This is a genomic window from Streptomyces luteireticuli (genome assembly GCF_041519305.1).
GTDB classification, from domain to species: Bacteria; Actinomycetota; Actinomycetes; order Streptomycetales; family Streptomycetaceae; genus Streptomyces; species Streptomyces luteireticuli.
On record NZ_CP167927.1, the window covers coordinates 1,890,990 to 1,948,660 of the forward strand.

Consider the following 57,671-nt stretch of genomic DNA (forward strand, 5'->3'; position numbering starts at 1 on the left):
CATCGGCGACGGGGTCAACGACACCGCCGCCCTGGCCGGCGCCGACCTCGGCATTGCCATGGGCAGCGGCACCGACGCGGCCATCGGCGCGGCCGATGTGACGCTGGTGCGCGAGGACATGGGCGCCCTGGCCGACGCGGTGCGCCTGGCCCGGCGCACCTCGGTGACCGTACGCGCCAACCTGGCCTGGGCCTTCGGCTACAACATGGTCACCGTGCCGCTGGCCGCCGTCGGGCTGCTCAGTCCGATGGTCGCGGCGGCCGCGATGTCCGCCAGCTCCGTCCTCGTCGTGGGCAACAGCCTGCGCCTGCGCGGCTGGCAGCCGGCGCCGGCCCCGCGGCGCCGTCCCTCGGCGGCACCCGGGCAGCGGTCCGCCCGCCCCGGATCCGCCCCCCGCAGCAGCGCCGCTTCCGGCAGCACCGTTTCCGACAGCGCCACTTCACGAAAGGCCGCGCGATGAAGGACTCGACGAAGGACTCCCTGCTCCGCTCCGCCAAGGCGGCACTCGTCCCCGCCGTCGCCTGCGCCGTGACCCTCGGCGGGCTCGGCGCCTGGACCGCCTCGGGCGCCGCGGGGCGCCCGGCGGAGGTGTCGGTGTCGGACGCGCGCGTCCTCGTCCCGTTCGACACCGACGACACGGCCGCGTTCCTGCGGATCCGCAACGACGGCGACGGCGACGACGTCCTGCTGTCCGTCGAGGCCCCGACGGCGGGCCGCGCCATGCTGAGCCGGACGGTGACCAAGCAGGGCGCGGGCAAGATGTCGATGATCTCGTCGGTGGAGGTGCCCGCCAACAGCACGGTGGAGATGTCGCCGCACGACACCGACATCATGATCTCCGCCCCGCCGCGCATGCGGGCCGGCGAACGCCTTCCGCTCGTCCTGAAGTTCCGTGAGAGCGGCACCGTCAGGACGGAGGCCGTGGCGGTCCCGGCGGGCAGCGCGGCGCTGCCCCCCAAGTGATGCGGACCCGTGGATGAACATGTGCAAGGGGCCGCGGGGGAACATCCCCCGCGGCCCCTTCGCCGTCGACCCGGTCATCGGCCCGGGCTCAGCCGGCGAGCGCCGGCACCCGTGCCGCGGCCTCCCGCTCGGCCGTCTCCAGCTGGCCGATCAGCGATTCGCGGGCGCGCGCCACGCGCGAGCGCACCGTGCCGACCGGGCAGCCCGCCACCAGCGCGGCCTCCGCATAGGGCAGGCCCAGCATCTGGGTGAGCACGAACGCCTCGCGGCGCTCGCAGGGCAGCCGGTCCAGCAGCTGCGACAGGGCCACGCCCTCGTCGAAGCCGGGGAGCTCGGCGCGCTGGGTGCGCTCGGCGGCCGACTGCCAGTCGTCGGTGTCCGACAGCCGCGGCCGGGCCGCGAGGAACCGCAGCCGGTCGACGACCGTGCGGCGGGCGATGGACAGCAGCCAGGTGCGGGCCGATGAGCGTCCCTCGAAGCGCGGCAGGGAGCGCAGGGCGCGCAGATACGTCTCCTGGAGAAGGTCGTCGGCGCCCTGCGGGTCGCCGCTCAGCCGGGCCACATACCGCCGGACGTCGCTCTGGGTGGCGCGGATGAAGCGCTCGACGGCGTCGGCGTCCCCGGTGCGCGCGGCCAGCGCCCAGGCGGTCACGGTCTCGTCGTCACGCACGGCGGCCTCCCGCGCGGGGGCCGGTGCACCCGGGCGCACCGGCCCCGGGGACGATGGCGGGGTGCATTGCAGAGACGTACGTAGCGCCGTATCCGCCCGCATCGACGGCGAGGAACCGCCGCCGGGCGTCCGTGCCGTGGCGGTGGAGACGCATCTGCGGGGCTGTCCCGAGTGCGGCCGGTGGGGCGAGCGGGCCCGTCGGCTGAGGGCGCTGGCCGCGGTGCTCGACCTCGGCTGACCGGATCGGCGACCGGGTCGCCGACGGGGGGACGTGCCGTCGCGGCACGCGAGAAGTGCGGGCAGGGGTCATTGCCCGGGGTCCTTCCTGGAGTCCGGGCGCGCGGCCGCGCAGGGTGGCGGGCGCCCGGTGACGTCGTGAGCCTGTCCGTCCGCCGTCGGCGCCGGGCACGCCGGACCGTCGGTCCAGCAGGCGGGACCGGGTACGGGCGGGCTCAGCAGCAGACGGCGCCCATGGCCGGGGGACCCCTGGTGACCAGGACATGCGCGTACAGCAGCTGCCGCAGCCGGTGCGCGGCGCGGGCCAGGCCGGCGCGGACGCGCGGCGGCCCGGGGGCGGGCAGCGGCCCGTCGAGCAGGACGAGCAGCGGGGCGACGAGCCGGGCGCACGCGGCCCGGCCGACGCGGAAGACGGCCTGTTCGCCGCCCGAGAGCCAGATGCCCAGGACGAGCGCGGCGAGGAGGTGCGCGGACCACATGCCGACGGCGCCGTGGCTGCCGTGCATGCCGAGCATGTCCATCGGCATCCCGCCCGACGCGGACATGTCCATGTGACCGGAGTGGCCGGACGTGCCCGCGCCGGCCATGGAGTCCGTCATGGAGTCCGTCACAGGCGACGGCCCGCACAGCCAGGGAGAGCGGGCGGCCGGGCCGGGCCCCGCAGCGGCGGAGGCTCCGGCCGCTCCGGCCGCCCCGGACGCTCCGGCGAGGGACACGTTCTGCGCCAGGGTGAAGAAGAAGTGCAGACCCGTCTGCGCGCCCACGGTGGCCAGCGTCACCAGCAGCGGGCCGCGTTCGCGGCCCGCGAGGAACCACGCGCAGCCGCCCGTGCCGGACAGCGCGGCGGCCACCGCCCACCAGGGGACGTCCGTCCCGGACATGAGCGCGTGGCCCAGGGCGGCGAGCAGCACGCAGACGGCCGCGAACACGGCGGCTCGCATCGTCCGCGGTACCTGCCCCGCCTGCTGTCCTGCACTCATGACGTGCACATCGTTGCACCCGCTCCGCGGGAAGCAACGGCGGGGTGCGGGTCGTCGCCCGGACGGCCCCGTCCGTACCACCTGCGCGCGGGGCGCGGCTCCGCTTCACGCCGTCCGCCCGGCGGCGTGAAGCGGCGGGCCGCCGGCTCGGGGGGAAGACCGGGAGGCCCGGTCCCGTCGCGCCAATGGGACTCGCGGTGCTCAGTCTTCCGGGGCGGCGGGACCGCCGGAAGCGTGTGCGGGGCGCGGGCGCGGGTGCGCGGACCACACCCCGTGTGAAGCCGTGGGTTCCGCTTCCGGCGCCGGAGATTTGATCGATCATCGATCATTACTCACCAGTAACCGTTGACCCGACCTCCCCACGCCTCCTAGCGTCGTAAGGACGGAAGTTTTGTTCCGCGAGGCGGAACCTCAGGACGGCCCGGCCACCCGCACCGGGCGAGGCGAAAGGGGATAACGGTGTCCCAACTCGACCAGCTGCCCGACCAGGACCCGGCGGAGACCGCCGAGTGGCTGGAGTCCCTGGACTCCGCCGCCCGGACCGGCGGTCCGCACCGCACCGCCCATCTGCTGCGGCGGATGGCCGAACGCGCCGGGCACCTCGGGGCGGACCTCCCGCCGCTCCTGGAGACCCCCTACGTCAACACCGTCCCGACCGCCGAGGAGCCCGCCTACCCGGGCGACGAGGAGCTGGACCGCCGCATCACCGCCTGGAACCGCTGGAACGCCGCCGCCATGGTCACCCGCGGCAACCAGCGCGGCGGCCTCGGCGGCCACATCGCCACCTTCGCCTCGGCCGCCTGGCTCTACGAGACGGGCTTCCAGCACTTCTTCCGCGGCAAGGAGGCCGACGGGAGCGGCGACCAGCTCTACCTCCAGGGCCACGCCTCCCCCGGCATCTACGCCCGCGCCTTCCTGGAGGGCCGGATCGACGAGGCGCGGCTGGACCGCTTCCGGCAGGAGGCCGGCGGCGACGGCCTGCCCTCGTACCCCCACCCGCGCCGGCTGCCCTGGCTCTGGGAGTTCCCCACCGTCTCCATGGGCCTGGGCCCGCTCTCCGCGATCTACCAGGCGCGCTTCAACCGCTACTTGGAGCACCGCGGCATCAAGGACACCTCGCGCTCGCGGGTGTGGGCCTTCCTCGGCGACGGCGAGATGGACGAGCCGGAGTCGACCGCCGCCCTCGCGCTCGCCGCCCGCGAGCGGCTGGACAACCTCACCTTCGTCATCAACTGCAACCTCCAGCGCCTCGACGGCCCCGTACGCCCCAACTTCAAGATCGTGCAGGAGCTGGAGGCCCAGTTCCGCGCCGCCGGCTGGAACGTCGTGAAGTCCTTGTGGGGTTCGGCCTGGGACGCCGTCCTCGCCCGCGACACCGACGGCGCGCTGGTGCGCCGGCTGCGCGCGGTGCCCGACGCCCAGTTCCAGACGTACGCCACGCGCGACGCCGCGTACGTCCGCGACCACTTCTTCGGCACCGACCCCGCCCTGCGCGCCCTCGGCGCCCAACTGCCCGACGCCGATCTGCTGGAGCTCTTCCGCACCTCGCGCGCCGGACACGAGCCCCGCAAGGTGTACGCCGCCTACCGGGCCGCCGTCGAGCACGAGGGCGCGCCGACCGTCGTCCTCGTGCAGACCGTCAAGGGCCACACCCTCGGCCCCGGCTTCGAGTCCCGCAACGCCAACCACCAGATGAAGAAGCTGACGGGCAAGGAGTTCCGCGCCCTGCGGGACCTGCTCGAACTCCCCATCCCCGACCGCGCGCTGGACGACGGCCCCGTCCCGTACGCCCACCCCGGCGAGGACTCCCCCGAGGTCCGCTACCTGCGCGAGCGCCGCGCGGCGCTCGGCGGCCCGGCCCCCGCCCGCAAGGTGACGCCCAAGCCGCTGCCGGAGCCCTCCGCCAAGCCCTTCGAGGCCCTCCAAAAGGGCTCGGGCACCCAGGAGATCGCCACCACCATGGCCTTCGTCCGGCTGGTGAAGGACCTGCTGCGGGAGAAGGAGACCGGCCGCCGCTGGGTCCCCGTCGTCCCCGACGAGGCCCGCACCTTCGGCATGGAGTCCCTCTTCCCCACCGCCGGCCTCTACTCCCCCGCCGGGCAGACCTACGACCCGGTCGACCGCGACCAGCTCCTCTACTACAAGGAGGCGAAGAACGGCCAGATCCTCAACGAGGGCATCACGGAAGCGGGTTCACTGGCCTCCTTCACGGCGGCGGCGACCTCCTACGCCACGCACGGCGAACCGATGATCCCCTTCTACATCTTCTACTCGATGTTCGGCTGGCAGCGCACGGCCGACCAGTTCTGGGCGCTCGCCGACCAGTTGGGACGCGGCTTTGTCATCGGCGCGACCGCCGGCCGCACGACCATGACCGGCGAGGGCCTCCAGCACGCCGACGGCCACTCGCACCTGATCGCCTCCACCAACCCGGCGGCGATCAGTTACGACCCGGCGTTCGCGTACGAGATCGCGGTGATCGTCCGCGAGGGCCTGCGCCGCATGTACGGCCCGGAGGCCGAGGACGTCTTCTACTACCTCACCGTCTACAACGAGCCCAAGGTCCAGCCGGCCATGCCGCCCGGCGTGGAGGAGGGCATCCTCAAGGGCCTCTACCGCTACCGCGAGGCTGCCACCGGATCGCCGTCCGACGCCCCCCGCCTGCAACTCCTCTCCTCCGGCACGGCCGTTCACTGGGCCCTGGACGCCCAGCGGCTGCTGGCCGAGGACTGGGGCGTGGCCGCCGACGTCTGGTCCGCGCCGTCCTGGACCGAGCTCCGCCGCGACGCGCTGGCCTGCGACGCGGCCCGGCTGCGCGGCGAGGACCGCGTCCCGTATGTGACGCGCGCCCTGCACGGCGCACCCGGTCCGGTCCTGGCGGTCAGCGACTGGATGCGCGCGGTGCCGGACCAGATCGCCCCCTGGGTCGAGCAGGACTGGACGTCGCTGGGCACGGACGGCTTCGGCCTCTCCGACTCCCGCGAGGCGGTCCGCCGCCACTTCGGCGTCGACCCGCAGTCGGTGACGGTGGCCGCGCTGGCGGCGCTGGCCCGCCGCGGGGAGGTCAAACCGGAGACGGTCCGCGAGGCGACGGCCCGTTACGCCCTGGACTTCTGAGGCGCCTTCCCGGTCCTGCGCCGCGGAATCCACGCCGCGCTGTCCTTGTCCCCCACGTACCGGCCGAGGGCGCCCTTGATCACCGAGAGGGCGGCGGGCAGCGCGGCGATGGCGGCGGCCTTGAGGGCGGAGACGCTCGTCAGGTCGAAGCCGTCGGCCAGCAACAGACCGATGAAGGTGGTCAGATAGGCGGCGACGGTCCGCTCGGCGATGTCGACGAGCACCTTCTTGTTCATGGGGGTCCCCCGCTTCCATAGGTTCGGCGTGTACTGATGTGTACACCACACCCGTAGGGCCTACGGCAAGCGGTCCCTGGGTAGCGTCCAGCCGTTCGCCGCCCGCGACGGAGCGGGCGGCCGTGCACAAGGAGGCACCCCCATGACCCGCTATGCGTCCCCGGGTTCGCCCGACGCCGTCGTCTCGTACCGCCCGCGCTACGACCACTGGATCGGCGGCGCGTACGTACCCCCGGCGCTGGGCCGCTACTTCGACAACCCGACCCCGGTGAACGGCGAGCCCTTCACCGAGATCGCCCGCGGCACGGCCGAGGACGTCGAACGCGCCCTGGACGCCGCCCACGCCGCGGCCCCCGCCTGGGCCCGCACCTCCCCCACGGACCGGTCCGCCGTCCTCCTCCGCATAGCCGACCGCATGGAGGAACACCTCGAAGCCCTCGCCGTCGCCGAGTCCTGGGAGAACGGCAAGCCGGTCCGCGAGACCCTCGCCGCCGACATCCCCCTGGCGATCGACCACTTCCGCTACTTCGCGGGCGCGTTACGCGCCCAGGAGGGCAGCCTCTCCGAGATCGACGAGGACACCGTCGCCTACCACTTCCACGAACCGCTCGGCGTCGTCGCCCAGATCATCCCCTGGAACTTCCCCCTCCTCATGGCCGCCTGGAAGCTGGCCCCGGCGCTGGCGGCGGGCAACGCGGTCGTCCTCAAACCGGCCGAGCAGACCCCGGCCTCCATCCACATCTGGCTCGACCTGGTCGCCGACCTCATCCCCCCGGGCGTGGTCAACATCGTCAACGGCTTCGGCGTGGAAGCCGGCAAACCTCTCGCCTCCTCCCCCCGCGTCGCGAAGATCGCCTTCACCGGCGAGACGACGACCGGCCGCCTCATCATGCAGTACGCCTCCGAAAACCTGCGCCCCGTCACCCTCGAACTCGGCGGCAAGAGCCCCAACATCTTCTTCGACGACGTCTCCGCGGCCGACGACGACTTCCTCGACAAGGCCCTCGAAGGCTTCACCATGTTCGCCCTCAACCAGGGCGAGGTCTGCACCTGTCCGTCCCGCGCCCTGATCCAGCGCGGCCACTACGCCGACTTCCTCGCCGCGGCCGTCGCCCGCACCGAGGCGATCCTCCCCGGCCACCCCCTCGACACCGACACGATGATCGGCGCCCAGGCCTCCAACGACCAACTGGAGAAAATCCTCTCCTACCTCGACATCGGCCGCGCGGAAGGCGCCCGCGTCCTCACCGGCGGCCACCGCGCCGACCCCGGCGGCGAACTCAAGGGCGGCTACTACGTCGAGCCCACCATCTTCGAGGGCACCAACCGCATGCGCATCTTCCAGGAGGAAATCTTCGGCCCGGTGGCCGCCGTCACCTCCTTCACCGACTTCGACGACGCCATCACCCTCGCCAACGACACCCTCTACGGCCTCGGCGCCGGCGTCTGGACCCGCAACGGCACCACGGCCTACCGCGCCGGCCGCGCCATCCAGGCCGGCCGCGTCTGGACCAACTGCTACCACCAATACCCGGCCCACGCCGCCTTCGGCGGCTATAAGCAGTCGGGCATCGGGAGGGAGGGGCACAAGATGATGCTGGGCCACTACCAGCAGACGAAGAATCTGCTGGTGAGCTACTCGGCGAAGAAGCTGGGCTTTTTCTAGGGGGGTTGGGAGGGCCGGTGACCTGCGCGGGTGCGGGGCGTCGGCCCTCCGGTCGGTCCTCGGGTGCCGTGATCGCCCAACCCGGCGATATGCACGGGTTGTTGCAACCCGTCTCACCCGAGAACCAGTCCTGACCGGCATTTCCGGGCCATACGCGGACCAAGCCCGGCTACTTGTAGCCACCGAAGTCCCACTTCCACCTTGCGAGTCAGCAGCAATGCCCGCCCCGCCCTGAATGGAGATTCGATCTCAGCCCCGCAGGATGACGGGAAGGGCTGTCAACCGACTGCCCTGCAGTCCACCCAGGGTGCGCTGGCGGAGTTCGGCGAAGGGCACGGCAAGGCGGGCATCGGGATAGTCGGTGCGCAGCACCGTGGCCACTGCCCGCAGTTCGAGCTGCGCGAGCTGGGCTCCGATGCAGTAATGCGGGCCTGCACCAAAGGTCAGGTCCGGTCCGGGCGAGCGGTCGGGGTTGGTATTGATCCCCTGGATGTCGACGAGCACGGGAGCCCGCTCAGGCAACCGCATCCCGGCGAGTTCGAGCTCAGCGGTGGTGAACCGCCAGAGGGTAAGGGGAGCGGGTGGGTGCTGCCGGAGCGTTTCACGGACCAGTTCTTCGGTGTCCTCCGTGCCGGCGCCACGCTGGGGGCGTTCCGCGAGGGTGTACGCGATCAGGGCGCCGAGGGAGGCGTCGGTGGTGAGCTGTCCCGCGAAGATCAACGCGAAAAGGTGGTACCGAAGCTGCTCCCGGGTCGTGTGCGCCGGGACACGTTTCCGAAGCTCGACGGCGAGGCCCCGGCCGGTGTCGTCGAGTCCGGCTCCGGCAAGCTCCGCGAGGTCAGCGATCGCCTGGGCCTGCCCTGGCCCGCCGTCGAGCATCCGTCGACAGGCGTCGGCAGCCTGGTCGACGAGGTCGAGAGGTATGCCGAGCAGGTCGAGCAGGACAGTGAGCGGGTAGCGGGTGGTGAACCCGGCCATCAAGTCGATCGCCCCATGCTCGATGGCGAGTTCGGCCAACAACGTCCGGGCGATGGCATGGACGCGGTCGGACTGCTCGCCGATCCGCTTGGCGCTCAGCAGTGGGGCATGGGCACGTCGCAGCTCGGCATGGTCGGGGCCGTCGAGGGTGGTGAGTGATGGCTGTTCGGCGGCGGTCTGCTCGAGTCCGGCGGTGTGCGGGTTCCAGCCGGGGGGTGCGAATGCGGGATCCTTGGCGATGCGAGGGTCGGCGAGCACCTGGCGCGCCAGCACCTCATCGGTCACCACCCAAGCCCGGCCCCCTGCCGGGGCGTCCACTTGGACGACGGGGCCGCCGGCGCGCAGGGCGGCGTGGACCGGGTCGGATTCGGCAACACCACGGACGGCTGCGGCGAAGAGGTTGACGTCATCCAGATAAGGAGCGGGTTGCATCAGAACTCCACATGCCGAGGAGACAAGGCAGAGCGGCGCAGGGGGACTTCCGGCCCCACGGGCACACCACCTTCACCATGAAGTATCTTTATGATGAAGCTACTTCATGGGTAAGCTAGATTGGAGGGTCCAAGTTGTCAACCTGCCCGCCAGCGGGGGCACTTGTCGGCGACCAGGAGCAGAGGGAGGGCCCAGTGGAGAAGACGGCAGCCGGTGACGTCGCAACTCAGCGCGAGCGGCTGACAGAACAACTCATGGCTTACGGCGCGAGCTTCACCGAGCTGGGCCGCCGATTTGCCACCCGGCTCGGTGTACATTCCACGGACGCGTTCGCCTTGCTGGAGATTTCCTCCGCCGAAGAAAGTGGTGCCCCGCTGTCGCCGGCACTGCTCAGTAAGCGCATCCCCCTGTCCTCAGGAGCCATGACCGCGCTCCTGAACCGCCTGGAGAAGGCCGGCTACATCAGCCGTACTCGCGAGGAAGCAGACCGACGAGTCGTCACTCTGCGCACCGATCCGCAGGTCAAACAGCTCGCCGATGAGTTCTTCACCCCCGTCAAACAGCGACAGGACGCTGTCCTCGATCGCTACCCTTCCGAGCTTCTGCAGCAGTTCGAGACCTTCCTGATCCAACTCCGCTCCACCATGGACGTACAACCCATCGACAGCGCATAACAGCATTCCCGACGCACCGCGCGGCAGTAGCCTCCCGGGGCCTCCCGTTCCTCGGACGATGGGTCCATCCGCACCCCCTCCTCCACCGCCACGGTAGGGGCGAGCCGCCTCGTGCACAGCCCCGGCCAGCGTCCTCCCGGCGCAGCCCCCCCTTGCCGTTCCAGGAGCACTGTCAGTGCTCTGGTGCACGATCGAGGTGCCACATCGTTCACCGACCAGGGGCGGGAAGCAGCATGCCCATCAGCAATCAGCACGTGACCGCACACGCCTTTCTTCGGGGGCTGTACGAGGACGACTACTACCCCGATCACGTGGTGGACCGGGGAAAGGCGGTTCTGCTGCGGCTGTGCGAGAACATCGAAGCGGATGCGCCCGTCGATCTGGCCGCGCTCTACGCTCTGACCCGGGCCGCCACCGAGGAGTTCAACGGCCTAGAGGCCGAGTTCGAGGCCGCCGGCAGCGAGATCGAGACCATGGCCCGTGACGAGATAGCCAGGGACTTCTGGTTCATCGCCCGCGTCTACGGCTTCACGAACGCGGACATGGAAGAGCTGATCGCCACGCGGGAGTGGTGAACCCGCCATCTCTCGAAACGAACCGCACCCAGCAGAGATCCCGTTCATCGACGGCTCCCGCCCCAGCCGGGAGCGCACCCGCCAATGCGGGAAATGCACCCTTGTGAACGCACCTGTCCTCCTTCACGGTCATACCAGGGCTGCACTTCAGCAGGCCATCGAGGGGGAGGTAGCCATTCATGAAGGGACCAGAACCGTCCTCAGCCTGGGCACGCCGGGTCTTCGGTGAGTTGGTCGGCCCGCTGACCCAGGCCATACCCGAATGCCTGGTACGTGCACATGAGCGGGCAAGGGACGGTCACCAGGGTGTGCACACGCAGACGCTGGAGGCATACGGCCATGGCCTGTACGCCGTGCAGTACGAGGAACTGCTCGCCGGCTTGAGGGACTTGCCCAGCGCCCAGCCCGTGCGGTTGGGATCCCGAACCGTGACGATGGTCGGCGAGCACATGCTCTACCCCCTCCGCTACGCGAAGACCGACGTCCCTGTCACGGAAGCCCGGTTACGCCGGGCCACCGGCCTACGGGCGGACCTCATCCGGCACTACGGTCCCGAACCGCTGCAGGGAGAGCTGGATCTTGAGTGGGATGAAATGCCGGAACCGGAAGTCCACCGGGATCTCACCCGGCTTCCTCCGGGCACCAAATTGATCCTCCTCGCGTACGCGTGCTCCATGGAGCGCGGCGTGATCCGTCTGGAGTGGGGGGAGGCAGAACTGCGGGCCGAGGACAGGTACTTGATCTGGCACCACCACGAGCCGCTCCCGCTGGGCAATCAACAAGGCAGCAGGTGATGGGAATCAGCCCCTCCGCCGAGCAAGATCCGGACCACTCACGGATCGCTGCCCGGGATCCTCGACTGCGCAGCGGGCTCCGCGCAGGCCAGCACGGCAAGGAGCCGTGAACCCCCAAGCAGACGAAGATCTGCTGGTGAGCCACTCGGCAGCTTCTTTGTCAGGTTCCCTGCTTCCGGGCTTCCGAGGGATGACATGCCGGGGCGACGACGGCCGCCGCACAGGTCCCAGTCCGTGCGGCGGCCGCTGTGTGCGTCGGGGGGCAGGTCCAGGGCCCTGCCCCCGGCGACTACTTGCCGTACTTCTTGAGGAAGGCGGCCCGGTCGGCGGCGGAGCCGTTCAGCGCTTTCTGGGCGGCGTCGGAGGCCTTCCGGTCGAGCTTCTTGCCGGCGAGCATCGTGAGGATGGCGACGCTGTTGTCCTCGTCACGGGCGACGTACTGGGTCTTGGTGAGGAATGTGACACGGTCGGCAGCCGTGCCCTCCAGCGCTTTCCCGGCCGCCTCCTTAAGGGCCTTGCCCTTGCTGGATGCGATCACCCTGAAGATTTCGACGGTGTTGTCCTCGTCCCGGGCGAGGTACTGGCCCGTCTCCAGGAACCGGCGCAGGTCCGCGGCCGTGCCGTCGAGCGCCTTATTGGCCTCACGCTTGAAGCCCTCGCCCTTCTCCGTGGACAGCATCCTGAGGATGGCGATCCGGTCTTCATCCTCCTGCGAGGCGGCGCTCCTGGCAGTCGTCGCAGCGGCGGGAGACTGGGCAACGGCGGCGACCGCCGGAGTGGAGAGCAGGATGGCCGGCGCGACAACGGCGACCACAGCGGAGAGTCGAGTCAGTTTCACGGAAGGTCCCCCCATTTTCATCAGACAAATCCGAAAACTTCTTGATCACCATACGTCCATGCCGCGCCCGCCTGCCACGCCCCCCGTACCGGGGCCTGTTCATTCCCGCTCCACCGTGATCGACCACTTGCCCCGACAGGCGATCGCCAGCCACGACTGCTGCCGGGGCATCGCCATGGAGCCCCTCCCGGGCCCGACGGCCCCGTACCCCTTGAGCAGGCGCTGCGCCGGCTGGAACTGCGGGCCGAGCTGCTCCACGCACACCTCGCCCCTGCCCTCGTGCAGGAACTGCGCCCACGCCGTGCCGCCGCCCGTGTAGCGCACGATCTCCCAGCCGTTGCCCGTGATCGACGTCTCGAAGCACCGACAGCCTTCGGCGGACTCCAGCCACGCTTCCCAGTGCGTCTTCCCGCGCACCTCGAACCACGCGTCGGGCCTGCCGTCCTCCCGTACGGGGACGGCGAAGCGGGCCGTGAAGTCGCCCGGGATCCTGAGAAGTTGGTCCTTCGGCTTCACGGTGGCCGAAGGCCGGTTGCGCCTTCGTACCCGCCGCAAGGCGGTCTCCTTGCCGGGGTTGTCGGCCGTGACCCGGAAGACCAGGATCGCAGGCGCTGTCGGGTCGGGCCGCAGCAGCCCGAACTCGCGACGGCCCACACCGGAGGCCCGGGCCTCGGCCTCGGCCGGTGGCTGGTTCACCGGGTCGGCCACCGGCCGGGACACGGGAGCGTTGGAGACGCACCGCTCGCCCAGCCGTACGGCGTCGGCCGCGCAGACCGCGATCGTCCGGGCCGCTCCCTCCGGCGGTGACCACCGGACCTCGGCCGTAGAGGGGCCGTGACGCGGGTCGAAGAAACAGAGGGGGTGGCGTCGCGGGAGCGGCCGCCCCGCCAGGCGCGCGTCCACACAGGCGAGGGCGTGCCGCCCTTCGTCCAGGGCACGCAGGACGTCCTGGGCGTCTTCGCGGTTACGGTCGCCCACGAAGTCCCGCTTCGCCTGCTCGTACGCATCCAGGGCCCGCTCGTAGTCGCCTATCAGCTCCGGGCCGTGTTCGGCGTTCGGCACGAAATCGTGTGCGGCCAGCGCTTCACCGAACGCGGTGATTTCGGCACGGATCCGGGACAGGGCGGCGTCGTCGCGGCGACGCAGGCGGCTGCGTATGGCGTCGAGCATGGGCGGGGCAGACCTCGGCGGTTCGTATGACACAGCGACCACCCTGTCATCGCCGTGCTGGACGGCCGTCATGGTGTCGGCGATCTCGGTGTGCTTCGCCGTGAGTTGCAGGGTGCGGCCGAGGCCGCGTCGGGCGAATGCGGTGGTGTTGTCGGGCTGGTCGGCGAGAACGCCCATGCCCAGGGCGGGGGTTTTGCCCTGCACCGCGGCGAGCAGGGATGCGCGGCCTCCGTGTGTGACGAACAGGTCGGCGCGGTGCAGGAGCGCGGGCTGTGGGGCGCGTTCGACGACCTTGATGCGGGGGGGCGACGCGGGCGCGATGTCGGTGTCCCAGAGGTCCAGGAGCGCCGGGCCCAGGCCGTTGCCCGCCGCGACCACGGGCAGGTCCAGGACCTTCGCCGCGAGGTGCGCACCGAGATCGCTGCACTCGGCGATCACCAGGTCGGGCCGCGACCGTGTCCATGCGGCGATCAGGTCACGGGCTTTCGCCTCGGCCCGATCCGGCCGGAGCCGACCGAAGACATAGCGGTTGAACGGCGCGTTCCCGGATTCCTTCCAGATCTCACTTGCCGCTTGCTGAACGGCGGGGTCGCAGGTCCAGTCCGTTCCTGCCCTGTGGAACTCCACTCCTCTCCGCCATGCTTCGCGGCGGAACATGAGGGGGGCGTACAGCGCGACCTCGTGGCCCTGTTCAAGGGCCGGGCCGGTGACGTAATCGAGCGCGGCCCTGGGAACGCTCCGACCGGGAAAGGGCTTGTCGAGCGAACTTTTCCGATGGTTTTCGGGAGTCTCTTTCCGGCCGGGAACGCCCCCTGCGGAAGGGCGGATCACCCGTACCTGAATTGGCGTCAACTACCCTTGTTCCACTAGAATTTAGGCACACGCCAGCGCAAAGGAAGGGCGCCATCCATGGGCACCAAATTCATCGAGGTAGACGAATCCCACAAGGGTCAGCCCAACGTGGAAGAAGGAGTGAAGACGATCGAGGTCGGCAGTCAGACGATCACGACGCCGATTTACGTCCAGCGGATCGACTTCGACGACCTCGCCCCCGAGGTGACCGACAGCCTGACCACGGTCAAGTTCGCCGTGACGGTGGCCGAGGAAATGGAGGACCTGACGGGGGAGGTGGACGAGGACGGTTCCCCCGTGATGGAGATCAAGGAGATTCAGGTGCCCAAGTGGCTCGAAATCGACCTGGGGCCCGAATCCCTGAAGCAGTACGAGGAAGTGATGGCGCCCTTCTTCGCCGCCGCCCGCGAGACCGAGGCGCCGACCGTTCCTGCGCCCCGTAAGCGCCGGAAGAAGTGATCTCGTGCCCCTCTCCTGCCCTCAGGAGAGGGGCTTCGTTTTTCAGCTTTCGTGCTTCAGGTTTCGTGCTTCAGCTCTCGTGCTTCAGTTTTTCGTGTTTCAAGGTTTCGTGTTTCAGGTGAGGACGCGGCGCAGCCAGCGGAAGCGGGCGTTGCGGGCATCCTGGCTGAGGGACGCATGTGGTGCGAAGGTGTCGAAGCCGTGGAAGGCACCGGGCCATACGTGGAGTTCGGCCTGGCCGCCGGCCCGCCAGATCGCGTTGGCGTAGGCCACGCCCTCGTCCCTGAGGGTCTCGGCCGAACCGACCTCGATGTAGGCCGGGGGCAGCCCGGAGAGGTCCGTGGCACGGGCGGGGGCCGCGTAGGGCGGCAGGTCCGGGGCTCCGTACCGGTCGCCCAGCAGCGCCTGCCACGCGGTGGCGTTGGAGGTCCGGTCCCAGACGTCGAGGCCGGCCAACTGGTGGCCGGAGAAGGTGTTGTTGCGGTCGTCGAGCATCGGGCACAGGAGCAGTTGCCCGATCGGGGCGGGCCCGCCCCGGTCACGCGCGAGCAGGGCCAGCGCCGCGGCGAGTCCGCCGCCGGCGCTCTTGCCTCCGATGACGAGGCAGTCCGCGTCGATGCCCAGGTCGGCCGCGTGGGCGACCGCCCAGGTGAGTCCGGCGTAACAGTCCTCCACCGGTCCGGGGTACCGCGTCTGCGGTGCCAGTCGGTACTCGACGGAGATGACGGCCAGTTCGAGGGGGAGAGCCCACTCGCGGAGCAGCCTCGGCAGGACGGACCAGGCGTTGCCCGTGATCATTCCGCCGCCGTGCAGGTAGTAGAGCAGGGGCAGTGGCCCGGTGAGTCCGGCGGGCCGTGCGCTCACGAGCGTGACGTCCGGCCCTCCCGGTGCTCCCGGCACCCGCAGTTCGTCCACCTCGAACCGGCCGTCGGCCCGGAGCTCCCGGAGCGTCGGCCTGGGCCGGGCCGCGGCGTCCCGTTCCTGCAGGGCGGCGAGGTTCTCCGGGGTGACCGGCTCCCTCACCCCGTCCCCCAAGGACGCCAGTGCCGCCTTCAGTTCGGGGTCGAAGGGGGGTGGTGCGTCCCGAGGGGGCGTCGGGGCAGGGTTCGTCGCGGGGGCCATGTGCCGCAGTCAATCATCCGTCGGCCACGGCAGGGCAGGGCGCCCCGTTGTACGAGGCGCCCGCTCGTCATGCGGCGGAGACCGCCGCCGTCCGGCACTCGTCGAGGAAGTCGACGATATGGCCGAAGACGTCCAGGGCGGCGTTGCGGCCTATGAAGGTGTCGAGATGGCCGTAGCCCGGCACCTCGACGTAGCGGACGTCCAGGTCCGGGTGGCGGGTGGTGAGGAGCTCGTGGCAGAGCTTGTTGGAGTCGTACCAGAAGCGGTTGTCGCTGCCGGAGAGGAGGAGGAGCGGGGCCTCGATGCGGTCCGCGTCGTCGAGGGCGTTCTTCGGAAGGGCGTCGTAGCGGCCGTCGGCATCGTTGTGGCGCATCATCGTGTGGGCCAGCTCGATCTGGCGCAGGTGCGGGAGGATCCACATGGGGACCGTGCCGTAGAGGTCGGCTAGGCGGTCGTGGGTGCGGGTGTCGAGGTTCTCGTGCTCGAAGAGCGAACCGCCCACGCCCCACGAGTCGTTGTGCAGGATCTGGCAGGTGGGGTCCTTGCACTCGGCGCCTAGGGAGACCTCGGCGAAGATCAGGGAGTGCTTCGACCAGAGGCCCACCTTGCGGAAGTCGGTGGGGATGTTGACGAGGCGCGACCGCAGGAGCTCGCCGCCGAAGTGCAGGCGCATCCGGGTCTTCCAGGACATCTTGGGGGTGAGGAAGACGCCCTGCGCGACGACGCCGGCCAGTCCGGGGACGAGCCCGGCCGCCATGCTCAGGGAGAGGCAGAGCGCACCGATGCAGTGGGCGACGACCTGCAGGGGCTTCCCGCCGGTGCGTTCGCGGACGAGCGCCACCGCCTCGGGGATGTCGTAGAGCGCCACGTCGTCGAAGGTGTAGCGGACGCGGCCCTCGTTGTAGGGCAGGCGGCAGCTGCCGCGCCAGTCCAGCAGCCACGGCTCGTAGCCCGCGTCGAGCAGGACGTCGACCAGGTTCCGCGTCTCCGGCAGAAGGAACATGTCGGAGGACGCGGTCAGTCCGTGGAGGACGAGGACGGGCGGCCGGTCGGCGCCGTCGCCGGCCGAGACCCGGCACAGGCCGAGCTCGGTGCCGTCGGACGCGGTGAAGGGGATCTGCTCGATCGCGGCGCCGAGCCGTGAGTGGAGGGGCCTCGGTGTCAGGGGACTCGGTGTCAGGGGCCTCAGCGTCATCGGATCTGCTCCCTCTGCCTGATCAGCTTGCGGAATTTGCGCTGCATCTTGTCCTTGTCCCGGTCGATCGCGTCCCGGCGCAGGTCCAGCAGTTCGGCGCCGGCCCGCAGGGACGGCTCGGCCAGCCCCATGCCCATCTGCACGAAGAACCAGGACAGCCACGAGAGTTTGGCGAGCCGCTGCTCCTGCGAGGACAGCCGGGGGTCGACGCGGATGCCGTCGATCTGGTCGGGGAGGAAGCTCTTGCCGGGCACCTGGACCACCCCGGCGTAGCAGGCCGGTTCGCCCTCGCGGCCGATGGTGATCTCCAGAGTGCGGGTCTGCTTCCACAGGTCGCGCCGGGCGCGGGCGGTCTTCCAGCCCTCCAGCCACCACCGGCCGCCGTCGCGGTCCACCAGGACGAGCCGGTAGCGCAGCAGCGGGTGGTCGTTGCCGTGCCGGAGCGGGACGCCCTCGTCGGGCCGGACCCATATCTCGCCGTGGGTCACGGTCAGCGGCTCCGGGTGCACCCGCTCGCAGACGACCTGGCCGCGGACGTCGACCCGGCGGTGCTGGGCGACCTGGTACATGCTGGCGATGGAGAGGGTGAACGCCGTCCTGCACCGGGTGTCGGGCTCCTGGCCCACCGGTCCGACGAGGCCGCGCATCCGCTCGTCGAACTCCAGGTAGGGCGGGTCCTCGCGGCTGGGGAGCCGGGTGACGCCGTCCTCGGCCATCCGCTCGAAGGTCTTCAACTGGGCCTTGGCGTCGTAGCGTTCGGGGGCCGGGAGGCCGTGCCGGGCGAGGAAGGCCTCCGTCCGGTCGGCCGCGGCGGCGGGGCCGAACATCAGCGCCTCGAAGAGCTTCAGCGCGGTCGGGCTGCGCATGATGCGGACGATGGAGTCCAGCGCGGGGACCGGCTCGGCCTCGTGGCGGGCGAGCAGGTCGTCCTTCCAGTCCCGCCAGTTGGCCACGCGGACGTTCATCCCGGCGAGCTTCATGTCCTTGACGAGCTCGGGCAGCGTCTCCGCGCGGCCGGTGAGGTTGTAGTTGTGGCCCCACGCCTGCGGGTCGAAGACGATGGCGGCGGCGGTGCGGCTGACCCAGTCGACCGGCGCGAGGTTCATGTACTTGAACGCCGGGACGGTGCGGTAGCGGGAGATGGCGCCGATCAGTCCGGTGCTGAGGTCGCTCGGGTTGTACACACCGGTGCGGGTGTGGCCGCCGATCGCGCCCGGCCGCAGGAACGTCGCCGTCAGGCCGTGCTCGCGGGCCCGGCGCAGCGCCGCCTCGGCGGCCCACTTGGACTTGTCGTAGCCGGCGACCAGCCGGTCGATGTGGGCGACCGGGTCGTCCTCGCCCATCCTGGCGATGCCGATCTCGTTGAACACGGCGACGGACGAGACGTGGTGCAGGGGCTTGGGCCGGCCGGTCATCGCCAGCTCGGCCAGCTCCAGCGGGCCGCGGACGTTGGTCTGGCGCAGCGACGGGTAGCCGCGCAGGAAGTCGACCGCGGCGGCGACGTTGACGATCGCGTCGGTCTCCCGGGCCAGGGCCTCCCAGCGCTCCCCGGTCAGCCCCAGGCGGGGCTGCCTCAAGTCCGCCGCGAGGACGGTCACCCGCCGCCGGACCTCCGAGGACCAGGACTGGCCGAAGCTCTCCAGGGCCTCGCCGAGGCGCCGTTCGGCGGCCCGGTCGTCCTCGGCGCGCACCAGGCAGACCACGTGGGCGTCGCCCTGTCGCAGCAGGTCGAGCAACAGATGGCTGCCGAGGAAGCCGGTGGCGCCGGTGAGCAGGATCCGGCGGGGCGGTACGGGCTCGGGCCGGCTGCTCCAGGGCAGCCGGTCGGCCTGGGAGAGGTCGGCGAGGATCAGGTCGAGGTCCTCGTCCGTCCCGGCGGCCACCACGGGCAAGGTGGTCGCCGATGGGCTTTCCGCAGCCGCCGCTCGGTCGGGCAACCCGGCGGCCTTCGCCCAGCGCTGGGCGAGGCGGCGGGGGCGGGCGTCGGCGAAGACGTCGTCCAGGCTGACGGCCACGTCCAGTTCGCGGGCCATGACCGCGACGAGCTCGACGGCGTCCACCGAGGACATGCCCGCGTCGAACAGGTCCGTCTCGACGTCGGCCACGGGGCCCGCCAGGAAGCGGGAGGCCCGCTCCGCGATGGCCGCGGCGACCTGGTCGACCGTCCGGGGGCGCGCTTCGTGGCCCGCCGCGGGGGCGGCCGGCCGTCGGAGGCGGGCCAGCAGGTCGGACGCCTGGGCCCGGCCCGGGCCCCGTCCCTCGATCATTTCCTCCTCGGGCCGTCGGTCGACGTTCCGGTTGCGGCTGGTACCGCTTCCCTCAGGCGTCGCTGTTCCCTCAGGCATCGCTGTTCCCTCAGGCATTGCTGTCCTCCGCAGCCGAATTCGTTCCGGGGTCCCAGGAGCGGAACTCCCGCAGTCGTGCCGGTGTCACCGCCGTCTCCAGCCGCGGCGCGTCGGTGTCGCCGCCGCCGAGGCGGGAGACGAGGCGCCGGGCCGGGATGTTGCGCGGCGTGTTGTCCGCGATCAGGCGGACCGTGGTGCGGCCGAGGGCCTCGGCCCGGTCGGCCAGCCACTGGAGCAGCCGGTCCTCCACGCCGCGCCCGAGGACGCGGCAGCTCATCATCCAGGCGACCACCTCAAGGGCGTCCCCCTCGGGCCGGACGGCCAGGACGCCGATCTGTCCGTACGCGCCGAAGCGGTCGCGGGCGGTGGCCGTCCACACCTCTCCGCCGTCCCGCGTCAGTTGCTCCAGCCGGTCCGGGTCGAGCGGGAGGGGCCGCAGGTTGAACTGGTTGGTCCGCCGGCTCAACTGGACGGTGCGCTCGGCCGATTCGGCGGAGACGGGCTCGATGTCGAGTTCGAGCCGCAGGTTCTCCAGGAACTCGGCGAAGCTCGCCCCCTCGCGGGCCCGGCTGCGCACCTTCTCCTGGCGGTAGAACTCGGCCCGGGCGGCGTCCTCGGCCGTCGCGGCGCGCGGGACGGCGGGCCACAGCCGGGTGATGAACGCGGCCAGTTCGCCGGGCTCGGGGCAGGTGAGGGAGAGCACCTCGGGCAGCTCGGCGCGGACCGCGGCGATCTCCACCGGGTTGTCGTCGAGGAACAGGAAGCTGTCCAGTCCCAGCCCCAGCTCCTCGGCGATCCTCAGGATCCGGGTCCACTTGGGCTCCCACGCGGCGGAGACCGCCGCGAAGTGCTCGCGGTGCAGCGGGCTGTCCGGCCGGTCGAGGACGGCGTGCACCGTCTCCTCGTCGTTGTTCGAGACGAGGGCCAGCAGCACACCGGCGGCGCGCCATTCCAGCAGGCGCCGGGCGAGCAGGGCGCGGGGCCCGGTCAGGTCGACGGCGTCCGGCCCGATCTCGCCGGCCACGCCGCTCCACAGCGTGTGGTCGCCGTCGACGACGATCACCTTGGGCGGCCGGCGGCGGAGGGTGCGGACGACGTCGGCGAGGGTCAGGGCGACCACGGCCTGGAACTCCTCCCGGAACGGCAGGTGGGCCATGGTGTCGGTGTGCTCGTCGAACATCTCGTCCGCCGAGGCGTCGTCGGCCCACCGGTCGGAGGGCAGGACGGCGATGCCCGGCCTGTCGCGCAGCCGCTCGGTCACCGACTCCTCCCAGCGGCGGGCCCGTTCGCCGGCCGCGCGCTCCGGCAGGAAGGCGACGACGAGCGGGGCCTTGCCGCGCTCGGCGAGGGCCAGCAGGGCGGCCGGATACTCGTCGGCGAGCTCGGCGAGCAGGCCGTCGTCCTCCGGGGCGAAGCGGGTCAGGTCGCCGGCGCGCAGCAGGACGAGGCCGGCGGCGGTGGACGGGTCGGCGAGGACGCTGCCCGGGTCGTGCAGGCTCGCGAGGACCTGGTGGTAGGGGGCCTCGGCGACCTCGAACGGGCCGCCCTCCACCTCGGCGTCCTCCAGGGCGACCGACAGCATCGCGGGCAGGTTGCCCAGGGCGAACGTGGCCGCCACGGCGATCTGTCCGGCCGGACGCGCCCCGTCGGCAGGGGCCGCGGGGGCGGCGGGGAGGGCCGGGACGGCGGGGTCGTCGGCGAGCTCCGCGACGAGCGCGAGGTAGTCGCGGCCGAGGGCGGCGCAGCTCGCCTCGTCGAGGACGTCGAGACTGTGGTCGAGCCCCAGCTTCCCGAGGCCCGGCATCACGGTGATCATCAGGTCGAGGTCGGACCAGCCGGTGCCGGCCGGGAGGATCTCCAGGCCGGGCGCCGAACCGGTCTGCGGCGGCATGTAGTTGAAGTACACCTCGACCAGGGGCGCGTCCTTGCGGTACAGCCCCTCCGCGACGAGGGCCGGCATCGCGTCGAAGAAGGTGACGCCCCGCTCCAGCACCGCGCCGAGGCGGCCGTCCGTGCGCCGGAGGACGTCGTCGGCGGCGTCGCCGGGCTCGATCCGGGCGGCGAACGGGATGGGGAGGCCGAAGTAGCCGACCGCGTCGAGCGCGCCCGCGTGCATCCGGGTGTCCACCGGGACGGCGAGCACGAACCGGTCCCGCTCGCGGAGCCGGGCGAGGTGAACGGTCAGGGCGCCCAGCCAGAACGCGGCCGGGGTGATCCCGAGGCGGGTCGCCCGCGCCGCCACCCGCTCCTGGAGGTCCGCCGGCAGGTCCAGCAGGAGCATCGAGGAGCGGAAGGTCCGCTCCGCGGGCCGGGGCCGGGCCAGTTCGAGGTCGAGGCGCCGTGCTCCGGCGAAGTCGGCGCCCGGGGAGGGCGCTTCGCCGTCGGAGCGCGCGGCCTGGGCCCGCAGCAGCAGGTCGATGTCGCGGTTGGTGACGGCGTCGGGCCGCGGGGAGCCGCCGAGTTCGTCGCCCAGGGCGTGCGCCACCAGCATCAGCGACGCCAGGTCGGAGACCGCGTGGTGCGCGCCGAAGACGAGCACCTGGTCGCCGGAGGGCCGGGCGAGCAGCTCGAACCGCCACAGCGGGGAGACCGCCAGATCGAAGGGCGGCTCCATCAGCTCCCGCAGCCGCAGGTCGGCGTCGGTGTCCTCGGCCACCTCGGACCAGCGCAGCAGCTCGCCGGCCGGGGTGCGGCGGACCTCCAACTGCTGGCCGCCGTCGGCGTCCTGGACGATCGCGGTGCGCAGGGCCGCGTGCCGGGCGGCGAGCCGGGCGACGGCCCCGGCGAGGCGCTCCGGGGTTGTCGGGGCGGTGAGCCGGAGGGCCAGTCCGATGTGGTGCGTGACGGCCGGCGTGCCGTGCTGCTCGGCGCGCAGCAGACGGACGACGTCCCGCGTGGCGGGGTGGCGGACGACGTCCGCGACCTCCTCCGCCCCGGCGTCGTCGGACTCCTCGGCGGGCGCGGCCTGTTGGCCGTCGGCGCCCTCGATGAGGTGGTCGGCGATGCTCTCGACGCTCGCTCCGTTGAACATCAGGGCGACGGGCAGGGTCCGGCCGAAGTCCGCCTCGATCAGGCCGCGGGTCTGCATGGCCATCACGGAGTCCAGGCCCTGGCCGACGAGCGACGCGGTGACGTCGATCTCCGCGGGGTCGAAGCCCATCGCTCCGGCGAACCGGTACCGCAGCCGCTCCACCACCTCGTCCCTGGAGTCCGGGGACAGACGGGCCGCCGTCCCGGCCGCGGGGCCCGGCCGCCCGGACCGGGCGACGGCTGCGCGGCGGCGCGGCGGGACCAGCCCGGCCAGCAGCGGCGGCAGCAGGGCCGGGTCGGTCGTGCGCAGGACCGGAAGGTCGAGCCCGAGGGCGACGAGCAGCGCGTCGTCCGTCCGCGCGGTGAGCGCGGCGTCGAGGAGCGCCAGTCCCTGCTCGGTGCCCAGTGCGGTGACGCCGCTGCTGTTGATGCGGTCCACGTCGGTGCGTGCCAGGTGTCCGGTCATCCCGGTGGCCTCGGCCCACAGGCCCCAGGCGAGGGAGAGTCCGGCCAGGCCGTTCCGGCGGCGGTGCTGCATCAGCGCGTCGAGGAACGCGTTGGCGGCCGCGTAGCCGCCCTGGCCCGCTCCGCCGACGGTGCCGGAGACGGAGGAGAAGGCCACGAACGCGGACAGGCCGGCTCCGGCGGTCAGTTCGTGCAGATGCCATGCGGCGTCGGCCTTAGGCCGGAGCACGGTGTCGAGCCCCGCCGCGTCGATCGACTCGACGACACCGTCGTGGAGCACGCCCGCGGCGTGGACGACGGCGGTCAGCGGGTGCTCGGCGGGGATGTCCCGCAGGACGCGCTCCAGTTGGCCACGGTCGGCGGCGTCGCAGGCCCGGACGGTGACCTCCGCGCCGAGGGCGGTGAGCGCGTCCAGCAGGGCCCCGGCGCCCTCGGCGTCGGCGCCGCGGCGGGAGAGCAGCAGTAGGTGCCGGGCGCCGAGCCGGGCGGCGTGCCGGGCCACATGGGCGCCGAGCCCGCCCGTTCCGCCGGTGATCAGGACGGTGCCCGTGCCCAGGGCGGCGGCCGTGCCATCGGTGCGGTCGGCCGGGCGGCGGCGCAGGACGGGGGCGTACATCCTCCCGTCGCGGACGGCCAGTTCGGGCAGGCCCGAACGCAGGGCGTCGCTCAGCGCCGACCCGTCGGTGTCGGGGCCGTCGAGGTCGACGAGGACGACGCGGCCGGGGTTCTCCGTACGGGCGGCCCGGGCCAGGCCCCACACCGGGGCCTGGACGAGGTCGGGCTCCGCGCCGGGGCCCTCGGCGCCGGTCAGCACGGCGCCGCGGGTGACCACCACCAGCCGCTCCGCGGCGGGGCGGTCCTCCGCCAGCCACCGCTGGATGCCGTGCAGCGTCTCGTGGAGGACGGCCCGGGTGCGGGTCACGACGTCACCGGCGCCGGGGCCGGGGTCGGTGACCCCGAGCACCGTCGCCTCCGGCGGCGCGGCGGCCGGAGTCCCTTCGAACTCCGCCCATTCGACGGCCAGCAGCGCCTCCGTCCCGCCGTCCGCGGCGGCGAGGTCGCCCGCCGTCACCGGGCGCACCAGCAGCGCGTCGATGCGGGCGACGGGTGCTCCGGCGGGGTCGGCCGCCTCCACGGTGAAGGTGTCGTCCCCGGCCGGGGCGATGCGCACGCGCAGCCCGGCCGCGCCCCGGGTGTGCAGGGCGACCGCGCCGAAGGAGAACGGCAGCGGCGCCCGTCCGTCGGTGGCGTCCACCGCGGCGGCCTGCAACGCGGCGTCCAGCAGCGCCGGGTGGAGTCCGAACCGCGGCGCCTCCTCGGCCTGCCGTCCGGGCAGGGTGACCTGGGCGAGGATCTCGTCGCCGAGCCGCCACACGTCGGACAGGCCCTGGAACGCCGGGCCGTAGTCCAGGCCGAGTCCGGCCATGGCGTCGTAGTGGCCCGCCGCGTCCAGCCGGACGGCGCCGGCGGGGGGCCAAGTGGCGTCCCTCAGGGGGCTGTTCTCGCCGCGCTCGGGGGCGTCCTCGGTGAGGACGGCGCTCGCGTGGTGGGTCCACTCGGGCGTGCCGTCCGGCCCGCGGAGGGCGGCGTAGACGTCCAGCGGACGGGCGCCGTCCTTCCCCGCCGCCCCCACCTGCACCTGGAGGTCCACCTCTCCGTGCTCGGGGAGGGACAGCGGCGCATGCAGGACCAGGTCCCGTACCGACGGGCAGCCGACCTCCTCACCGGCGCGCAGGGCCAGTTCGACGAATGCGGTGCCGGGGAGGATGACGGTGCCGAAGACGGCGTGGTCCTCCAGCCAGGGGTGCGTGCCGCGCGACAGCCGTCCCGTCAGGACGGTGTCGTCACCATTGGCCAGCCGCACGGCCGCACCCAGCAGGGGATGCCGTACGGCGCCGAGCCCGGCCGAGCCGACGTCGGCGGTGGCCGCGCCGGCGGGCAGCCAGTAACGGCGGCGCTGGAAGGCGTACGTCGGCAGGTCCACCGGGCGGCCGCCGGCCACCCGGGACGACCAGTCCACGTCCACGCCCGCGACGTACACCTCGGCCAGACTGCACAGCAGTTGGGCGCGTTCGTCCTCTCCACGGCGCAGCGTGCCCACGGCGACCACGCCGGGCCGGGCCAGCGCGCCGGTCAGCACCGGGTGCGGGCTCGCCTCGACGAAGACGCGGTGGCCGGTGTCCAGCAGGTGCTGGAGGGCGGTGTCGAAGCGGACGGTCTCGCGGAGGTTGGTGAACCAGTACGCGGCGTCCATCTCCGCCGTGTCGACGATCCCGCCGGTGACCGTGGAGACCAGCGGGATCCGGCCGGACCGCGGCTCGATTTCCCCCAGGAGGTCCAGGAGTTCGGCGCGCAGGTCCTCGACCTGCGGCGAGTGGGAGGCGTAGTCGACGGCGACGCGGCGGGCCTGGACGCCGTCGGCCTCGCAGCCGGCCAGGAAGGCGTCCAGCTCGTCGGAGGCGCCGGAGACCACGACCTGCTCGGGGCCGTTGACCACCGCGATCTGAAGGCCGCCGGACAGGCGCCCGGTCACCTGCTCCGGCGGGGCCAGGACGGACACCATGCCGCCGCGCCCGGCGAGCCGCAGCAACGCCCGGCTGCGCAGCGCCACCACACGCGCCGCATCCTCCAGGGAGAGACCGCCGGCAACGCAGGCGGCGGCGATCTCGCCCTGGGAGTGACCCACCACGGCGGACGGGCGGACGCCCAGCGACTGCCACAGCTCGGCCAGCGACACCATCACCGCGAACAACACGGGCTGGACGACGTCCACCCGCTGCAACAGGGCTTCATCGCCGTCCCGGACGACATCCAGCAGCGACCAACCGTCCGCATACGGCTCCAACGCCGCCGCGCACTCCGCCATCCGCCCCGCGAACACCGGCTCGGACTCCAGCAGTTGGCGAGCCATCCCCACCCACTGGGAACCCTGCCCCGGGAACACAAAGACCGTGCCACCGGAACCAGCACGACCCTCCACCACACCCGCAACCGACCGCCCGGCAGCGAAGTCCCGGAGTTTTCCGGCCATTTCGCCACCGTCGTGCCCCAGCACCACGGCCCGGTGCTCCAGCACCGCCCGCCCGTGCGCCAGCGAGAAGCCGACGTCCACGGGCCGCAGCCCGTCCGCCGCCCCTGCCAGGCGATCGGCCTGGGCCCGCAGCGCGGCCTCGCTCCGCGCCGACAGCACCCACGGAACGACGCCGTCGGCCACCGGCCGGTCGTCCTCCACCGTGGGAACGGACTCAAGAATCACATGCGCGTTGGTCCCGCTGTAGCCGAACGACGAGACACCGGCCCTGCGCGGACGGCCGTCCTCGGGCCACGGCGCGTTCTCCGTGAGCAGCCGGACCTGCCCGGCGCTCCAGTCGACGTGCTCCGACGGCTCGTCGACGTGCAGGGTGCGCGGCATGATGCCGTGGCGCATCGCCTGCACCATCTTGATGATGCCCGCGACACCCGCCGCCGCCTGGGTGTGCCCGATGTTCGACTTCACCGACCCCAGCCACAACGGACGGTCGGCGGGCCGGTCCTGGCCGTAGGTGGCCAGCAGCGCCTGCGCCTCGATCGGGTCGCCCAGGGTCGTCCCCGTGCCGTGTCCCTCGACGACGTCGACGTCGGCGGTACCCAGCCGGGCACTGGTCAGGGCGTCGCGGATGACCTTCTGCTGGGCGGGGCCGTTGGGCGCGGTCTGTCCGTTGGAGGCGCCGTCCTGGTTGACGGCCGAGCCGCGTACCACCGCCAGGATGCGGTGGCCGTTGCGCTCGGCGTCGGAGAGGCGCTCCAGGACGAGCATCCCGACGCCCTCGCCCCAGCCCGTGCCGTCCGCCGCCGTGGCGTAGGACTTGCAGCGGCCGTCCGCGGCGAGGCCGCGCTGCCGGGAGAACTCGACGAAGACGCCCGGCGTCGCGAGCACCGTGACCCCGCCGACCAGGGCGAGGGAGCACTCCCGCGACCGCAGCGACGCCGCCGCGAGGTGCACGGCCACCAGGGACGACGAGCACGCCGTGTCGACCGTGACGGCCGGGCCCTGGAGGCCCAGCGTGTAGGAGACGCGGCCGGAGATCAGACTGCCGACGCTGCCGCCGCCGGGGTCGTAGTCGTGGTGGAACGAACCGGCGAAGACGCCGGTGCGGGTGCCCTTGAGGGTCTGCGGGTTGATCCCGGCGTGCTCCAGGGCCTCCCAGGACGCCTCCAGCATCAGCCGCTGCTGGGGGTCCATCACGGACGCCTCGCGCGGGGCGATGCCGAAGAACGCCGGGTCGAAGTCCGCGGCACCGCGCAGGAATCCGCCGGAGCGGGTGTAGGTCCTGCCCGGGTTGCCGGGCTCCGGGTCGTACAGCGCCTCGACATCCCAGCCGCGGTCGGACGGGAAGTCGCCGATGGCGTCCTCGCCCTTGAGGACCATGTCCCACAGGTGGTCGGGCGAGGAGACGTCACCGGGCAGCCGGCAGCTCATGCCGACGATCGCCACGGGCTCGTTGCGCTCGCCCTCGGCCGCCTGCAGGCGGCCGCGCGTGACGTGCAGTTCCTCGGACACGGCCTTGAGATATTTCAGCAGCTCGTCTTCGGTGGGCATGAACTCCCTCTCAACTCGGGTCCGTGGGCGACGAGTCGCCGTCGATGGAGATGCCAAGGCTGTTGGTGACGAAGTCGAGGACTTCGGACGCGGTGGCGGTTTCGAGGCCGGGGGCCTCCGGGGCGGCGGATCCGCCGGGCCCCGTCGGCTCGGCCAGACCCCGCAGGGTTTCGGCCAGTTCGGAGCGCTGCGCGCCGGTGAGCTCCAGCGCGGCGAGGCTCTCGCCGAGCCTGCCGAGGTCGGCCAGCACCTGCTCGTAGGTCGGCCGTCCGGGGCTCGGTGGTGCGGCGGGGGCCGCCGGGGCGAGCCGGTCCAGCAGGTGGTCGGCCAGGGCGCGGGGGCTCGGGTGGTCGAACACCGCGGTGGCGGTGAGCTTCAGACCCGTGCGGCCGCCCAGCCGGTTGCGCAGCTCGACCGCGGTCAGCGAGTCGAAGCCCAGGTCGCGGAACGCCTCGTCGGGGGAGATCCCGCGCGCGTCGCCGTGCCCGAGGACCAGGGCGACGTCCGTGCGGATCAGGTCGAGCAGGAACTCGCCCCGCCGCTCGGCGGGCAGCGCGCCCAACTGGTCCCGCAGGGACCGGTCCTGTGCGTCCTCCGCGACGGCCGCCGTCCGCCGGTCCGGGCGGGGCGCCAGGTCCCTCAGGAGCACCGGCGCGGTGTCCGCGCGGAGCGCCGCGGGATCGAGGCGCAGCGGGACGACGAGCGGCAGCGGGCCGGACAGCGCCCGGTCGAAGGCCGTCAGGCCCTCCTCGGTGGAGGTGGGCAGGAATCCCAGGCGGGCGATCCGGTTCCGGTCGGCGGCGCCGAGCCCGGCCGTCATCGTGCTGCCCTCCGTCCACATGCCCCAGGCGACCGAGACCGCCGGGAGTCCGGCCGCGTGCCGCCGGGCCACGAACGCGTCCAGGAAGGCGTTGGCGGCCGCGTAGTTGGCCTGGCCCGCCGATCCCAGGACGCCGGCGGCCGAGGAGAAGACCACGAAGGCGGCCAGGTCGGCGTCGGCGGTGAGCTCGTGGAGGTTCAGCACCGCGTCCGCCTTGGGGCGCAGCACGGTGTCGAGCCGTTCGGGCGTCAGCGCGTCGAGGACGCCGTCGTCGAGCACACCGGCAGTGTGGATCACGGCGGTCGGCGGGTGCTCCGCCGGGACGCGGGCCAGCGCGCGGGCGAGTTGGCCACGGTCGGCCACGTCGCAGGCGACGGAGTCCACGTGGACGCCGCTCTCCGCCAGGCCGTCCGGTGCCCCGGCGCCGCTGCGGCTCAGCAGGAGCACCCGGCGGACGCCGTGTGCCGAGACGAGCCGCCGCAGGACGAGTCCGCCGAGGGTGCCGCTCGCGCCCGTGACGATCACGGTGCCGTCCGGGTCGAGCGGGCGCGGGAGGGTGAACACCGTCCCGTCCGCCGGGAGGGCCCCGGTCGCCGTCCGTATGTCGACGGCGCGGACCGCGGGCCCGGCGGGCGCGGGCCCGGCGTGGGCCGGGTCGTACGCCCCCGCCGCGGCCGCGGCTTCGCCGGGGGTCCAGCCGTGCGGTACGCGGACGACGGACCGGTGGTCGGTGACTGCCGTGCTGCCGAGGGCGTCCCCGTGCGGGAATGTGCCCAGGACGCGGTCGCCCACGGTCACACCGGTGACCGCCGCACCGGCCCCGGTCACGATGCCGGTGCCCGCGCTGCGCGTCGCCGCGGCCCGCATCGACACCCGGATCTCCTCGGGCCCCAGCGGCCCTTCGGGGGCCGGGGCGGCGACGAGGACGGCGTCGTCGCCGTCGTCGGACGGCTCCAGCCGCCACGCGGGCGCTTCGGGCAGCGCCAGCACGGCGGGCCCGGAGCGGGTGAGGCGCGGGACGAGCACCCGCCCGTCGCGGACGGCGGTCTGCGGCTCGCCGGAGGCGACGGCCGCGGCGAGCGCCTCGGGCGACCGGACGTCCACGTCGACGAGGAGCAGCCGGCCGGGGTGTTCGGCCTGGGCCGAGCGCAGCAGGCCCCACACCGCCGCGCTGACCGGGTCGGGGTCCTCCACCAGCATGCCCCGGGTCACGACGGCGAGCCGGGCGTCGGCGTCGGCCTGGTCGTCGAGGAACTGCCGGGTGAGGGCGAGGACTTCGGCCAGCCGTGTGCGGACGTCCCCGCCGGGCTCGACGTGGGCGATGGTCACCTCGGCGTCCCCTGTGTCTCCCGCCTCGTCCGCCCGTGCCTGCCAGTGCAGGTGGAGCCCCGTGTCCTGCGCGGTGGGCGCCGTGGCGGACAGCGGCCGCAGCGCCAGCGAGTCGACGGTGACGACGGGCCGGCCGGCGGCGTCGACGCCGGCCAGGGACACCGCTCCGTCGCCCGCGGCGGCGATCCGCACCCGGACCGCCGTGGCCCGGGACGCCTCCAGCGTCACGCCCGACCAGGAGAAGGGCAGCAGCGGCCGCGGACCGTCGGTGCCCGTGGCGGACGGCACGCCCAGGGTGATGGCGTGCAGGGCGGCGTCGAGCAAGGCCGGGTGGATGCCGAACGCCCCTGGCTCGGCGGGCAGTTCGGCCTCGGCGTACAGCTCGTCCGCCGTCCGCCAGGCTGCCCGGAGCCCCCGGAACGCGGGCCCGTAGCCGTAGCCGCGGGCGGCCAGGTCCTCGTAGAGGCCGTCCACCGGCACCGGTTCGGCCCCGGCCGGCGGCCACTCCTGCGGGGCGGCCGGCCGCGGGGCCGACGCGGACAGCAGGCCCGTCGCGTGCCGCGCCGCCGGCTCGCCGGTCCCGGCCGGGGTGGCCGTGGAGTGGACGGCGAGGGAGCGGCGGCCCGCTTCGTCCGGTGCGCCGACGACGACTTGGAGGTACACGGTGCCGTCGGCCGGCAGGACCAGCGGGGCCTCCAGCGTCAGCTCCTCGACGAGCGGGCAGCCGACGGCGTCGCCGGCGTGCAGCGCCAGGTCGAGGAAGGCGGTGCCGGGGAGCAGCACCGTGCCGTTCACCGCGTGGTCGGCGAGCCAGGGGTGCGAGCCGGACAGGACGCGGCCGGTGAGCACCGCGCCTCCGTCGGGCAGGAACACGGCCGCGCCCAGCAGCGGGTGACGGGTGGCGCTCAGTCCGGCGGCCCGGACGCCGGCCGGTGAGCCGGACGCGTCCTGCCAGTAGCGCCGGCCCGCGAACGGGTAGCCCGGCAGTTCGACGAGCCGGCCCCCGGGCAGCAGCCGCTCCCAGGCGGCGGGCGCGCCCGCCACGAAGGGCAGGGCGAGGGCCCGCGCGACCGCCTGCGCCTCGGGACGGCCCGGCTTCAGCAGCGCGGTGGCGACGAAGTCGGCGTTCTCCTCGTCCAGGGTCGCGTGCACCATCGGGGTGGCGACGGCGTCGGGGCCGACCTCCAGGTAGGCGGTGACGCCCTGCCCGGCCAGGGAGCGCACGCCGTCGGCGAAGCGCACGGCCCGGCGGACGTGCTCCACCCAGTACCGCGGGGTGCAGAACTCCTCGGGGTCGACGGGGCCGCCGGTGACGTTCGACACCACGGGGATCCGCGGCGGCCGGAACGTCAGACCGGCCAGCAGCTCCCCGAACTTGTCGAGCATCGGCTCCATGTGGTGCGAGTGGAAGGCGTGCGACACCGGCAGGCGGTGCGTCCGGTGCCCGGAGGCCCGGAAGTGCCCGGCGACGGCGAGCACGGCCGCCTCGTCGCCGGAGACGACCACGGCCTGCGGTCCGTTGACGGCGGCGATGCCGACCGCGTCCGCCAGCGATTCCCGCTCGATGAACGCCAGGGCCTCCCGCTCGTCCACGGCCAGCGCGACCATCGCGCCGTCCGCGGGCAGGGCCTGCATCAGGCGGCCGCGCGCCGCGACGAGCGCACAGGCATCGGACAGCGTGAACACGCCCGCCGCATAGGCCGCGGTGATCTCGCCGAGGGAGTGGCCCATGACGTGGCCGGGGGCCACCCCCCACTGCCGCAGCAGCTCCAGGAGCGCGACCTCCAGGGCGAACAGGCCGGTCTGGGTGTACATGCTCTGGTTCAGCAGCGGTGCGAGCGGGGAGTCGGCGGGGGCGAACACCACGTCGCGCAGCGGGTGTTCGGCGTGGCCGTCGAGGTGCTCGTCGACGGCGGCGCACACGGCGTCGAACGCCTCGGCGAAGGCCGGGTACGCCTCGTACAGCTCCCGGCCCATGCCGGGGCGCTGCGCCCCCTGGCCGGAGAAGACCAGCGCCAGTCCGCCCGCGCCGGCGTCGCGGACCGCTCCGGCGACGACGGCCGGTGCCTCCCGGCCCTCGGCCAGGGCCGCCAGGGCGCCGGTCAGTTCGTCGCGGTCGGCACCGAGGACCACGGCCCGGTGCTCCAGGAGCGCCCGGCCGGTGGCCAGGGTGAACCCGACGTCCCGCGGGTCGGGTCCGGGCTCGCCGGTGACGCGGGCGAGCAGGCGGGCGGCCTGCCGCCGCAGCCCGGCCGGGGACTTCGCCGAGAGCACCCAGGGAACCACCGGAGTGGGCTCGCTCCCGGCGGCGGATTCCTCGGGCGCGGTCTCCTCGGGCGCGGCTTCGAGGATCACATGGGCGTTGGTCCCGCTGATGCCGAAGGACGAGACCGCGGAGCGGCGCGGGCGGTCCAGCTCGGGCCAGTCGCGCTGTGCGGTCAGGAGGCCGACCGCGCCGGACTCCCAGTCGACGTGGTGCGAGGGGGTGGAGGCGTGCAGGCTGCGCGGCATGATGCCGTGGCGCATCGCCTGCACCATCTTGATGATGCCCGCGACACCGGCGGCGGCCTGGGTGTGGCCGATGTTCGACTTGAGCGAGCCGATCCACAACGGCCGGTCGGCGGGCCGGTCCTGGCCGTAGGTGGCCAGCAGTGCCTGGGCCTCGATCGGGTCGCCGAGGGAGGTGCCCGTGCCGTGCGCCTCGACGGCGTCGACATCGGCGGCGCCCAGCCGGGCGCCGGCCAGGGCGTCGCGGATGACGCGCTGCTGGGAGGGGCCGTTGGGAGCGGTCAGGCCGTTGCTGCCGCCGTCCTGGTTGACGGCGGAGCCGCGGACGACCGCGTGGACCCGGTGGCCGTTGCGCCGGGCGTCGGAGAGCCGCTCGACCACCAACAGACCGACGCCCTCGGACCATCCGGCGCCGTCGGCGTCGTCGGAGAACGGCTTGCACCGACCGTCAGGGGCCATCGCCCGCTGACGCGAGAACTCCACGAACGTCGTCGGCGTCGACATCACCGTCACACCACCGGCCAGCGCGAGGGAGCACTCGCCGTTGCGGAGGGCCTGGGCCGCGAGGTGCAGCGCGACGAGGGACGACGAACACGCCGTGTCCACCGTCATCGCCGGACCCTCCAGACCCAGAAGGTAGGAGATCCGTCCCGAGGCGACACTCGACGAACTGCCGAGCATGCGGAATCCGTCCATGCCCTCGACCGGCTCGTGCAACGGCGGCCCGTACTCCATGGCCATCAGGCCGGCGAACACACCGGTCCTGCTGCCGCGCAGGGACGTCGGGTCGATACCGGACCGCTCGAACGCCTCCCACGCCGTCTCCAGCAGCAACCGCTGCTGCGGATCCATCGCCGTCGCCTCGCGCGGGCTGATCCCGAAGAACTCCGGCTCGAACGTCCCGATCCCGGGCAGGAATCCGCCGTGCCGGGCGTACGTCGTGCCCTCGCGGTCGGGGTCCGGGTCGTAGAGGCCGTCGAGGTCCCAGCCGCGGTCCGTGGGGAACCCGGTGATCGCGTCGATGCCGTCCAGCGACAACTGCCAGAGCTCCTCCGGGCTGTTGACGCCGCCCGGGTAACGGCAGGCCATGCCGACGATCACGATCGGATCGTCGTCCGCGGCAGACGCGGCCGCCGGTGCCGGGAGGGCGGGAGCGGCGTCGGCGCCCAGCACCTGCTCGCGCAAGTGGTCCGCCAGCGCCATCAGGGTCGGGTAGTCGAAGACCAGGGTGGACGGCAGCCGCAGCCCGGTGGCCTCCTGCAGACGACGCCGCAGCTCCAGACCCGTCAGCGAGTCGAAGCCCATGTCACGGAACGCCCGGGCCGGATCCACCGAACCGGCCGAACCATGACCCAACACCAACGCAACCTGCGTACCGACCAATTCGACCAGCGCAGCCCGGAGAGCAGCCTCGTCCAGGGCCGCCATGCGGGCGATCCAGGAGGTCCGGTCCTCGGCGGCGACCGGGGCCGCCGTACGCCGTGCGGGCGCCCGGACCAGCGACTTGAAGATCACGGGGAGGTCGTCATGGGTGCGCAGTGCGGTCGTGTCGAAGCGGGCGGGGACCACGGCGGCCCGGTCGGCGGCGAGCGCCGCGTCGAACAGAGCCAGCCCCTGGGCCGCCGACATCGGCGCCAGACCGTTGCGCGAGAGGCGGGCGAGGTCCGCGTTGTCCAGATGCGCGGTCATGGAGCTGTCGCTGCTCCACAGACCCCACGCCATGGAGACGGCCGGCAGGCCCTGGGCCCGGCGCGACTGCGCCAGAGCATCCAACCAGGCGTTGGCGGCGGCGTAGTTGCCCTGTCCTGCCGTACCCATCACCCCGGCTGCCGAGGAGAAGAGCACGAAGGCGGCCAGGTCGGCGCCGCGCGTCAGCTCTTCGAGCAGAAGCGCGCCGTCCACCTTGGGGCGCATGACGCGGTCGATGCGTTCGGGGGTCTGCGCGGTCAGAACGCCGTCGTCGAGGACGCCCGCGGCGTGGACGACGGCGGTCAACGGGTGCTCCCCGGGGACCTGCGCCAGCGCGGAAGCCAGGGCCTCACGGTCGGACACGTCGCAGGCGGCGAAGGTCACCACCGCGCCCAACGCCTCCAGTTCGGCGGCCATCTCCTCGGAACCGGCACGCCCACGGCGGCCGAGCAGGAGCAGATGCCGAACGCCGTGCTCGGTGACGAGGTGCCGGGCCAGCAGGGTGCCGAGAGCTCCCCCGGCGCCGGTGATCAGAACCGTGCCCTCCGGATCCCAGCCCTGGGGCTCGGCCGCTTCGGGGGCCACCGTGGCCAGCCGCGGTACGAAGAGCCTGCCACCGCACGCCGCCACCTGCGGTTCACCGGAGGCGAGCGCCTGAGCGACATCGTCCGGGGACGTCACGTCGGCGATCACGATCCTGCCCGGGTGCTCGGCCTGGGCCGAACGCACCAGACCCCACACCGCCGCCGTCACCGGATCCGGCTCCAGCGTCATGTCGCCACGCGTGACCACAACGAGCCGCGAGCCGTCCGACTCCCCGTCGCCGACGAAGCGCTGCACCAGGGCAAGCACCTCACCGACCCGCGTACGGACATCACCACCCGGCTCGACGAACTCGACCACAACCTCCGGAGCCACCTCGTACGGGCCCTCCGGCAGCGGCACTTCGGTCCACCGCACCTCGTACAGAGGATCAACGGCCGCCGACCCCAGCTGCTCCCGCGACATCCGCTGCAGACGCAGCTCGTCGACGGTCACGACCGGCAGTCCGGCGCCGTCGAACGCCGCCACGCGCACCGGGCCGTCCGCCTGCCGCGACAGCCGGACCCGCAGGGCCGAGGCGCCGACGGAGTGCAGCCGCACACCGTTCCACGAGAACGGCACCCACAGGTCGCCCGAGGGAAGCGGGTGCAACGCGGCGTCGAGCAGCGCCGGGTGGATGCCAAAGGCATCCGCCTCGGCCGGCAACCGCACCTCGGCGAACAACTCCCCACCCGCACGCCACACCGCACGCAGGCCCTGGAACACCGGACCGTAGGCATACCCCAGGCCCGCCAGCACGTCGTAGGCGTCGGTCACGTCGACCGGCTCGGCACCCTGCGGCGGCCACTGCCCGCCCATGGGCTCCACCGCGCCCACCGGGGCGACGGCGAGCATGCCCACGGCGTGCCGCACCCATTCCCCGGCCGATTCCTGGTCGCGCGAGTGCACGGCGATGGTCCGGCGCCCCGCGTCGTCCGGTGTCCCCACCGAGACCTGCACCGCCACGGATGCATCCTCGGTGAGCACCAACGGGCGCTCCAGCGTGAGCTCTTCGAGCAGATCGCAGCCGACCTCGTCGGCGGCCCGGAGGGCCAGTTCGACGAATGCGGTGCCGGGGAGGATGACGGTGCCGAAGACGGCGTGGTCCTCCAGCCAGGGGTGCGTGCCGCGCGACAGCCGTCCCGTCAGGACGGTGTCGTCACCATTGGCCAGCCGCACGGCCGCACCCAGCAGGGGGTGGTCCGCAGGGTTCAGCCCGAGCCCGGCGGCGTCCAGGGCCGGCCGCCCGGCGGGCAGCCAGTAATGGCGGCGCTGGAAGGCGTACGTCGGCAGGTCCACCGGGCGGCCGCCGGTCACCCGGGACGACCAGTCCACGTCCACGCCCGCGACGTACACCTCGGCCAGATTGCGCAGCAGTTGGGCACGTTCGTCCTCACCACGGCGCAGCGTGCCCACGGCGACCACGCCGGTGGTCCCGCTGCCGTCGGCGGCCTGGGTGACGGCGCCGGCCAGGACGGGGTGCGGGCTGACCTCGACGAAGACGCGGTGGCCGGTGTCCAGCAGGTGCTGGAGGGCGGTGTCGAAGCGGACGGTCTCGCGGAGGTTGGTGAACCAGTACGCGGCGTCCATATCCGCCGTGTCGATCGGTTCACCCGTCACCGTGGAGAACAGCGGGACGTGACCGGACCGCGGCTCGATGCCGCCCAGGATCTCCAGCAACTCCTCGCGCAGTTCGTCGACCTGGGCCGAATGACTGGCGTAATCGACGGCAATGCGCCGCGCCTGGAAGCCATCGGCCTCACAGCCTGCCATCAAGGCATCCAGCTCCTCCGGCGCACCGGAGACCACGACCTGCTCGGGGCCGTTGACCACAGCGATCTGAAGCCCGCCCGAAAGACGGCCGGTCACCTGCTCCAGCGGAGCCAGAACGGACACCATGCCACCCCGACCGGCGAGTCGGAGGAGCGCCCGGCTGCGCAGCGCCACCACACGCGCCGCATCGGCCAGGGACAGACCACCCGCCACGCAGGCGGCAGCGATCTCGCCCTGCGAATGACCGACCACGGCGGACGGGCGGACGCCCAGCGACTGCCACAGCTCGGCCAGCGACACCATCACCGCGAACAGCACCGGCTGGACAACGTCCACCCGCTGCAACAAACCCTCATCGCCCTCACGGACGACATTCAGCAGCGACCAGCCATCCGCATGCGGTGCCAGTGCTGCCGCGCACTCCGCCATCCGCTCCGCGAACACCGGCTCGCTCACCAGCAGTTCACGGGCCATCCCCACCCACTGGGAACCCTGACCCGGGAACACGAAGACCGTGCCACCGGACCCGGCCCGGCCGTCCACCACACCCGCGACCGGATGCCCGGCAGCGAACTCCCGCAGTTTCGTGACGAGCTCGTCACCGTCGTCGCCGACCACCACGGCCCGGTGTTCCCAGACTGCACGCCCATGGGCCAGCGAGAAGCCGACGTCCACGGGCCGCAGCCCGTCCACCGCCCCTGCCAGGCGCTCCGCCTGATCCCGCAACGCGGCCTCACTCCGCGCCGACAGCACCCACGGGACGACGCCGCCATCGGCCACCGACCGGCCGTCCTCCGTCACCGCCGGAGCGGCTTCGAGGATCACATGCGCATTGGTCCCGCCGATGCCGAAGGAGGACACACCGGCCCTGCGCGGACGACCGTCCTCGGGCCACGGCCTGTTCTCCGTGAGCAGCCTGACTTCTCCGGCGCTCCAGTCGACGTGGTGCGAGGGGGTGGAGGCGTGCAGGGAGCGCGGCAGTACGCCGTGGTGCATCGCCTGCACCATCTTGATGATGCCCGCGATACCGGCAGCCGCCTGGGTGTGCCCGATGTTCGACTTCACCGACCCCAGCCACAACGGCCGGTCCTCGGAACGGTCCTGACCATACGTGGCCAGCAGCGCCTGCGCCTCGATCGGATCACCCAGCGCCGTGCCCGTGCCATGCGCCTCCACGACATCCACGTCAGCAGCACCCAGCCGCGCACTCGCCAGCGCATCACGGATCACCCGCTGCTGCGACGGCCCGTTCGGCGCCGTCAGGCCGTTGCTGCCGCCGTCCTGGTTCACCGCCGAACCCCGCACGATCGCGAGAACCTGGTGGCCGTTGCGCCGGGCGTCGGAGAGCCGCTCGACCACCAACAGACCGACGCCTTCCGACCATCCGGCGCCGTCGGCGTCGTCGGAGAACGGCTTGCACCGACCATCCGGAGCCATCGCCCGCTGACGCGAGAACTCCACAAACGTCGTCGGCGTCGACATCACCGTCACACCACCGGCCAACGCCAACGAGCACTCACCATTGCGCAACGCCTGCGCAGCGAGATGCAGCGCGACAAGGGACGACGAACACGCCGTGTCCACCGTCATCGCCGGGCCCTCCAGGCCCAGAAGGTAAGAGACCCGGCCCGACGCGACGCCGCCGCTGTTCCCGGTGATCAGCAGGCCCTCGATGCCCTCGCCCGCCTCCGGCAGCCAGGAACCGTAGTCGTGATACATCAGGCCGGCGAACACACCGGTCCTGCTGCCGCGCAGGGACGTCGGGTCGATACCGGACCGCTCCAGCGCCTCCCACGCCGTCTCCAGCAGCAGCCGCTGCTGCGGATCCATCGCCGTCGCCTCGCGGGGGCTGATCCCGAAGAAGTCGGCGTCGAACTCACCGGCTCCGGCGAGGAACCCGCCCCTCCGGGAGTAACTCGTCCCTAGGCGGCTCGGGTCCGGGTCGTACAGCCCCGCCAGGTCCCAGCCGCGGTCCGTGGGGAACTCGGACGTCGCGTCCACACCGTCGACGACGGCGCTCCACAACTGCTCCGGCGATTCGATCCCGTCGGGCATCCGGCAGGCCATTCCCACGATCACGATCGGGTCGTCGTCCACCGCCGACGCGACCACCGCCGGGACGGCGGGACCGGCACCGGTGCCGAGCACCTGCTCGCGCAGGTGGTCCACCAGGGCCGTCAGCGTCGGGTAGTCGAAGACCAGGGTGGACGGCAGCCGCAGCCCGGTGGCCTCCTGCAGACGACGACGCAGCTCCAGACCCGTCAACGAGTCAAAGCCCATGTCACGGAACGCCCGGGCCGGATCCACCAAGTCGGCCGAACCATGACCCAACACCAACGCAATCTGCGTACCCACCAGCTCGACCAGCGCGGCATCACGTCCCGCCTCGTCCAGAGCAGCCATGCGGACAGCCCATGGGATGTCGTTCTCGGCGACGGGAGCCGCGGCCCGCCGCGTCGCCGGGGTGCGCACCAGGGACCCGAAGATCGCGGGGAGTTCGCCCCGGGCCGCCCGGCCGCGGAGCGCAGCCAGGTCGAGCCGGGCGGGGACCACAGTGGCCCGGTCGGCAGCGAGCGCCGCGTCGAACAGGGCCAGCCCCTGGGCCGCCGACATCGGTGCCAGACCACTGCGCGAAAGACGGGCCAGATCCGCGTCGTCCAAGTGCGCGGTCATGGAGCTGTCACTGCTCCACAGACCCCACGCCATCGACGTGGCGGCCCGTCCTGCGGCACGGCGCGACTGGGCCAAGGCGTCCAACCATGTATTGGCGGCGGCGTAGTTGCCCTGCCCTGCCGTACCCATCACTCCGGCCGCCGAAGAGAAGAGCACGAAGGCCGCCAGATCGGCGTCACGCGTCAGCTCGTCCAGCAGCCACGCGCCGTCCACCTTGGGGCGCATGACCCGGTCGACGCGCTCCGGCGTCAGCGCGGTCACGACGCCGTCGTCGAGGACACCGGCGGCGTGGACGACGGCGGTCAACGGGTGTTCCGCCGGGACCTGCGCCAGGGCTGCGGCCAGGGCCTCACGGTCGGACACGTCACAGGCGGCGAAGGTCACCACCGCACCCAACGCCTCCAGTTCGGCGGCCATCTCCTCGGAACCGGCACGCCCACGGCGGCCGAGCAGAAGCAGATGCTGCACCCCGTATTCCACGACCAAGTGCCGGGCCAGCAGCGTGCCGAGGGCTCCCCCAGCACCGGTGATCAGGACCGTGCCCTCCGGATCCCAACCCGTCGATCCGGGCACCTCGGAGGCCATGGCGGACAACCGCGGTACGTACAGTCGACCGTCGCGCACTGCCACCTGCGGCTCGCCCGAAGCAACGGCCGGGGCCACATCGTCCGGAGAGGCCACATCGGCGATCACGATCCGGCCCGGGTGCTCGGTCTGGGCCGAACGCAGCAGACCCCACACCGCCGCCGTCACCGGATCCGGCACCAGGGTCATGTCGCCACACGTGACCACGACCAGCCGCGAACCGTCCGCCTCCGCATCACCGACGAAGCGCTGCACCAGGGCGAGCACCTCACCGACCCGGGTCCGCACATCACCGTCCGGCTCGACGAACTCGACCACGTCCTCCGGAGCGACCTCGTACGGCCCCTCGGGCAGCGGTACTTCCATCCACCGCAGCTCGTACAGCGGATCAACGCCCGCCGACCCCAGCTGCTCCCGCGACATCCGCTGCAGACGCAGCTCGTCGACCGTCACCACCGGCAACCCGGCACCGTCGAACGCCGCCAACCGGACGGATCCGTCGGCTCGCCGCGACAGCCGGACCCGTAGCACCGAGGCGCCGACGGAGTGCAGCCGCACACCGTTCCACGAGAACGGCACCCACAGGTCGTCCGACAGCAGTGCGTGCAAGGACGCGTCGAGCAGCGCCGGGTGGATGCCAAAGGCATCCGCCTCGGCCGGCAACCGCACCTCGGCGAACAACTCCTCACTCGCACGCCACACCGCGCGCAAGCCCTGGAACACCGGACCGTACCCGTATCCAACCGCCGCCAACTGCTCGTACGCGTCCGCGAGCTCGACCGGTTGCGCACCGGCCGGGGGCCATTGCCCGTCCATGGACTCCGCAGCGCCCACCGGGCCCGCCGCCAGCACACCCGCCGCGTGGCGCACCCACTCCGCGCCCTCGTCTCCGTCCCGCGAGTGCACGGCCACCGCACGCCGGCCCGCGTCGTCCGGTGCACCCACCGAGACCTGCACCGCCACCGAAGCGCCCTCGGCGAGCACCAACGGCCGCTCCAACGTCAACTCTTCGAGCAGATCGCAGCCGACCTCGTCGCCGGCGTGCAGCGCCAGCTCGACGAACGCGGTGCCGGGCAGGATGACCGTGCCGAAGACGGCGTGGTCGGCGAGCCAGGGGTGGGCGTGCAACGACAGTTGGCCGGTGAGGACCAGCCCGTCCTGGGACGCGAGCCGTACGGCGGCGCCCAGCAGGGGGTGGCCCGCGGGGTTCAGCCCGAGCCCGGCCGCGTCCAGCACCGGCCCGCCGGCGGGCAGCCAGTGGCGGCGGCGCTGGAAGGCGTACGTCGGCAGGTCCACCGGGCGGCCGCCGGCCACCCGGGGCGACCAGTCCACGTCGACACCCGCCACATACACCTCGGCCAGGCTCTGCAACAGCCGCGCCTGTTCGTCCTCGCCGCGCCGCAGAGTGCCCACGGCGGACACCTCACGGCCCTCGGCGATCTGGGTGACGGCGCCGACCAGGACGGGGTGCGGGCTGGTCTCGACGAAGACCCGGTGCCCGGTCTCCAGGAGCCCTTCGATCGCCGTGTCGAAGCGGACGGTCTCGCGGAGGTTGGTGAACCAGTACGCGGCATCCATCTCCGCCGTGTCGACGATCTCGCCGGTGACGGTGGAGAACAGCGGGATCCGGCCCGTCCGGGGCTCGATGCCGCCCAGGATCTCCAGCAACTCCTCGCGCAGTTCATCGACCTGGGCCGAATGACTGGCGTAATCGACGGCGATACGCCGCGCCTGAACACCATCGGCCTCACAACCGGCCATCAAGGCATCCAGCTCCTCCGGAGCACCGGACACCACAACCTGCTCCGGACCGTTGACCACCGCGACCTGAAGCCCACCGGAGAGGCGCCCGGTCACCTGATCCAGCGGAGCCAGAACGGACACCATGCCACCCCGCCCGGCAAGCCGCAGCAACGCCCGGCTGCGCAACGCCACCACACGCGCCGCATCCTCCAGGGACAGACCACCCGCCACACACGCAGCAGCGATCTCACCCTGCGAATGACCCACCACGGCGGACGGACGGACACCCAGCGACTGCCACAGCTCCGCCAGCGACACCATCACCGCGAACAACACCGGCTGGACCACATCCACCCGCTGCAACAGGGCTTCATCGCCCTCACGGACGACATCCAGCAACGACCAACCATCCGCATACGGCTCCAACGCCGCCGCACACTCCCCCATCCGCCCCGCAAACACCGGCTCGGACTCCAGCAATTGGCGAGCCATCCCCACCCACTGGGAACCCTGCCCCGGGAACACAAAGACCGTTCCACCGGAACCAGCACGCCCCTCCACCACACCCGCAACCGACCGCCCGGCAGCGAACTCGGCCAGCTTCTCGGCCAGTTCACCCGCGTCGTCACCGACCACGACCGCCCGGTGTTCCATGGAGGCCCGGCCCGAGGCCAGGGTGAATCCCACGTCCCGGAGGCCGAGTCCGGCGTCACCCGTGACGCGGGCGGCCAGCCGTGCGGCCTGCGCCCTCAGCGCCTGCTCGTTCCTGGCGGACAGCACCCAGGGGACGACGCCGTCGGCCACCGGGCGATCGTCCTCCACGGCCGGATCGACGGCCGGAGCGGCTTCGAGGATCACATGCGCATTGGTCCCGCTGATGCCGAAGGCGGACACCGCCGCGCGGCGCGGACGGCCATCCTCGGGCCAGTCGCGCCCCGCCGAGAGCAGACGGACCTCTCCGGCGCTCCAATCCACGTTCTGCGACGGCTCGTCGGCGTACAGCGTGCGCGGCAGTACACCGTGGTGCATCGCCTGCACCATCTTGATGACGCCCGCGACACCCGCCGCCGCCTGGGTGTGCCCGATGTTCGACTTCACCGACCCCAGCCACAACGGCCGCTCCGCAGAACGGCCCTGGCCGTACGTGGCCAGCAGCGCCTGCGCCTCGATCGGATCACCCAGCGTCGTCCCCGTGCCGTGCGCCTCCACGGCATCCACATCGGCAGCGCCCAGCCGCGCACTCACCAGCGCATCACGGATCACCCGCTGCTGCGACGGCCCGTTCGGCGCCGTCAGACCATTACTGCCACCGTCCTGATTCACCGCCGAACCCCGCACCACCGCCAGGACCCGGTGGCCGAGCCGCTCGGCGTCCGAGAGCCGCTCGACGACCAGCAGGCCGACGCCCTCGCCCCAGCCCGTGCCGTCGGCATCGGCGGAGAACGGCTTGCAGCGCCCGTCCGGGGCGAGGCCGCGCTGCCGGGAGAACTCGACGAACATGCCGGGCGACGACATCACCGTCACACCACCGGCCAGCGCCAGCGAGCACTCGCCATTGCGCAGCGCCTGAACGGCCAGATGGAGCGCCACCAGGGAGGACGAGCAGGCCGTGTCGACGGTGAGCGCCGGGCCCTCAAGGCCCAGGAGGTAGGAGATGCGCCCGGAGGCGACGCTGGTGGTGTTGCCGGTCAGCCGGAAGCCCTCGGTGCCGTCGGCCGGGGCGTGCAGCCGCGGTCCGTACTCCATGTTCATGGCTCCGACGAACACCCCGGTGCTGCTGCCGCGCAGCGATGCCGGGTCGACACCGGACCGCTCCAGCGCCTCCCACGCCGTCTCCAGCAGCAGCCGCTGCTGCGGATCCATCGCCGCCGCCTCGCGCGGGCTGATCCCGAAGAAGTCGGCGTCGAAGTCGCCCACGTCTTCCAGGAATCCACCGCGCCGGGCGTAGGTCGTGCCGGGATGGGCGGGGTCGGGGTCGTACAACGCCGCCAGGTCCCAGCCGCGGTCCGTGGGGAACTCGGAGGTCGCGTCCGCCCCTTCGGCGACGACCCGCCACAACTGCTCGGGCGAGTCGATGCCGTCGGGCAGGCGGCAGGCCATGCCGACGATCACGATCGGGTCGTCGTCCACCGCCGACGCGGCCGCCGCCGGGACGGCGGGACCGGCGTCGTCCAGGACGCCGACGATCTGCTCGTGCAGATGGGCGGCGAGGCGGTCCGGGGTCGGATGGTCGAAGAGCACGGTCGTGGGGAGGCGCAGACCGGTCGCCGAGACGAGGCGGTTGCGCAGCCGCACGGAGAGCGCGGAGTCGAGGCCGAGGTCGCGGAAGGTCGCGTCGGGGTCGGCGGGTGCGTCACCGGTGACCTCCGCGAGGTGGCCGGCCAGCCACCGGCCGAGGAAGCCCTCCGGCTCGGTGCGGACGCGCTCGCGCAGGGCGAGGGTCGCCGAGCTCAGGTGCTGCTCGGCGGCCGGGGCGGCGGGGCGTTCGTCGAGCCAGTAGCGCTCGCGCTGGAAGGCGTAGGTCGGCAGGGCGACGATGTGGGCGTCGCCGGCCGGGCCGGCCCAGTCGACGGGAACACCGGCGGTCCACGCCTCGGCGAGGCCGGTGAGCAGGGCCTCCGGCTCGGGGCGGTCGCGGTGCTGGAGGGCGACGACGAGATCCGTCTCGCCGGGGGCGACGAGCGGCGACAGGATGCTGTCGGGGCCGAGTTCGAGGAACCGGGTCACGCCGTGCTCGCGCAGGGCGACGACGGCGTCGTGGAAGCGAACGGTGGCACGGACGTGCTCGACCCAGTAGTCCTCGGTCATCTCGGTGCCGGTGCGTCCGGTGACGGTCGAGACGATCGGGATGCGGGGTGCGGCGACGGTCAATCCGCTGATCCGGTGGGCGAATTCACCGAGGATGGGGACGGTCAGCGGGGAGTGGGCGGCGTTGGGGACGCGCAGCCGGGTCGTGCGACGGCCGTCGGCGCGGAAGCCGTCGGCGATCCGGGTGACCGCCTCGTCGGCGCCGGAGAGCACGATCGCGCGCGGGCCGTTGATCACGCCGATGGAGACGTCGCCGGTGCCGTCGAGGGCCGCGAGGGCCTCGGCCTCCGTGGCCTCGACGGCGATCATGGCGCCGCCGGGCGGCAGTTCCTGCATGAGGGCCCCGCGCGCCGCGACGAGGGCGGCCGCGTCGGCCAGCGTGAGGGAGCCCGCGACATGGGCGGCGACGATCTCGCCGAACGAGTGGCCGACGAGCAGGTCGGGGACGACGCCCCAGGAAGTGACCAGGCGGTACAGGGCGACCTGGAAGGCGAACAGCGCGGGCTGCATCAGGCGGAAGCCGTCGAGGGCCTCGGCGCTGTCCTCCCGCTCGCCGAACAACGCCTCGCGCAGGCCGGGTTCGAAGTGGCCGAGGACCTCGTCGAGCGCCTCGGCGAACACCGGGTAGGCCGCGTACAGCTCCCGCCCCATGCCGACGTGCTGGGCGCCGCCGCCGGGGAACAGGAAGGCTGTCTTCCCCGTCACGCCGGTCGCACCGGTCGTGCCGACGACGCCGGTCACGGCCTCGTCGGTGAAGCGGCGCAGGCTCGCCGCGAGTCCGGCCCGGTCCGTGCCGAGGACGACGGCGCGGTGTTCGAGCGCGGACCGGGTGACGGCCAGCGACCGGGCGATGTCGCGGGCGTCCGCGTCCGGGTGCTCCTCGACATGGGTGAGCAGGCGCGCGGCCTGGGCGTCCAGGGCGCGGCCGGTGCGGGCGGAGAGCACCCAGGGGACGGGACGGGACGCCGCGGGGCGTTCCGGATCACCGGCGGGGCGCCCGGTGTACGGCCCTTCGGCGAGGACGACGTGGCAGTTGGTGCCGCCGACGCCGAAGGAGCTGACGCCGGCGAGGAGCGGGGCGTCGGGGTCGGGCCAGGGCTCGAGCTCGGTCTGGACCCGGAGGTTGAGCCCGTCCAGGGGGATGGCCGGGTTCGGCGTCCGGAAGTGCAGGCTCGGCGGCAACTGGCGGTGACGCAGCGCGAGCGCGGCCTTGAGCAGGCCCACGATGCCGGCGGCGGCCTCCAGGTGGCCGATGTTGGTCTTCACGGACCCCACGCGCAGCGGCGGGCGGTCCGCGGTGCTCCGGCCGATGACGGCGGACACGGCGGCGGCCTCGACCGGGTCGCCGACCGGGGTTCCCGTGCCGTGCAGTTCGACGTACTGGACCGCTTCCGGGCCGACGCCGGCGTCCGCGTAGGCGCGGCGCAGGACGTCCTGCTGGCCGCGGACGTCGGGGTCGGTGAGGCGCTCGCCGCCGCCGTCGTGGTTGACGGCACTGCCGCGGATGACGCAGTGGACGGGGTCGCCGTCGGCGACGGCGGCGGCGAGGGGCTTGAGCAGGACGACGGCGCCGCCCTCGCCGCGGACGAAGCCGTCGGCGCTCTCGTCGAAGACCGCGCAGCGGCCCCGGACGGACAGGGCGCCGAGGCTCGCCGTCCTCACCATGCTCTCCGGGGAGAGGTTCAGCTGCACGCCGCCGGCGAAGGCGAGGTCGGACTCGCCGCGGCGGAGGCTCTCGCAAGCCAGGTGGACGGCGACCAGCGACGAGGCCTGTGCCGCGTCGACGGCGAGGCTCGGGCCGGTGAGCCCCAGCGTCCAGGAGACGCGGTTGGCGACGACGGCGCGGTGCGTCCCTGTGAAAGCGAACGGCTCGCCGCTGTCGGCGAGTTCGGAGCGGGAGGCGAGGGCCGCGTAGTCGTCGGAGGCGACGCCCACGAACACTCCGGTGCGCGAGCCCCGCATCCGGTCGTCGCGGACACCGGCGTCCTCCATCGCCTCCCAGACCAGCTCCAGGGCGAGCCGCTGCTGCGGGTCCATGGCGGCCGCCTCGTCGGGTCCGACGCCGAAGAACGCGGCGTCGAAGCCGGCGACGTCGTCGAGGAAGCCGCCGCGCCAGGCGCGGCCCGGGCCGCGCCCCTCGGGCCATGGCCCGACGGCGTCGGTGCCCTCGGTCAACAGGCGCCAGAACTCGGTGGGGTTCGATGCCGACGGCACTCGGCACGAGATCCCGATGACGGCGATGGCGGTGTCCTCGGGGGCACCGCTCGCGGGCTTGCTGGAACCGGACTGTGACAGCGTCATGTGTGCCTCCCCCGTTGCGGCTTGAAGTATTGCCCGGGGGTCTGACAACGGACTTCCGCCAGAAGTCGGGGACGACCGGCCGGACTTCGGTCGGGCCCGCCCCTCCGGTCAGGACTTCCAGCGGGGAACGCCGAGGTCGGAGGGGGGATCCACCGGTGGCGCGGGGTCCTGGACCGGGGACCTGGCGAGGGCCCGGTGCGCGGGTGAACGACCGCCGGAGCGTTGACGTTCCGGGCGTACGGTCACAGGCCCGGGACTTCGCGTACGCGGGCACGCCGACGGGCCGGCGGGCGGCGCCGCGGGGGCGCCGCACCGGCCGGCCCGGTGGGACGTTCAACGGATCGGATACCCGCTCAGGCCGACGCCGCCGAGGCGATGAGCTGTGCCCGGGACGCCATGTGCGCCTTGGCGAGAACGTTGGAGACGTGGAACTTGACCGTCTTCTCGCTCAGGCCCAGCCGCCGCGCGATCTCCTTGTTCGCCAGCCCCCTGCGCACCAGTTGGAGCACCTCGGCCTCGCGGGACGTCAGCGGGGTGTGGGTGGGAACGGGCCGCAGCGGGCGCGGCAGTGTCGTGCGGACCAGCCGCATCAGTTCGCCGCTGAGGCCGGGCGAGATGTACCCGGAGCCGTTCGCCGCCCGGCGGACGGCCTCCACCAGCTCGTCCTCGGGATCGTCGCCGTGGACGACGGCGCGGATATTCGCCTGGGTGAAGCGGATCCAGTCCCCGGCGCTCTCCGCGTCCGCGACGACGACCACCACCGCGGCGTCCACATGCGTGAGTTTGTCCAGGTGCTGCGCCTGCGCCTCCAGCACCACGACATCCGGGTCCCGCGCCTCCGCGACCGAGATCAGCTCGACGATGTCCGCCGCCTCGCCGACCACCTCGATCGCCGGATCCCGTCTGAGGGCGCCCCTAATGCCCAGCCGTGCGTACGGATGCCGGTCGCATACAACGACTCGTGTGTGAATGTCACTGTCCAACGTGCTTTCCCCCGTGCTTTTGATGCGAAATTCATCTGCGGGCGGGAAACGCTATTGAGCGGCCGGTCGCCGGTCCGCCGACAATCCCCGCCCTTCGACCAGGTTTCCGCCCCCGAATACCGCGGAATTGGCCGATCATGCAGGACCTGTGCAGGACTTAAGTCCAGGAAGGACCGCGGCAGGCGCTCCCTCCTTCCCGCCTCACCGCCGTTCCGGCTCCTTCCGGCGCCTGAAGGCGATCGCTCCGACCGGGCAGAGCTGGACGGCGCGTTCGACCGAGCCCGTCAGCTCCTCGTCCGGCCATTCGTTCCGCACCAGCACCAGGCCCTCCGTGTCGTCCTGGTCGAAGACCTCCGGTGCGGCCATCACGCAGTTGCCCGACCCGGCGCAGAGCGGACGGTGGACCCTGACCTGCCCGCTCACCAGGTCACCGGCAGTTCGTCCAGCCCGAACGTCACCGCCAGGGGGCGCGTCGGGATCTCGGCCCGGGTCTTCACGGAGCGCAGCGTCGGGAAGCGGCGGGCCAGCTCGACCAGGGCGATCCGCAGTTCGGCGCGGGCCAGCGGCTGGCCGATGCACTGGTGCAGACCGAAGCCGAACGCCATGTGGCGGTGGGCCTCCTGGCGCAGCGGGTCGAACTCCTCGGGGCCGGTGAAGACCGAGCCGTCCCGGTTGGCCATCGCCAGCATCGCCACGACGCCCTCGCCCGCACGGATCCGCTGCCCGCCGATCTCGGCGTCCTCCAGCGCGAGCCGGGGCAGGCCGGTGCGCACGACGGTCGCGTAACGCAGCAGCTCCTCCACCATGTTGGGCGCCATGGACGGGTCCTCGCGGAGCGCGGCGAGCAGTTCGGGGCGCTCCAGCAGGGCGAGGGCGGACATGCCGATCATGTTGGCGGTGGTCTCGTGGCCGGCGACGAGCAGCAGCATGGCCATGCTGACGAGCTCGTCCTCGCGGAGCTCGCCGGTGTCCACGCGCTCGGCCACCAGCCGGCTGAGCAGGTCCTCGCCGGGGTCGGCGCGCTTGATCCCGATCAGTCCGGCCAGGAAGCCGGCCAGCGCGCCGAGGGCGGCGCCGATCTCTTCCGGACCCGACTTCCGGTCCATGATCACCTGACTGTGGTGCTGGAAGAAGTCGTGGTCGGCGTACGGGACGCCGAGCAGATGACAGATGGTCATCGACGGGACCGGCAGCGCGAACGCGGAGAGCAGGTCGACGCCCGGGCCGGCGGCGCGCATCCGCTCCAGCGCGTCCACCACGGTCTCCTCGATGAGCGGTTCGAGCCGCCGGATGTTCTTGATCATGAATTCGGTGGTCAGCATCCGGCGCAGCCGGCTGTGCGCGTCACCGTCCATGAAGATGAACAGGCCCGCGGCGTCCTTCTGCTCGGGCGGAATCGGATTCAGGACGGGGAAGCCCGGCCGGTACTGGTCGGAGCTGAAGCCCGGGTGCCGCAGCAGCTGCCGCACGTCGGCGTGCCGGGTGACCAGCCAGGCCCAGCCCCCGAAGGGGAGCCGCACCTTGGAGACGGGCCCGTCGAGGCGCGCCAGATCGGGCGCGTCCACCGGGACGAACGGATCGGAGTCCGGTCCGATGAAGGGAAATGCCGGGAGGTTTGAGGCAATCGCGGTACCCACGTCAACACCTCACAAAACTCGGTATTGGAAAGTGGGTTCAAGTTAGCAAGAAATGATCGCACGCAAGATCGAACAGTGGTGCAGCTCACAGAAGTTGCGGTTCCCGCTGCTCAAGGCTGTGCAATTCGGAATTTCGACGTCCGGCTGCACCGGACTTCCTTGCCGAGAATTTGCCCGCCAATGACCGCCCGGGGAAACGGCTTTATCTGGATTTGCCGGTCGCGGATTACGGACAGGGGGCTCGCGGCAAGCCCCGGCACTCCCGGGCACGTCGACGGCCGACGGGGTCAAGCCCCGTGAACCGCGGACGCGTTACCCGCCGGGGCCCGGCCCTCGGCGAAGCCGTGCGGGGCGCGGCGCCCCCGGGAGAACTCAGCCCCGCCGCTCGACGGCGTCCAGCGCCGGGGCGACGACGGCGAAGGCCCGGTCGGTGAGCCCGGCGGGATCCTGGGCACCGTCGCTGCCGCTCCACCGCTGGAGCACGACGTCGAACGCGGTCAGCGCCATTCCGGCGGCCAGCTGCGGATACAGGTCGGTGCCGGAGTCCAGGCCGAGGCGGCGCGCCAGTTCCTCCGCCAGGTCGTCGCGCCACTGCGCCTGGCGCTCCAGGAAGCGGGCGAGCAGGGCGGGCGTCCCCAGGATCAACTGCACCACGCGCAGCGCCCGTTCGGACTGCCCGGCGCAGGCGTTGACCGAGGCCCACACGGCGTTCCGCAGGGCGACGGAGGGCGATTCGGCCGGCGGACGGGCGGCCAGCTCGGCACGCATTCCGGCGCCCAGGTCGGCCAGGAACTGGACGACGACGTCCTCCTTGGACGCGAAGTACCGGAAGAAGGTGCGCTTGGACACGCCCGCGGTGCTCACGATCTCGTCGACCGTGACGGCGTCGAAGCCCTTCAACGCCAGGAGCTGCAACGCCGCTTCGGTCAGTTCGTCGGAGACGAGCTGACGCTTGCGCTGGGCCAGGCTGACTTCGGGACGAGGACTCACCCCACCATGGTAACGCCATGCCATGCATGGCACTTGGGTGCAGGTTGGCACTCAGGTACGTCTTGACACTCGGTGCCACCGACAGCAACATGTGCCGCATGACGCAACAGCAGCGCTGGACCGCCGCACAGATCCCGGACCAGACCGATCGGGTGTTCCTCGTCACCGGGGCCAACAGCGGCCTCGGCCTGGCGACGACCCGGGCGCTCGCCCGCAAGGGCGGGCAGGTGATCCTGGCGGTGCGCGACGAGCGGAAGGGCCGGCAGGCGGTCGCGGAGATCACCGCCGGGCAGCCGGACGCCCGTCTGGAGGTGCGCCGCCTCGACCTGGCGGACCTCGACTCGGTCCGCTCGTTCGCCGAGCGGCTGCGGGCCGACCATCCGCGTCTGGACGTCATGGTCAACAACGCCGGGGTGATGGCGCCCCCGCGCACGCTCAGCGCCCAGGGTCACGAGCTGCAGTTCGCCGCCAACCACCTCGGCCACTTCGCCCTCACCGGGCTGCTGCTCGACCTGCTCTCCGCCGGGCGCGACCCCCGTGTGGTCACGGTGAGTTCGGTCAACCACCGCAAGGCGCGCATCTTCTTCGACGACATCGACGGCGCGCGCAAGTACTCGCCCATGGGCTACTACAACCAGTCCAAGCTCGCCAACGCCGTGTTCGGCTGGGAGCTCCACCGCAGGCTCTCCGAGGCCGGCAGCCCGGTGCGCAGCGTGCTCGCCCACCCCGGCTTCACCGCCACCAACCTGCAGTTCAACGGCACGGTCGGGCTGGTGAAGCTGATGTTCGGCCGGGTCCTCAGCCCGCTGGCCCAGGCCCCCGCCGACGGATCGCTGCCCCAGCTGTACGCGGCGACCGCCCCGGGCGTGGAGGGCGGCCACTTCATCGGCCCGGACGGCAAGGGCGAGTTGAAGGGGGCGCCGACCCGGGTGGAACTGGGCGGCACGGCCTCGGACCCCGAAACGGGGCGTCGCCTCTGGGAGTTGTCGGAGAGCGCGACCGCCGTGTCGTACGCGTTCCCGACGACCGTCTGAACTCTCCTCCCCCGGCAGGAGGGTCGCTGTCCCCCTCCTGCCCCTCGTGTCCGCGGGCCGTCACCCCCGAGGCGGCCTGCGGACACGGCCTCAGCGGCGCTGCTTGCCCGCCGGCTTCCCGTCCTTCGCCCCGGCCTTCTCGTCCTGCTCCTTCAGGCGGGCCTTCTCCTTGACTCGGGCCCCTTCCTTGCGGACCTCGGCCTGAGTGGCGCGCTCCTTCTGGAGCCAGTCGGGGTTCTCCTGCTTCAGGGCCTCGATCTGGTCGGTGGTGAGGGCCTCGGTGACGCCGCCGCGGGCGAGACCCGAGATGGAGACGCCAAGCTTGGCGGCGACCACCGGGCGGGGGTGCGGGCCGTTGCGGCGGAGCTCGCTGAGCCACTCCGGCGGGTCGGCCTGGAGCGCGTTGAGTTCGTCGCGCGAGACGGCACCCTCCTGGAACTCCGCGGGGGTGGCCTCGAGGTACACACCCAGCTTCTTCGCCGCGGTCGCGGGCTTCATGGTCTGGGTGCTCTGGTGCGACTTCATGGGGTCCAGGGTATCGGGCGCGTGGGCCGGCACCGACCATGCCCGGTGCCGCATCGCCCCGGGGGACACCCCGGCCCCCCGGCCGCTCCTCGGGCCGCACCGGCGATGTGCGGGAGTCCCGTAATCTGGCCAGGTGACAGGCTCGGAAGCTCTCCCCTCGTTCCGGCTCGGGTACGTCCCGGGCGTGACCCCCGCCAAGTGGGTGCGGATCTGGCAGGAGCGGCTGCCCGACATCCCCCTGGAGCTCGTCCAGCTCCCCGCCGCCGACGCCCCCGGCGCGCTGCGGCGCGGCGAGCTCGACGCGGGGTTCGTACGGCTGCCGATCGACCGGACGGACCTCAGCACCATCCCCCTCTACACCGAGACGACGGTCGTGGTGATCCCCAAGGATCACGCCGTGGCGGCGGTGGACGAGGTGGCCGCCGGGGAACTGGCCGACGAGGTCGTCTTCCATCCCCTCGACGACACCCTCGACTGGGAGCACCCGCCGGGGCGGGCCGCGATCGAGCGCCCCGCCACCACCGCGGACGCGATCGAGCTGGTGGCCGCGGGCGTGGGCCTGCTGTTCGTGCCGCAGTCGCTCGCCCGGCTGCACCACCGCAAGGACCTCACCTACCGTCCGGTCACCGGCGTCCCGCAGTCGCGCGTCGCGCTGTCGTGGCCGGAGGAGGCGACCACCGACCGGGTGGAGGACTTCATCGGGATCGTCCGCGGGCGGACGGTCAACAGCACCCGCGGCCGTCAGCAGGAGAAGAAGCCGACGGCCCGGGAGAAGGCCAAGGCGAAGGAGCAGCGGAAGCGGGCCGGGACGCCCGCCCGCCCCAAGGGGGACCGGCGCGGCAAGCCGTCCAAGCGGCGCTGAGCTCCCGCGGGGAGCCGGTGGCCCTCCCGAAGAGCTCGGGAACGACCGCCGGGGCGACCCGGCCCGTCGCCACGGCGTACGCCTGCGCCGCCGCCCGGCCGGCACGCCCGGCCCCGACGGCTGAGAGGGGGTCAGGTCGGCCCGGACCGAGGCCGGGCGCGGCCCCGACTCCGTCCGGTGGACGGCCCGCCGAGCCCCGTTGACACCCCGCGCCACACCGCAGACCCCCCGATTTCAGTCGAAATCCACGGGCGTGCCCACTCGGTCGGCCCATGTTCCTTACCGAATGGAGCAACAGAACTACTCTGCGGATGCTCCGCCCGGGGTGCCGGGTGAACCTCGGATCAAGGAGGTACACCCAATGAAGTCAATTCGTACCGCTCTCTGCGGCACCCTCACGGCAGTCGCCGTCTGCGCGGCTCCCGCAGCCGCCTTCGCCCTCGAGGCATCACCCACAACCGGCCAGGTCGTCAAGCACTGCGACCGTGACGACCACGGCTGTGGCCACGACGGCTGGGGCCGGGACGACCACGGTCGCGACGACCACGGCCGGGACCACGACGGCCGGGACGACGACCACGGCCGGGACCACGACGGCCGCGACGACGACCACGGCCGTGATGACGGCTGGGGCCGGGACGACCACGGTCGCGACGATCACGGCCGGGACGACCACGGGCGTGAGGACCACGGCCGCGATCACGGCCGGGACCACGAGGACCACGGGCGCGACCACGACCACGGTCGCGACCACGGCCGGGACCACGACCACGGCCGGCACCACGGCGACCACGACCGGGGCGACCACCACGGCCGTCCGCACGGCTGGTCGCACGCCGGCGGCGGCGCCACCGCGAAGGTCGCGGCGGCCGAGGACTCGTCCTCCATGGGCACCCCGGTCCTCATCCTCGCGGGTGCCACGGCGGGCATCGCCGGTGGTCTGATCTGGTCCCGTCGCCGCGCGGCCCACACGGTCAAGCGCTGACGGAAAGCGACCGGAATCATGTCAGAGAAGCGCACAGGTGGTTTCGGCCGCCTGCTGACAGGGGCGGCCTGGCTGGCACTGCTGCTGGCCCTGTGGCTATGGGGCCACGGCATCACCGAGGAGCCGATATCCACGGCTCCGCTCACCGGTGACGTCAAGCCTTCCGGCCGCCCTCCCGCGCACGGCCTGCCCCCGGCACTTCCCCCGCTGCCGGGGGCGGGCCCCCAGGCCCTGGCCATCAGGGCCCTGGGCCTGCGGGCCCCCATCGAGGGACACGGGCTCGACCCCCAGGGCGGGGTCGAGCCCCCCGCGTTCAACCGGCCGGGGGCCGTCGCCTGGTACAAGGACGGGCCCGAGCCCGGCACATCGGGGGCCGCCGTCCTGGTGGGGCACGTGGACACCAAGACCTCGCGCGCCGTCTTCTACGAACTGAGCTCCGTCCGTACCGGGATGAAGATCACCGTGAGCCGCGCGGACGGCACCACGGCCGAGTTCACGGTCAGCGACGTGTCCGTCGTCCCCAAGGACCACTTCGACGCCGACCGCGCGTACGGCCGCACGGACACCAGACGGGCCGAACTGCGCCTGGTCACCTGTGGCGGCGAGTACGACCGCCAACGGCACGAGTACACCGCCAACGTGGTGGTGTCCGCCTACCTCACGGGCGCCGGGAAGACCCCCGCCCCCGCGAACACCCCCGTGCCCGCCCCGGTGAAGAAGCCCGCGCCACAGCCCGTGCAGCCCGTGCAGCCCGTGCAGCCCGTGCAGCCCGTTCCGGACGCGGACGACGACGGCAACGCCGGGGACGCCGACGGGTCATGACGGCCGCCGGGCCCGCAGCGCGAACATGTGCGGCACCTTCGGCTCCGGTTCCGGCAGCCGCCACCAGCCGCTCGCGCCGTCCCTGACCATCCGCTCCAGCCGGGGCCACGGCAGCAGGTCCGTCTCCCGCAGCAGGTCCACGGCCAGACCGGCCCCGACGACTGCGGTGACGACCGCACCGAGGCCGTGCCGCCACTCGTAGCAGGTCGTGTCGGCCGTGAGCGGCGGACCGTCCGTGTACGTCCGGGAGCTGTCGCGGCGCAACGCGCCCCGTCCCTCCAGGTAGTCGTGGCGCAGCAGCAGTTCGCCCTCGCCGGGACCGGGCACCGGCCCCAGCGCGTTGAGCAGCGGGTGGAACTCGACCACGTAGAGCGTGCCGCCGGGCCGCAGCAGCCGGGCGACGGTCCGGGCCCACGCCGTGAGATCCGGCAGGTAGCACAGCGCGCCCTTGCCGGTGTAGACGACGTCGAACCGCCGTCCGTCCAGCGCCTCGACGGCCCGGTGCACGTCGGCGCGGACGTACTCCACGTCGCGTCCGCGGGCGGCGGCCAGGCGGCGGGCCTCCGCGACGGCGGCGGCGGAGAAGTCGAGGCCGACGGTGCGGGCGGCGCCCCGCTCGTCGAACGCCTGGGTCTCGGTGCCCAGATGGCACTGGAGGTGCAGCACGGAACGGCCCGCCAGGTCGCCGAGGTCGTCCCATTCGAAGGGGGCGAACCAGTCGTCGGCGGACCGGGAGCCGTCCAGTCCGTAGAAGGCGCTGGCGATGTGCACGGGTGTCCGGGCGTCCCAGTTGCGCTCGTTGACCCGCAGCATCTCCTCGGTGGGCGGGGGCTCTGCCGTCATGCGGGACTTCCTATCATTCCCGGCCCGGTGCCGGGAAGGCGCTGCCGGCCGCGCGCCGCCAGCGGTTGCCGGGCAGCGCGGGGCGCAGCGCCGCGAAGGCGCCGCAGTATTTGGTGAAGACGGCGGGCCGTATCCCGTGGGCGTGCAACACCCGGTCGGCGTCGGTGAGATGGCCGGCGCTCTTGGTCTCGACGAGGACGATCCCGGCGGCGCAGCGCGCGGTGGCGCCGGTGCGCAGGTCGGTGCAGAGGAGCCCGGCGTCGCAGGTGACGCGCTCGCCGTCGGCCACCAGGGTCGCCCTCAGATAGTCGGTGCTCAGGGAGGGGGCGAGCTCGCGGGGCGCGTCGATGCCGTAGCCCTCGCGCAGGGTGGTGGCGAGGTAGGCGCGGTACGGGGCGTCGAGGGGGGTGTCGGCGCCGGTCAGGGGGCGGCGGTGCTTGACGGTGTCGCCGCGCCGGCCCTTGAGCTTGATCTCGAACTGCCGCTCCCCGCTGTCCTGGTAGACGCGTTCACGGATCTTGAAGCGCAGCCGTCTGCCCTGCCGGTGCTCGTGGAACGAGCGGAGCTGCGGGGTGTCGTAGTAGACGGAGTGGTAGCGGAAGGCACGCCGCTCGTCGATGGTCAGGGCACGGAAGGGGCCCCCGGGTCTGCGGGGGTCGGTGAGGCGGGCGACGAGGTCGGTGAAGACGGGGGCGGGGACGAGGTAGCTGCGGTCGAAGCGGGTGAGCAGTTCGGCGCGTTCGTTGACCTCGGCCAGGGTGATGGGCCGGGCGGCGCCGACGGTCCGCGCCAAGGGATGGGCGGCCGTGGGGACGGCGGTGCTCATACGGTCTCCCAGGTGTGCGTGCCCGTGCTCGTCCCCGTGCTCGTGCCGGTGCCGCGGTGCAGTGCGCCGGCGGCCTGCTGCTCGACGAGGACGCCGGGCGGGAACTCGCGGTAGCGGACGTCGACGACCATCAGGTCGCGGACGTAGTCGATCTCCATGACCGTCCAGTGGAGCGGTTCGCCCAGGCGGCGGGCCAGGTCGGCGCGCAGGGCCGCGGGGTCGGCGTGGACGGCGTCCAGGGTGACGAGCGTACGGCGCGAGCGCGGGATGAGCCGGGGGTGGTCGGCGACGTAGACCACGGCGAGCAGGACGGCGCTGAGCGCGGCGGCGTACGCGAGGCCCAGGTTCGGCAGCCCGCACAGCAGGCCCAGGACCAAGGTGCTGAAGTAGTAGGCGACTTCCTCGTGCTGCACGGCGTCGGAGCGGAGCCGGATGATGGACAGGACGCCGAAGAGGCCCAGGCCGAGCGCCGTGCCGCCCGACTTCCCCACCTCGGTGAGGGCCGCGACGACCGCGAACAGCGCGACGTTCAGGGCGAGATAGGCCGGTATCAGGTCGCGCCGGCGGTGGCGCGGATGATAGATGGCGAAGGTCAGCAGGCCGACCGCGAGCAGGTCGAGCCCCAGGTGGGCGGCGAGGTGTCGCACGGATTCCACGGTGTCATTCCTCCCTCTGCGTCTGCGGCGATCACAGACACCAGGGAAACGGTGGGTGAACAGCTCTCCCATTCGAGCGAACCATGCGGATCCTTGACGGAGTTGTGCAGGAGCTGTCCGGATCCTGTGGAAGCCCGTCGCGTTCGGCCTCCTTGCGCGGGCTGCGACGCCTGTGCTGTGTGAGGGACGGGGAACGACGGGTGGCGCACTGCGTCCGGTTCCCGCCGCTGGACGTCCGGTGACCCTCTGGTGCCCGGACCATGGCCCGGGCAATCTGAAGGGAACCGCGGCGGACCCGTCATCGGAGGGAGGCCCCATGGACCCGGCGCACCCGCGCCCCGCAGGCGCCCCGTCCCGGGTGGCGCTGACCCCGGCGGCGGCCCTTCTGCTCCGCCGGCTCGGCGAGGAGCACGGGCCGCTGATGTTCCACCAGTCCGGCGGCTGCTGCGACGGCAGTTCGCCGATGTGCTTCCCGCGCGGCGAGTTCCGCACCGGCGGCTCGGACGTCCTCCTGGCGGAGCTGGCCGTGGCGGGCCTGGAGGAGCCGGTCGGCTTCTGGATGTCGGCGGACCAGTTCGCCTACTGGCGCCACACCCACCTCACGGTGGATGTGGTGCCGGGCCGGGGCGGCGGCTTCTCCCTGGAGGCACCCGAGGGGGTGCGCTTCCTGATCCGCTCCCGGCTGCTGACGGACGAGGAGGCGCGGCAGGCCGTCGCGGGTGTGCGGCCGGACGGTGAATGACGAGGCGTCAGTTCCGCGGGCAGGACGCGGCGTCGGCCAGCGAGAGCGTGTGCAGCCGCTCGGGCGGGCCGGGGCGCGCGTAGTACCAGCCCTGTCCGGTCTCGCAGCCCAGTATCCGCAGCCGGTCCGCCTGCGTCCCGGTCTCCACGCCCTCCACCGTCACGGACAGGTCCAGGGTGTGGGCCAGGGAGACGATGCCCTCGACGATCTTCACATCGACGGGGTCGGCGGGCACGCACTGCATGCCGCGGGTGAAGGAGCGGTCGAGCTTGAGCGTGCTCACCGGCAGCCGGCGCAGATAGGCGAGGTTGGAGTAGCCGGTGCCGAAGTCGTCGAGGGCGATGTCCACGCCCAGGTCGGCGAGTTGGCGCAGCGGGCGGAGCTGCTCCTCGTCGGCCCCGATGAGGGCGCTCTCGGTGACCTCCAGACAGAGCGCGGAGGGGTCGAGCCCGGCGTTGTCGAGGACGGCGACGGTCTCGGCGACCAGGGCGGGGTAACGCAGCTGCGAGGGCGAGAGGTTGACGTTGACGCGCAGCGGGACCCGGCAGCGGCCGTCGTTGCGCCAGGCGCGGGCCTGG

General features: G+C 72.7%; 33 protein-coding genes and 1 pseudogene (2 of these 34 cut by a window edge). 14 read left to right on the forward strand and 20 right to left on the reverse strand.

What is annotated here, in order from left to right:
- Both AB8735_RS07735 and AB8735_RS07740 read left to right on the forward strand, forming a co-directional pair.
- A protein-coding gene (locus tag AB8735_RS07735) for a heavy metal translocating P-type ATPase (RefSeq protein WP_372406271.1) crosses the window boundary here: on the forward strand, positions 1–460 show its 3' end. Its footprint begins 1,910 nt before the window's first position; only the last 460 of its 2,370 coding nucleotides appear in the window; its start codon lies beyond the left edge, outside the window; the stop codon is at positions 458–460.
- Complete coding sequence (locus AB8735_RS07740; protein ID WP_344029924.1) at positions 457–963, forward strand: copper chaperone PCu(A)C; 507 nt, start codon at positions 457–459, stop codon at positions 961–963. The genes AB8735_RS07735 and AB8735_RS07740 overlap by 4 nt, the downstream gene beginning before the upstream one ends.
- Before the next feature lie 88 nt (positions 964–1,051).
- Here AB8735_RS07740 and AB8735_RS07745 read toward each other — a convergent pair whose 3' ends face one another.
- Positions 1,052–1,633 carry a sigma-70 family RNA polymerase sigma factor gene (locus AB8735_RS07745; protein ID WP_372406272.1) on the reverse strand — a complete coding sequence of 194 codons (582 nt, stop codon included), beginning with the start codon at positions 1,631–1,633 and terminating at the stop codon, positions 1,052–1,054.
- 61 nt (positions 1,634–1,694) lie between these two features.
- Between AB8735_RS07745 and AB8735_RS07750 the strand changes: the two genes are divergently transcribed.
- The gene (locus AB8735_RS07750) at positions 1,695–1,871 is read left to right on the forward strand and encodes a zf-HC2 domain-containing protein (RefSeq protein WP_344029916.1); all 177 of its coding nucleotides are present in this window, start codon (positions 1,695–1,697) and stop codon (positions 1,869–1,871) included.
- Positions 1,872–2,085: 214 nt separating this feature from the next.
- On the opposite strand, the gene AB8735_RS07755 is transcribed toward AB8735_RS07750, so the two are convergent.
- The gene (locus tag AB8735_RS07755) at positions 2,086–2,850 is read right to left on the reverse strand and encodes a hypothetical protein (protein ID WP_372406274.1); all 765 of its coding nucleotides are present in this window, start codon (positions 2,848–2,850) and stop codon (positions 2,086–2,088) included.
- Between the two features lie 459 nt (positions 2,851–3,309).
- Between AB8735_RS07755 and aceE the strand changes: the two genes are divergently transcribed.
- The gene (gene aceE / locus AB8735_RS07760) at positions 3,310–5,967 is read left to right on the forward strand and encodes a pyruvate dehydrogenase (acetyl-transferring), homodimeric type (RefSeq protein WP_372406275.1); all 2,658 of its coding nucleotides are present in this window, start codon (positions 3,310–3,312) and stop codon (positions 5,965–5,967) included.
- On the opposite strand, the gene AB8735_RS07765 is transcribed toward aceE, so the two are convergent.
- Positions 5,949–6,203: a holin gene (locus AB8735_RS07765; RefSeq protein WP_344029906.1), complete on the reverse strand. Its 255-nt coding sequence runs from the start codon at positions 6,201–6,203 to the stop codon at positions 5,949–5,951. The genes aceE and AB8735_RS07765 overlap by 19 nt on opposite strands.
- 142 nt (positions 6,204–6,345) lie before the next feature.
- Here AB8735_RS07765 and AB8735_RS07770 point away from each other — a divergent pair, with 142 nt between their 5' ends.
- Entirely contained in the window at positions 6,346–7,869 is a 1,524-nt protein-coding gene (locus AB8735_RS07770) for an aldehyde dehydrogenase family protein (RefSeq protein WP_372406276.1), read from the forward strand.
- A 249-nt stretch (positions 7,870–8,118) separates the two neighbouring features.
- On the opposite strand, the gene AB8735_RS07775 is transcribed toward AB8735_RS07770, so the two are convergent.
- Positions 8,119–9,279 (reverse strand): cytochrome P450, encoded by a 1,161-nt coding sequence (locus tag AB8735_RS07775; protein ID WP_372406277.1) that lies wholly within the window; start codon positions 9,277–9,279, stop codon positions 8,119–8,121.
- 194 nt (positions 9,280–9,473) lie between these two features.
- On the opposite strand from AB8735_RS07775, the gene AB8735_RS07780 reads away from it, so the two are divergent.
- The 3 genes from AB8735_RS07780 (at position 9,474) to AB8735_RS07790 (ending at position 11,322) form a co-directional block, all read left to right on the forward strand.
- Positions 9,474–9,953 carry a MarR family winged helix-turn-helix transcriptional regulator gene (locus AB8735_RS07780; RefSeq protein WP_372406280.1) on the forward strand — a complete coding sequence of 160 codons (480 nt, stop codon included), beginning with the start codon at positions 9,474–9,476 and terminating at the stop codon, positions 9,951–9,953.
- A 233-nt stretch (positions 9,954–10,186) separates the two neighbouring features.
- On the forward strand, positions 10,187–10,528 hold the full coding sequence (locus tag AB8735_RS07785) for a DUF5713 family protein (protein WP_372406281.1): 342 nt from the start codon (positions 10,187–10,189) through the stop codon (positions 10,526–10,528).
- A 308-nt stretch (positions 10,529–10,836) separates the two neighbouring features.
- Positions 10,837–11,322 (forward strand): hypothetical protein, encoded by a 486-nt coding sequence (locus tag AB8735_RS07790; RefSeq protein ID WP_372406282.1) that lies wholly within the window; start codon positions 10,837–10,839, stop codon positions 11,320–11,322.
- 289 nt (positions 11,323–11,611) lie between these two features.
- Here AB8735_RS07790 and AB8735_RS07795 read toward each other — a convergent pair whose 3' ends face one another.
- Positions 11,612–12,160: an ALF repeat-containing protein gene (locus AB8735_RS07795; RefSeq protein WP_372406284.1), complete on the reverse strand. Its 549-nt coding sequence runs from the start codon at positions 12,158–12,160 to the stop codon at positions 11,612–11,614.
- 99 nt (positions 12,161–12,259) lie between these two features.
- Positions 12,260–13,957, reverse strand: a complete 1,698-nt coding sequence (locus AB8735_RS07800) for a glycosyltransferase (protein WP_372406286.1) — start codon at positions 13,955–13,957, stop codon at positions 12,260–12,262.
- A 282-nt stretch (positions 13,958–14,239) separates the two neighbouring features.
- Here AB8735_RS07800 and AB8735_RS07805 point away from each other — a divergent pair, with 282 nt between their 5' ends.
- Positions 14,240–14,641: a hypothetical protein gene (locus tag AB8735_RS07805; protein WP_372406288.1), complete on the forward strand. Its 402-nt coding sequence runs from the start codon at positions 14,240–14,242 to the stop codon at positions 14,639–14,641.
- 114 nt (positions 14,642–14,755) lie between these two features.
- Here the strand turns inward: AB8735_RS07805 and AB8735_RS07810 are convergent, their stop codons facing one another.
- The 9 genes and pseudogenes from AB8735_RS07810 to AB8735_RS07850 form a co-directional block, all read right to left on the reverse strand.
- A complete protein-coding gene (locus AB8735_RS07810; RefSeq protein WP_372406290.1) occupies positions 14,756–15,763 on the reverse strand; it encodes an alpha/beta hydrolase in 1,008 nt (335 codons plus the stop codon).
- Between the two features lie 67 nt (positions 15,764–15,830).
- A complete protein-coding gene (locus AB8735_RS07815; protein WP_372406291.1) occupies positions 15,831–16,958 on the reverse strand; it encodes an alpha/beta fold hydrolase in 1,128 nt (375 codons plus the stop codon).
- A complete protein-coding gene (locus AB8735_RS07820) occupies positions 16,955–19,225 on the reverse strand; it encodes a thioester reductase domain-containing protein (protein WP_372406293.1) in 2,271 nt (756 codons plus the stop codon). Before AB8735_RS07820 ends, AB8735_RS07815 begins: the two co-directional genes overlap by 4 nt.
- 88 nt (positions 19,226–19,313) lie before the next feature.
- Positions 19,314–27,287: pseudogene (locus tag AB8735_RS07825) on the reverse strand (HAD-IIIC family phosphatase); the annotation flags it as partial.
- A gap of 100 nt (positions 27,288–27,387) precedes the next feature.
- Positions 27,388–46,188, reverse strand: coding sequence for an SDR family NAD(P)-dependent oxidoreductase (locus AB8735_RS07830; protein ID WP_372406295.1), 18,801 nt, complete (start codon positions 46,186–46,188; stop codon positions 27,388–27,390).
- A gap of 353 nt (positions 46,189–46,541) precedes the next feature.
- Positions 46,542–47,072 (reverse strand): LuxR C-terminal-related transcriptional regulator, encoded by a 531-nt coding sequence (locus tag AB8735_RS07835; RefSeq protein WP_372406297.1) that lies wholly within the window; start codon positions 47,070–47,072, stop codon positions 46,542–46,544.
- Between the two features lie 300 nt (positions 47,073–47,372).
- Entirely contained in the window at positions 47,373–47,594 is a 222-nt protein-coding gene (locus tag AB8735_RS07840) for a ferredoxin (protein ID WP_372406299.1), read from the reverse strand.
- A complete protein-coding gene (locus AB8735_RS07845; protein ID WP_372406302.1) occupies positions 47,591–48,808 on the reverse strand; it encodes a cytochrome P450 in 1,218 nt (405 codons plus the stop codon). The genes AB8735_RS07840 and AB8735_RS07845 overlap by 4 nt, the downstream gene beginning before the upstream one ends.
- A 372-nt stretch (positions 48,809–49,180) precedes the next feature.
- The gene (locus tag AB8735_RS07850) at positions 49,181–49,822 is read right to left on the reverse strand and encodes a TetR family transcriptional regulator (protein ID WP_344029786.1); all 642 of its coding nucleotides are present in this window, start codon (positions 49,820–49,822) and stop codon (positions 49,181–49,183) included.
- A 74-nt stretch (positions 49,823–49,896) separates the two neighbouring features.
- Here AB8735_RS07850 and AB8735_RS07855 point away from each other — a divergent pair, with 74 nt between their 5' ends.
- On the forward strand, positions 49,897–50,832 hold the full coding sequence (locus tag AB8735_RS07855) for an oxidoreductase (protein WP_372406304.1): 936 nt from the start codon (positions 49,897–49,899) through the stop codon (positions 50,830–50,832).
- 90 nt (positions 50,833–50,922) lie between these two features.
- On the opposite strand, the gene AB8735_RS07860 is transcribed toward AB8735_RS07855, so the two are convergent.
- On the reverse strand, positions 50,923–51,357 hold the full coding sequence (locus AB8735_RS07860; RefSeq protein ID WP_344029779.1) for a DUF5997 family protein: 435 nt from the start codon (positions 51,355–51,357) through the stop codon (positions 50,923–50,925).
- A 133-nt stretch (positions 51,358–51,490) separates the two neighbouring features.
- On the opposite strand from AB8735_RS07860, the gene AB8735_RS07865 reads away from it, so the two are divergent.
- The 3 genes from AB8735_RS07865 to AB8735_RS07875 all read left to right on the forward strand — a co-directional run bounded on the left by AB8735_RS07865 (position 51,491) and on the right by AB8735_RS07875 (position 54,026).
- A complete protein-coding gene (locus AB8735_RS07865) occupies positions 51,491–52,219 on the forward strand; it encodes a LysR family substrate-binding domain-containing protein (RefSeq protein WP_372406305.1) in 729 nt (242 codons plus the stop codon).
- Between the two features lie 361 nt (positions 52,220–52,580).
- On the forward strand, positions 52,581–53,204 hold the full coding sequence (locus AB8735_RS07870; RefSeq protein WP_372406307.1) for a hypothetical protein: 624 nt from the start codon (positions 52,581–52,583) through the stop codon (positions 53,202–53,204).
- A gap of 18 nt (positions 53,205–53,222) precedes the next feature.
- Positions 53,223–54,026, forward strand: coding sequence for a class F sortase (locus AB8735_RS07875; protein ID WP_372406309.1), 804 nt, complete (start codon positions 53,223–53,225; stop codon positions 54,024–54,026).
- Here AB8735_RS07875 and AB8735_RS07880 read toward each other — a convergent pair.
- From AB8735_RS07880 to AB8735_RS07890, 3 genes are read right to left on the reverse strand one after another with little or no spacing between them, the layout of a single operon-like run.
- Positions 54,021–54,869 carry a class I SAM-dependent methyltransferase gene (locus AB8735_RS07880; protein ID WP_344029769.1) on the reverse strand — a complete coding sequence of 283 codons (849 nt, stop codon included), beginning with the start codon at positions 54,867–54,869 and terminating at the stop codon, positions 54,021–54,023. The genes AB8735_RS07875 and AB8735_RS07880 overlap by 6 nt on opposite strands.
- A 13-nt stretch (positions 54,870–54,882) precedes the next feature.
- Positions 54,883–55,695 carry a polyphosphate polymerase domain-containing protein gene (locus AB8735_RS07885; protein ID WP_344029767.1) on the reverse strand — a complete coding sequence of 271 codons (813 nt, stop codon included), beginning with the start codon at positions 55,693–55,695 and terminating at the stop codon, positions 54,883–54,885.
- The gene (locus AB8735_RS07890) at positions 55,692–56,351 is read right to left on the reverse strand and encodes a DUF4956 domain-containing protein (protein ID WP_344029765.1); all 660 of its coding nucleotides are present in this window, start codon (positions 56,349–56,351) and stop codon (positions 55,692–55,694) included. The genes AB8735_RS07885 and AB8735_RS07890 overlap by 4 nt, the downstream gene beginning before the upstream one ends.
- Positions 56,352–56,667: 316 nt before the next feature.
- On the opposite strand from AB8735_RS07890, the gene AB8735_RS07895 reads away from it, so the two are divergent.
- Positions 56,668–57,093 carry a DUF779 domain-containing protein gene (locus tag AB8735_RS07895; protein ID WP_372406311.1) on the forward strand — a complete coding sequence of 142 codons (426 nt, stop codon included), beginning with the start codon at positions 56,668–56,670 and terminating at the stop codon, positions 57,091–57,093.
- Positions 57,094–57,100: 7 nt separating this feature from the next.
- Here AB8735_RS07895 and AB8735_RS07900 read toward each other — a convergent pair whose 3' ends face one another.
- Positions 57,101–57,671, reverse strand: the end of a protein-coding gene (locus AB8735_RS07900; protein WP_372411794.1) for a putative bifunctional diguanylate cyclase/phosphodiesterase. Its footprint extends 1,643 nt past the window's final position; 571 of the gene's 2,214 nt are visible here — the last part of the coding sequence; its start codon lies beyond the right edge, outside the window; it ends in the stop codon at positions 57,101–57,103.

Excerpts from the sequence above, each read along its gene's own strand:
- AB8735_RS07860 (WP_344029779.1), bottom strand. The coding sequence starts at position 51,357 with ATGAAGTCGCACCAGAGCACCCAGACCATGAAGCCCGCGACCGCGGCG.
- AB8735_RS07765 (WP_344029906.1), bottom strand. The coding sequence starts at position 6,203 with ATGAACAAGAAGGTGCTCGTCGACATCGCCGAGCGGACCGTCGCCGCC.
- AB8735_RS07820 (WP_372406293.1), bottom strand. The coding sequence starts at position 19,225 with ATGATCGAGGGACGGGGCCCGGGCCGGGCCCAGGCGTCCGACCTGCTG.
- AB8735_RS07785 (WP_372406281.1), top strand. The coding sequence starts at position 10,187 with ATGCCCATCAGCAATCAGCACGTGACCGCACACGCCTTTCTTCGGGGG.
- AB8735_RS07830 (WP_372406295.1), bottom strand. The coding sequence starts at position 46,188 with ATGACGCTGTCACAGTCCGGTTCCAGCAAGCCCGCGAGCGGTGCCCCC.
- AB8735_RS07875 (WP_372406309.1), top strand. The coding sequence starts at position 53,223 with ATGTCAGAGAAGCGCACAGGTGGTTTCGGCCGCCTGCTGACAGGGGCG.
- AB8735_RS07810 (WP_372406290.1), bottom strand. The coding sequence starts at position 15,763 with ATGGCCCCCGCGACGAACCCTGCCCCGACGCCCCCTCGGGACGCACCA.
- AB8735_RS07850 (WP_344029786.1), bottom strand. The coding sequence starts at position 49,822 with ATGGCATGGCGTTACCATGGTGGGGTGAGTCCTCGTCCCGAAGTCAGC.
- AB8735_RS07855 (WP_372406304.1), top strand. The coding sequence starts at position 49,897 with ATGACGCAACAGCAGCGCTGGACCGCCGCACAGATCCCGGACCAGACC.
- AB8735_RS07870 (WP_372406307.1), top strand. The coding sequence starts at position 52,581 with ATGAAGTCAATTCGTACCGCTCTCTGCGGCACCCTCACGGCAGTCGCC.
- AB8735_RS07755 (WP_372406274.1), bottom strand. The coding sequence starts at position 2,850 with ATGAGTGCAGGACAGCAGGCGGGGCAGGTACCGCGGACGATGCGAGCC.
- AB8735_RS07740 (WP_344029924.1), top strand. The coding sequence starts at position 457 with ATGAAGGACTCGACGAAGGACTCCCTGCTCCGCTCCGCCAAGGCGGCA.
- AB8735_RS07805 (WP_372406288.1), top strand. The coding sequence starts at position 14,240 with ATGGGCACCAAATTCATCGAGGTAGACGAATCCCACAAGGGTCAGCCC.
- AB8735_RS07895 (WP_372406311.1), top strand. The coding sequence starts at position 56,668 with ATGGACCCGGCGCACCCGCGCCCCGCAGGCGCCCCGTCCCGGGTGGCG.
- AB8735_RS07885 (WP_344029767.1), bottom strand. The coding sequence starts at position 55,695 with ATGAGCACCGCCGTCCCCACGGCCGCCCATCCCTTGGCGCGGACCGTC.
- AB8735_RS07770 (WP_372406276.1), top strand. The coding sequence starts at position 6,346 with ATGACCCGCTATGCGTCCCCGGGTTCGCCCGACGCCGTCGTCTCGTAC.
- AB8735_RS07775 (WP_372406277.1), bottom strand. The coding sequence starts at position 9,279 with ATGCAACCCGCTCCTTATCTGGATGACGTCAACCTCTTCGCCGCAGCC.
- AB8735_RS07815 (WP_372406291.1), bottom strand. The coding sequence starts at position 16,958 with ATGACGCTGAGGCCCCTGACACCGAGTCCCCTGACACCGAGGCCCCTC.
- AB8735_RS07880 (WP_344029769.1), bottom strand. The coding sequence starts at position 54,869 with ATGACGGCAGAGCCCCCGCCCACCGAGGAGATGCTGCGGGTCAACGAG.